This is a genomic window from Trichocoleus sp. Lan (genome assembly GCF_039961855.1).
GTDB lineage: Bacteria > Cyanobacteriota > Cyanobacteriia > Cyanobacteriales > FACHB-T130 > FACHB-T130.
This window is the reverse complement of sequence record NZ_JAMPKA010000019.1, coordinates 1-57,671: the sequence shown is the minus strand read 5'-3', so window position 1 is coordinate 57,671 and position 57,671 is coordinate 1. Positions and strand designations below refer to the sequence as shown.

General features: G+C 48.5%; 47 protein-coding genes, 1 tRNA gene and 4 pseudogenes (1 of these 52 running past the window's edge). 22 read left to right on the top strand and 30 right to left on the bottom strand.

What is annotated here, in order from left to right; all coding sequences use genetic code 11:
* Positions 1–713 carry the beginning of an ATP-binding protein gene (locus NDA03_RS17610; RefSeq protein WP_190412976.1) on the bottom strand. 892 nt of this gene lie to the left of the window's left edge, so 713 of the gene's 1,605 nt are visible here — the first part of the coding sequence; the start codon lies at positions 711–713; the stop codon falls past the left edge of the window.
* 207 nt (positions 714–920) lie between these two features.
* On the opposite strand from NDA03_RS17610, the gene cobO reads away from it, so the two are divergent.
* Positions 921–1,595 carry a cob(I)yrinic acid a,c-diamide adenosyltransferase gene (gene cobO, locus NDA03_RS17605; RefSeq protein ID WP_190412975.1) on the top strand — a complete coding sequence of 225 codons (675 nt, stop codon included), beginning with the start codon at positions 921–923 and terminating at the stop codon, positions 1,593–1,595.
* 143 nt (positions 1,596–1,738) lie between these two features.
* Here the strand turns inward: cobO and NDA03_RS17600 are convergent, their stop codons facing one another.
* The 5 genes from NDA03_RS17600 to NDA03_RS17580 all read right to left on the bottom strand — a co-directional run bounded on the left by NDA03_RS17600 (position 1,739) and on the right by NDA03_RS17580 (position 7,689).
* Entirely contained in the window at positions 1,739–2,209 is a 471-nt protein-coding gene (locus tag NDA03_RS17600) for a hypothetical protein (protein ID WP_190428678.1), read from the bottom strand.
* 617 nt (positions 2,210–2,826) lie between these two features.
* Positions 2,827–3,816 (bottom strand): RNA polymerase sigma factor, RpoD/SigA family, encoded by a 990-nt coding sequence (locus NDA03_RS17595; protein WP_190412973.1) that lies wholly within the window; start codon positions 3,814–3,816, stop codon positions 2,827–2,829.
* A 563-nt stretch (positions 3,817–4,379) separates the two neighbouring features.
* Entirely contained in the window at positions 4,380–6,119 is a 1,740-nt protein-coding gene (locus NDA03_RS17590; protein WP_190437538.1) for an ATP-binding protein, read from the bottom strand.
* A gap of 144 nt (positions 6,120–6,263) precedes the next feature.
* The gene (locus NDA03_RS17585; protein WP_348238725.1) at positions 6,264–7,064 is read right to left on the bottom strand and encodes a glutathione S-transferase family protein; all 801 of its coding nucleotides are present in this window, start codon (positions 7,062–7,064) and stop codon (positions 6,264–6,266) included.
* 355 nt (positions 7,065–7,419) lie between these two features.
* On the bottom strand, positions 7,420–7,689 hold the full coding sequence (locus NDA03_RS17580; RefSeq protein ID WP_190412970.1) for a GlsB/YeaQ/YmgE family stress response membrane protein: 270 nt from the start codon (positions 7,687–7,689) through the stop codon (positions 7,420–7,422).
* A gap of 699 nt (positions 7,690–8,388) precedes the next feature.
* On the opposite strand from NDA03_RS17580, the gene NDA03_RS17575 reads away from it, so the two are divergent.
* Together NDA03_RS17575 and NDA03_RS17570 are read left to right on the top strand one after the other, a co-directional pair.
* Positions 8,389–9,216, top strand: a complete 828-nt coding sequence (locus NDA03_RS17575) for a fasciclin domain-containing protein (RefSeq protein WP_348238724.1) — start codon at positions 8,389–8,391, stop codon at positions 9,214–9,216.
* Positions 9,217–9,405: 189 nt separating this feature from the next.
* The gene (locus tag NDA03_RS17570) at positions 9,406–10,008 is read left to right on the top strand and encodes a hypothetical protein (protein ID WP_242030332.1); all 603 of its coding nucleotides are present in this window, start codon (positions 9,406–9,408) and stop codon (positions 10,006–10,008) included.
* Positions 10,009–10,059: 51 nt separating this feature from the next.
* Here NDA03_RS17570 and NDA03_RS17565 read toward each other — a convergent pair whose 3' ends face one another.
* The 3 genes from NDA03_RS17565 to NDA03_RS17555 all read right to left on the bottom strand — a co-directional run bounded on the left by NDA03_RS17565 (position 10,060) and on the right by NDA03_RS17555 (position 13,105).
* Entirely contained in the window at positions 10,060–10,545 is a 486-nt protein-coding gene (locus tag NDA03_RS17565; RefSeq protein ID WP_348238723.1) for a gluconokinase, read from the bottom strand.
* Positions 10,546–10,591: 46 nt separating this feature from the next.
* Positions 10,592–12,187, bottom strand: coding sequence for an NAD(P)H-hydrate dehydratase (locus tag NDA03_RS17560; protein ID WP_348238722.1), 1,596 nt, complete (start codon positions 12,185–12,187; stop codon positions 10,592–10,594).
* A 96-nt stretch (positions 12,188–12,283) separates the two neighbouring features.
* Complete coding sequence (locus tag NDA03_RS17555) at positions 12,284–13,105, bottom strand: hypothetical protein (protein ID WP_348238721.1); 822 nt, start codon at positions 13,103–13,105, stop codon at positions 12,284–12,286.
* 232 nt (positions 13,106–13,337) lie between these two features.
* On the opposite strand from NDA03_RS17555, the gene mnmA reads away from it, so the two are divergent.
* The 6 genes and pseudogenes from mnmA (at position 13,338) to NDA03_RS17525 (ending at position 21,139) form a co-directional block, all read left to right on the top strand.
* A complete protein-coding gene (mnmA, locus tag NDA03_RS17550; RefSeq protein WP_190984748.1) occupies positions 13,338–14,393 on the top strand; it encodes a tRNA 2-thiouridine(34) synthase MnmA in 1,056 nt (351 codons plus the stop codon).
* 247 nt (positions 14,394–14,640) lie between these two features.
* A pseudogene (locus tag NDA03_RS17545) lies at positions 14,641–14,886 on the top strand (hypothetical protein); the annotation flags it as partial.
* A gap of 172 nt (positions 14,887–15,058) precedes the next feature.
* Positions 15,059–16,273, top strand: coding sequence for a sulfate adenylyltransferase (gene sat / locus NDA03_RS17540; protein ID WP_348238720.1), 1,215 nt, complete (start codon positions 15,059–15,061; stop codon positions 16,271–16,273).
* 102 nt (positions 16,274–16,375) lie between these two features.
* Positions 16,376–18,841: a caspase family protein gene (locus NDA03_RS17535; RefSeq protein ID WP_348238762.1), complete on the top strand. Its 2,466-nt coding sequence runs from the start codon at positions 16,376–16,378 to the stop codon at positions 18,839–18,841.
* A gap of 300 nt (positions 18,842–19,141) precedes the next feature.
* The gene (locus tag NDA03_RS17530) at positions 19,142–20,164 is read left to right on the top strand and encodes a hypothetical protein (protein WP_348238719.1); all 1,023 of its coding nucleotides are present in this window, start codon (positions 19,142–19,144) and stop codon (positions 20,162–20,164) included.
* A gap of 171 nt (positions 20,165–20,335) precedes the next feature.
* Positions 20,336–21,139 carry a phytanoyl-CoA dioxygenase family protein gene (locus NDA03_RS17525; RefSeq protein ID WP_348238718.1) on the top strand — a complete coding sequence of 268 codons (804 nt, stop codon included), beginning with the start codon at positions 20,336–20,338 and terminating at the stop codon, positions 21,137–21,139.
* Between the two features lie 201 nt (positions 21,140–21,340).
* Here the strand turns inward: NDA03_RS17525 and chlP are convergent, their stop codons facing one another.
* Entirely contained in the window at positions 21,341–22,561 is a 1,221-nt protein-coding gene (chlP, locus tag NDA03_RS17520; protein ID WP_190412958.1) for a geranylgeranyl reductase, read from the bottom strand.
* A 183-nt stretch (positions 22,562–22,744) separates the two neighbouring features.
* On the opposite strand from chlP, the gene yidD reads away from it, so the two are divergent.
* The 8 genes and pseudogenes from yidD (at position 22,745) to NDA03_RS17480 (ending at position 31,144) form a co-directional block, all read left to right on the top strand.
* Positions 22,745–23,221, top strand: a complete 477-nt coding sequence (gene yidD, locus NDA03_RS17515) for a membrane protein insertion efficiency factor YidD (RefSeq protein WP_348238717.1) — start codon at positions 22,745–22,747, stop codon at positions 23,219–23,221.
* A gap of 281 nt (positions 23,222–23,502) precedes the next feature.
* Positions 23,503–24,519 (top strand): TOBE-like domain-containing protein, encoded by a 1,017-nt coding sequence (locus NDA03_RS17510; protein WP_190429500.1) that lies wholly within the window; start codon positions 23,503–23,505, stop codon positions 24,517–24,519.
* Between the two features lie 101 nt (positions 24,520–24,620).
* Positions 24,621–26,270, top strand: a complete 1,650-nt coding sequence (locus NDA03_RS17505) for an ABC transporter substrate-binding protein (protein WP_348238716.1) — start codon at positions 24,621–24,623, stop codon at positions 26,268–26,270.
* A gap of 162 nt (positions 26,271–26,432) precedes the next feature.
* A complete protein-coding gene (locus NDA03_RS17500; RefSeq protein WP_348238715.1) occupies positions 26,433–27,458 on the top strand; it encodes an ABC transporter permease in 1,026 nt (341 codons plus the stop codon).
* Between the two features lie 23 nt (positions 27,459–27,481).
* Positions 27,482–27,636: pseudogene (locus NDA03_RS17495) on the top strand (DNA adenine methylase); the annotation flags it as partial.
* A gap of 76 nt (positions 27,637–27,712) precedes the next feature.
* The gene (locus tag NDA03_RS17490) at positions 27,713–27,856 is read left to right on the top strand and encodes a hypothetical protein (protein WP_348238714.1); all 144 of its coding nucleotides are present in this window, start codon (positions 27,713–27,715) and stop codon (positions 27,854–27,856) included.
* Between the two features lie 24 nt (positions 27,857–27,880).
* Positions 27,881–30,208 carry a hypothetical protein gene (locus NDA03_RS17485; RefSeq protein ID WP_348238713.1) on the top strand — a complete coding sequence of 776 codons (2,328 nt, stop codon included), beginning with the start codon at positions 27,881–27,883 and terminating at the stop codon, positions 30,206–30,208.
* A 207-nt stretch (positions 30,209–30,415) separates the two neighbouring features.
* Positions 30,416–31,144, top strand: coding sequence for a response regulator transcription factor (locus NDA03_RS17480; RefSeq protein ID WP_190411733.1), 729 nt, complete (start codon positions 30,416–30,418; stop codon positions 31,142–31,144).
* Between the two features lie 167 nt (positions 31,145–31,311).
* Here the strand turns inward: NDA03_RS17480 and NDA03_RS17475 are convergent, their stop codons facing one another.
* Complete coding sequence (locus tag NDA03_RS17475) at positions 31,312–33,783, bottom strand: PAS domain-containing protein (RefSeq protein ID WP_348238712.1); 2,472 nt, start codon at positions 33,781–33,783, stop codon at positions 31,312–31,314.
* Between the two features lie 230 nt (positions 33,784–34,013).
* A pseudogene (locus NDA03_RS17470) lies at positions 34,014–34,334 on the bottom strand (glycosyltransferase).
* 36 nt (positions 34,335–34,370) lie between these two features.
* Between NDA03_RS17470 and NDA03_RS17465 the strand changes: the two are divergent.
* On the top strand, positions 34,371–34,598 hold the full coding sequence (locus NDA03_RS17465) for a hypothetical protein (RefSeq protein WP_190429662.1): 228 nt from the start codon (positions 34,371–34,373) through the stop codon (positions 34,596–34,598).
* Positions 34,599–34,744: 146 nt separating this feature from the next.
* On the opposite strand, the gene lpxB is transcribed toward NDA03_RS17465, so the two are convergent.
* The 6 genes from lpxB to purC form a co-directional block, all read right to left on the bottom strand.
* Positions 34,745–35,899 carry a lipid-A-disaccharide synthase gene (lpxB, locus tag NDA03_RS17460; protein WP_190535670.1) on the bottom strand — a complete coding sequence of 385 codons (1,155 nt, stop codon included), beginning with the start codon at positions 35,897–35,899 and terminating at the stop codon, positions 34,745–34,747.
* Between the two features lie 116 nt (positions 35,900–36,015).
* Positions 36,016–36,822, bottom strand: a complete 807-nt coding sequence (gene lpxA, locus NDA03_RS17455; protein WP_348238711.1) for an acyl-ACP--UDP-N-acetylglucosamine O-acyltransferase — start codon at positions 36,820–36,822, stop codon at positions 36,016–36,018.
* Positions 36,823–37,074: 252 nt separating this feature from the next.
* Positions 37,075–37,611 carry a 3-hydroxyacyl-ACP dehydratase FabZ gene (fabZ, locus tag NDA03_RS17450; RefSeq protein WP_190411736.1) on the bottom strand — a complete coding sequence of 179 codons (537 nt, stop codon included), beginning with the start codon at positions 37,609–37,611 and terminating at the stop codon, positions 37,075–37,077.
* Between the two features lie 66 nt (positions 37,612–37,677).
* Entirely contained in the window at positions 37,678–38,523 is an 846-nt protein-coding gene (lpxC, locus tag NDA03_RS17445; protein ID WP_348238710.1) for a UDP-3-O-acyl-N-acetylglucosamine deacetylase, read from the bottom strand.
* 79 nt (positions 38,524–38,602) lie between these two features.
* Complete coding sequence (locus tag NDA03_RS17440; protein WP_348238709.1) at positions 38,603–41,098, bottom strand: BamA/TamA family outer membrane protein; 2,496 nt, start codon at positions 41,096–41,098, stop codon at positions 38,603–38,605.
* 89 nt (positions 41,099–41,187) lie between these two features.
* Positions 41,188–41,928, bottom strand: coding sequence for a phosphoribosylaminoimidazolesuccinocarboxamide synthase (gene purC, locus NDA03_RS17435; RefSeq protein ID WP_190666578.1), 741 nt, complete (start codon positions 41,926–41,928; stop codon positions 41,188–41,190).
* 401 nt (positions 41,929–42,329) lie between these two features.
* On the opposite strand from purC, the gene NDA03_RS17430 reads away from it, so the two are divergent.
* The gene (locus tag NDA03_RS17430) at positions 42,330–42,593 is read left to right on the top strand and encodes a hypothetical protein (protein WP_190411740.1); all 264 of its coding nucleotides are present in this window, start codon (positions 42,330–42,332) and stop codon (positions 42,591–42,593) included.
* Positions 42,594–42,649: 56 nt separating this feature from the next.
* Here the strand turns inward: NDA03_RS17430 and NDA03_RS17425 are convergent, their stop codons facing one another.
* The 5 genes from NDA03_RS17425 to NDA03_RS17405 all read right to left on the bottom strand — a co-directional run bounded on the left by NDA03_RS17425 (position 42,650) and on the right by NDA03_RS17405 (position 49,142).
* Positions 42,650–45,346, bottom strand: a complete 2,697-nt coding sequence (locus NDA03_RS17425; RefSeq protein ID WP_348238708.1) for a GAF domain-containing protein — start codon at positions 45,344–45,346, stop codon at positions 42,650–42,652.
* Positions 45,347–45,732: 386 nt separating this feature from the next.
* Positions 45,733–46,842 carry a glycosyltransferase gene (locus NDA03_RS17420; RefSeq protein ID WP_190427235.1) on the bottom strand — a complete coding sequence of 370 codons (1,110 nt, stop codon included), beginning with the start codon at positions 46,840–46,842 and terminating at the stop codon, positions 45,733–45,735.
* 241 nt (positions 46,843–47,083) lie between these two features.
* Entirely contained in the window at positions 47,084–48,238 is a 1,155-nt protein-coding gene (locus NDA03_RS17415) for an NAD-dependent epimerase/dehydratase family protein (protein ID WP_190683698.1), read from the bottom strand.
* Between the two features lie 39 nt (positions 48,239–48,277).
* Positions 48,278–48,463: a hypothetical protein gene (locus NDA03_RS17410; RefSeq protein WP_190411744.1), complete on the bottom strand. Its 186-nt coding sequence runs from the start codon at positions 48,461–48,463 to the stop codon at positions 48,278–48,280.
* Positions 48,464–48,551: 88 nt separating this feature from the next.
* Positions 48,552–49,142, bottom strand: a complete 591-nt coding sequence (locus NDA03_RS17405) for a chromophore lyase CpcT/CpeT (protein WP_190411745.1) — start codon at positions 49,140–49,142, stop codon at positions 48,552–48,554.
* 82 nt (positions 49,143–49,224) lie between these two features.
* Here NDA03_RS17405 and NDA03_RS17400 point away from each other — a divergent pair, with 82 nt between their 5' ends.
* A complete protein-coding gene (locus tag NDA03_RS17400) occupies positions 49,225–50,139 on the top strand; it encodes an ADP-ribosylglycohydrolase family protein (protein WP_348238707.1) in 915 nt (304 codons plus the stop codon).
* A gap of 172 nt (positions 50,140–50,311) precedes the next feature.
* Here the strand turns inward: NDA03_RS17400 and NDA03_RS17395 are convergent, their stop codons facing one another.
* Both NDA03_RS17395 and NDA03_RS17390 read right to left on the bottom strand, forming a co-directional pair.
* Complete coding sequence (locus NDA03_RS17395) at positions 50,312–50,692, bottom strand: surface-adhesin E family protein (RefSeq protein ID WP_190527540.1); 381 nt, start codon at positions 50,690–50,692, stop codon at positions 50,312–50,314.
* A gap of 119 nt (positions 50,693–50,811) precedes the next feature.
* Entirely contained in the window at positions 50,812–51,990 is a 1,179-nt protein-coding gene (locus NDA03_RS17390) for an esterase-like activity of phytase family protein (protein WP_348238706.1), read from the bottom strand.
* A 150-nt stretch (positions 51,991–52,140) separates the two neighbouring features.
* Between NDA03_RS17390 and NDA03_RS17385 the strand changes: the two genes are divergently transcribed.
* The gene (locus NDA03_RS17385) at positions 52,141–53,466 is read left to right on the top strand and encodes a hypothetical protein (protein ID WP_348238705.1); all 1,326 of its coding nucleotides are present in this window, start codon (positions 52,141–52,143) and stop codon (positions 53,464–53,466) included.
* 525 nt (positions 53,467–53,991) lie between these two features.
* Here the strand turns inward: NDA03_RS17385 and NDA03_RS17380 are convergent.
* From NDA03_RS17380 to NDA03_RS17360, 5 genes are all read right to left on the bottom strand, one after another.
* Entirely contained in the window at positions 53,992–55,239 is a 1,248-nt protein-coding gene (locus tag NDA03_RS17380; RefSeq protein WP_348238704.1) for an aminotransferase class V-fold PLP-dependent enzyme, read from the bottom strand.
* A gap of 29 nt (positions 55,240–55,268) precedes the next feature.
* A tRNA-Asn gene (locus tag NDA03_RS17375) sits at positions 55,269–55,340 on the bottom strand.
* 110 nt (positions 55,341–55,450) lie between these two features.
* Complete coding sequence (locus NDA03_RS17370) at positions 55,451–55,999, bottom strand: NYN domain-containing protein (protein ID WP_190411750.1); 549 nt, start codon at positions 55,997–55,999, stop codon at positions 55,451–55,453.
* 136 nt (positions 56,000–56,135) lie between these two features.
* A complete protein-coding gene (locus tag NDA03_RS17365) occupies positions 56,136–56,813 on the bottom strand; it encodes an ABC transporter ATP-binding protein (protein ID WP_190426205.1) in 678 nt (225 codons plus the stop codon).
* 23 nt (positions 56,814–56,836) lie between these two features.
* On the bottom strand, positions 56,837–57,103 hold the full coding sequence (locus NDA03_RS17360) for a hypothetical protein (protein ID WP_190411751.1): 267 nt from the start codon (positions 57,101–57,103) through the stop codon (positions 56,837–56,839).
* Between the two features lie 428 nt (positions 57,104–57,531).
* Between NDA03_RS17360 and NDA03_RS17355 the strand changes: the two are divergent.
* Positions 57,532–57,671, top strand: a pseudogene (locus NDA03_RS17355) (photosystem II D2 protein (photosystem q(a) protein)); the annotation flags it as partial.

Below are 57,671 nucleotides of genomic sequence, written 5' to 3'. Positions count from 1 at the left end.
GAAGCAAAGAATTGCTCCACAAATTCACTAAAGTTGGGGCTACTGTCAAAACAGCTAAGTTCCTGACCGACAAATTCCTCTGAAGACAAGTTAAAGGATGCAGCTAAATGCTGGTTGACGCCCAGGTATTGTAAATCCGAGCTAATCCAGGAGACAAATCCAGGCACGGCATCTAAGACGGCTAAAAGTTGGTTTTTTGCCTGTTGCAGCGCCAATCCCATTTGCTTATATGCTGCCATTGTAATTTCATGCACCTCTGACTGAGCCAGCAGAAGTTGATGCACGTCTAACAATTTATAAATTCCGGGTGCCGTTTGTACGATGATCGGTTCATAGATCAATTCAGGCGATCGCTTCAAAGACTCCCGCACCGCTGCGGTAATGGAAGTATAACTGGGAAAAACTAGAATTTCGGTATGGTTGAATTGATAGAGCGATCGCAAACTTCGTTTCGACAGTAACTCTAAGCTGTAACGACGGCTTAGATATTCAAAAAAACGCCGGCGACTGATCATCCCGACTAGTTGGTTTTTATCCATGAGGATTAAACCCGGTAGTAGCGGTTTTTCCTCGAAAAGCCTGAGAACCTCTGCGGCTGTGTGGTTGTATTCAATGCAAGCCTCATACAGGGTTAATCCCTGCAATGTAGACTCCAAATTCAGATTAAGTTGCTCTGCACCTTGTTCAGAAGAGATTGATAAGGTTAAAGACATAAATCTTAAAAGAAGGTAAGTAAATTTATACTGAAATCAGTGTTGCTGAATCTATAGGCAAAATGGAAGGGGGGTTATGCCCTCTGTCTTGAAGTGATGACTGGGAGCGATTCCCTGCAATTAGAAGGAATTGCCGATGGCTTATCCTGATGCATATCCCTTTGGGGCTATTTTAATAGGTGTGAAAGTTTTTTCTAGGCAGACTTGATGACAACTCCTACCCCGACTGATTTAAATAAAAATTTAGAATCTGCTGACTTACTGGAGACAGAAACATCATCACTAACTCCAGAACAATACCAGCGCAAGATGCAGCGGCGCAAGGAAGTTCAAGAGCAGCGGGTGGCAAAGGCATCTCAGGAGAAAGGCTTAATTATTGTTAATACAGGCAATGGCAAGGGAAAAACCACTGCTGCTTTGGGAATGGTAATGCGATCGCTTGGTCACGGCTATCGAGTCGGGATCGTACAATTCATTAAAGGAGCCTGGGAACCCGCTGAGAAAGCTGTCCTCGGTCGCTGGGAAGGTCAGCTAGAGTTCCACGCGATGGGAGAAGGCTTCACTTGGGAAACTCAAGACCAACAGCGAGATATCCAGAAAGCGCATCAGGCTTGGGAAACTGGACTCAGCTTTATCCGCAATCCTGAATTTAAGCTAGTGCTGTTGGATGAAATCAACGTAGCTTTAAAACTCGGCTATTTGAGCGTTGAGGAAGTGCTAGCTGGGTTGGAGGAAAAGCCTGCGGATTCTCATGTTATTCTCACCGGCAGAGGTGCCCCAGCCGCCCTGATTGAGCGAGCCGACTTAGTAACGGAAATGACCCTCGTTAAGCATCCGTTCCGGGAACAGGGCGTCAAAGCGCAGCCAGGAATCGAGTTTTGAAGTTCAAAAAATAAAGAAACCCGTTTTCTTCAAGAAAACGGGTTTTTGGAGGAGCTAATTGTTTTTCTGGTGATTAGTTATGGGTTAGTAGCAACAAACTACTGACAACTACCTTGATTTGCACCGCCAAAGCTTACTTCTAGTTAGAAGTTAACTTTACAAGCGTTCAAGATTTGCTGGTCGTTAGCGCTAATTTTGTTAATTGGGTGATAGCCCTGGAGCCGTAAACTATCTTCAATGGGCAACCGACTATCGGCAGAGGCGACTGGGGGGGCTTCGCTGAGGGCAATTGAGTGAGAATATGTTGTACTGTCGTAGGGATCTTGAACGGTTAGATTGATTTGCTGTGCCCCAACCTTGCCGGAAAAACAACTATATTCTGAGGAAGGCATATAAAACGCACCCCTTACCTTTCCCTGACGCGCCTCAAATACTATATATTCTTGACCAATCTCTTCTGTCTTTTGGGAGCTACCATACAAATAAATACCGTCAGCCACTGAAGTGTCTGATGCTGGCATTTGTGCAAGGGAAACGGAATTTGTGCCAACGATTCCCGTCTTACTGAAGGATGTTGGTGCTTGCAATGCAACTGTACTGGTTGCGAAGCTCATCGTTAGAAGTAATCCTAGGGCAGGTACTTCAAGCGGAAGCCGAGACATAAACTGCTGATAAAACTTGTTAAGCACCGTTTTTTCCCCCCTAGCAATTACGAGCAGACACCCTCAAGCATCTAATTAAAAAGTACCTAATTCCTTAGGTGTAAAGCTTCACCCATTTGAATGAACCGTAGGTCATCCGAAAGGAGTTTTTTTGTTAAGACAAGCAACGCATTCATCTTTGATTCCCGGTTATTAAATTGCCTCCTAAAATCAAAATGCGTATTTATACTCACTTTATTCACCCGTTTTATTAGCTTTCCCAAATCGGGTCAGTGTGGGCTTGTCTGTAGTACTTGTTCCTTAACTGTGGATGACTTCACTGGCACCCGTTCGAGTTCCCGAACTGCTTTACGAAACTTTACAAAAATATAAAAAAAGAGCAGTAACAGATTTTAGATGTCTACAAAAAACTTCAACAGGTAGACACATCTACTCGACAGGGGCTAAAAGCGGGGATTGAAATGACTGAAAAACCCGCCCTTACTTAGCTGTAAGGACGGGTTTTAGGAGTGATCGCTATAGGATGATGTGGGAGGCAGGAGCATAGCGGGTCGATCCCGCCTCTACAATTAACTAGCAGCGATATACTCGCGGACATTCGCCTGACGACGGCGCAGATGGGCGAGGGCTTGGTGTTCTAGCTGGCGTACCCGTTCGCGGCTGAGGCTTAGGCGTTCGCCGACTTTTGCTAGAGATAGCTCGTTACCATCTTCCAAGCCAAAGCGCAGAGTTAGCACTTCCCGCTGCTGTGGGGTTAGTTCTGCCAGAAGATCGTCCAGGTCTTGCCGCAGCGACTCCTGAGTCATATAATGGTCAGGGGTTGGCCCTTCGTCTTCCAGAAGGTCTTGCAGTTCGGTATCCTGGTTATCGCCAACGCGCACATCCAGAGAAATTGGTTGACGGGCGATATTCAAGTACTCGCGGATCAACGCGGGTTCTAAGTCTAGCGCCTTAGCGATTTCACCGGGGGTAGCACTGCGACCAAGCGTCTGAGCTAGTTCCCGTTGCACCCGCTTAATTTTATTAAGCTTTTCGGTGATGTGGATGGGCAAACGAATCGCACGGGCTTGTTGAGCGATCGCGCGAGTAATCGCTTGGCGAATCCACCAGTAGGCGTAGGTCGAAAACTTGTAACCGCGCATCGGGTCAAATTTCTCGACGCCGCGTTCCAAGCCGAGAGTACCTTCCTGAATCAAATCCAGGAATTCCATGTTACGCTTCTGGTACTTCTTCGCGATCGCGACCACTAGACGCAAGTTAGCTTCTATCATCTTGCGCTTTGCCCGCGTTCCCAGTTTAATTATCCGGTCGAGTTCGGGTTCACTCAAGCTAACATGGTCTGCCCACTCTTGATGAGTTGGTTCTCGCTGCAATGTCTCAGCCAAGGTCTCCTTCGCCTCCAGCAGCGCCATCATTTGCTGCACCTGCTTGCCGAAGACAATCTCTTGTTCGTGGGTCAGCAGGGGCACGCGCCCAATCTCATGCAGATAGGTGCGAACCATATCAGCCGTAAACGTGGGTTGTTTAGTCGTCTTTTTTAGGGTGTTGGCAGTGGGCATGAGTGAGTGGTGACTCCGTAAACAAGCAACAATTCTGTAGCAGGGGTTGACCTTAGCGGGAGATTGCCAGCTCTTACAATGAGAGTAGCTAGGTCAATTAGTGGAACACATCCTGCAAAAGTTGTAAAGATCGCCTACCCAATTGAATAGGCAAACATAACACACAAAAAGCTAATCGTCAAACCTTTCGGCTGGGGGATGCCTTAAAGAGCTGGTATCGACCCCCATTTAGCCACTCCTGATAGGTAATCAAGGCTAAAAAGTCAAAGTCGGTATGAGTTTGTTTTACATTTCTATCGTATCACTAATGATAGACGACGCTCCAGGTTGAAAGGTTCATCCGATTGGGTTAAACTTGCTGCTCTGGCAAATTCCTGTTAACCCTTGAGTACCACCCGGAAAATCATTAGCTAAAAGCGTCCTATCTGTGTCCTATATATATAATCATCCACGGAAAACCCTTCAACGGGTACTCTAGTCGTTGTGGGATAACCGAACTATTTTTGCCTAGAAGTCCGTAGTCAATAGTCCAATGACTATTGACTACGGATTAAAAACCACGATCAAAAACCAATATCAGCTTTAGCGGCTTCAGCCGCAGCGAACACTTCATCGTCTGGCATCTCTTCCCAGCAAGTATCGCCAATTTCTCTGTAGAACGTTTCATCGTAAGGGCGAGTCCTTACCACGACGGGCATCGGAACCGCGTGACCCAAAATTAAGGCTTGTTGCTTAGAATCCAGCTTTGCCAGAACGGAACGCAGACTCATGCCGCCAGAGACGCCAGTAAAAATGGCGTCGATGTCTTTGTCATCGTTTAGCAAAGCAGTGATGCGGGTGCCAATCTGGGACATCACCTCATTATCAATTCCAGAGGGACGCTGATCTACCACCAGAAGGGTGACAAAGTATTTTCGCATCTCGCGGGCAATCGTACCAAAAATGGTACTTTGCACGATGGCGGAGTCAAGGAAGCGGTGGGCTTCTTCTATCGTAATGACTAGCTGCTGAGGACGATCGATGGGGTTTTTGGTCTGCAAAAACAATTCAGACTTACTTACATAAGCTTTGTGAATGCGGCGGGTGATCATATTCGTCACCAGCATATAGGAGAGCATATCTGACTGAGAACCAAACTCAATTACCACGTGCTGACCTGCATCAAGGCATTGCAAAATTTGATTAACGTAGTTGTGGGGACAGGCAGTTCGCAGATATTTGAGATTTTCCAGGCGCATCAGCTTGCGCTGCAACGCCATAATTGAACCCTTATGACCCTTCTTCTCCTCGCAGAACAGCTGGATTTCCTCGTTGGTCATATTCAACAGTTGGACAATCCAGGAGTTGCCAAACTCGGCGTGCAGAATATTGGCATTGTCCAAAGCTGCTTCAGAAAGACCTAACTCATTCCGCACCAGCATGATGTCTTGGACTTCGATTTGGTCGTAGCTGAGGTACAGTTCCTGAGAGTCACGCACCCCCCGCCGCTTGGTAGATTGGGGGTCAAGGGTGTAAATTTGCACCTGTCCTGGGAATAGCTGCCGCAAGCCTTTGACAGTGCTGAAGTGTTTGCCTTCGCGGACGGCTTCCCAGCCATATTCCGAGTGCATATCAAAAATTAAATTGACCGCTGCTTGTCTGCGGATAATGCCAGACAAAAGTAGGCGGGTGAGAAAGGATTTGCCGGTGCCAGATTTCCCGAAAACGCCGTTGCTGCGTTCCACGAATCGGTGTAAATCCAGACATACGGGCACATCCATATCCAAAGGTTGACCGATGGCGAAGTTGCACCGAGTGGGGTCATCTTCCCAACCAAAGACGGCGCGGAAATCGCGTTCCGTCGCATCATAAACCTGGCTGAAGTGGCTGGGAATTGTCTTAACAGGCATCAACTCCATCTCAGTATCAGCGCTACTTTGCAGCTGAAAGGATGCGAGAGTTCCTCCGTTGGATTTGCCGTTGGAGTTAGGATTTTCGGCACCCACCACATAAGCGCCTACTGACTTTGTTGCTTCTCGTGTCAGCATTAACATCGGCGTCAGATTGATGGTGCCATAGGTGCCACTCCCTGCTAGAACCGCTTGCAAAAAAGTGTCCTCTGGACTGGGAGGGTTGGCAACAATTCGCTGACTGGAGGTGCCCAGCGAAACGTCTGTGAGCATACAGAAGAAGTCTGAACGGGCACCTTTGACTACCAGAAATTTGCCAACCCGCATATCCTCTACAGAAATATCGGGATGCAGTCTTACTTCTAGTCCCTGACTGAGGGAGCCTTGAATTACCGACCCTAATGGCATTTCCATAATCGCTTCTGGAGTCTTTTTAGTGTTGCTTCAGAACACTTAGGCATCCAAAGTTTACCCTAATTCTCGGAGCCTAACTATTCGCTCAATCTTAGATTTTGGATTTTTCAACCAATCCAAAATCTAAAATCTAAAATGGATTTCCTAATCTATCTCAATTGATGTTGGCGTTGAGCCTGTGGCTCCGGCGGTTGTGTTGGCACTTAGGGGTTTGCGATAATCGGCATAAAGGCGATCGCGCCAGTTGAAAAATGTCTCGTAAGCGCTACGGTCAGCCAAACCAGGGATTCCTTTGCCTCTAAGGGTTTCGGGAAGGTCAAGATAGGGGCCAGAGGGAAATTTAATCAGCATACTCAGCCCAGCGACGGCAAAATCTGCCAAGGTTGGATAGTCGCCGACTAAGTAAGGGCTTTCCAATAGTAGCAGGGATAGGCTCTCTAGGTCTTGCTGAAGATCCTCTGTCGCCGCTTGTACGGCATCGGGGCCGTATCCGACGCCAAGACCCAGGAGATTCAGCACTTCACCAGGCAGTGCCCCCACGAGAGTCTTGAGAGCATCTGGCGTGTTGCTCGGTAAAATCGAGGTGCGGAAGTTCTGATTTTGGCTGAGTGCCCCAAATAACACCTTACGACTTTTGAGACCGATAGATTCATCTGCCCAGGCTTCAATCAGTAAGCACAGTCCCTTTTGTTTCGGGTCAACGGGGATTAGGGGTCGGTCGGGATATTGCTTATCGAGGTACTTAGCGATCGCTGTCGAATCAGCAATTACTGTATTGCCATCCTTCAGGACAGGTACCTGTCGTTGACCAGACATGCGGAACAATTCTACCTGTCCCACTCCTGGCGTTACCTCAATTTTGCGGTAGGGCAGACCTTTATAATCCAGCAGCAGTCGCACTTTTTCGGAGTAGTGGGATAGCTCAAATTGGTACAACTCCAGCATTTTTTATCTCCTTCTATTTTTAAGTAACACTGTTAATCTAACGTTTTTAGCCTACTATTGTTATTATTTGCATCGCTGGAACTAAAAGCAAAAGTTATTGTTTTTGGGCAGTTACACTTATTGAATTACTTATTTTTACTGATAAAAAATCCAACTTGGAAAATTACAATTTTACCAAATTAAAAAATTAGTTCAAATGGCTTTATTTTTATTCTTAATGAAAAATGAGCAAATTGGCTCTATTAAATGCAGCCAAATAACGACGGCTGTAACACAAAATAGACCCAATAAAAATACCCCAGGCTAAGCTGGGGTGCTTTCTAAATGCTAAATGGTAATAAAAGGGAACCCTTAATTAAGCTCTCTGGCGAGTTAACAAGCCCCACAGGAATAGCAGAACCATTGCGCCTAGAACAGCAAAAGCAATACTCGGTACTGTCAACGCTCCGTAGGCTGCGCCTCCCGACGACCCCAGTAAAACTTGGCCTAAATAACCACCAACCAAGGCACCTAAAATACCTAATACCATTGTGGCGAGGATACCGCCGCCTTGATGACCGGGATAAATAGCTTTAGCAATCGCACCTGCAATCAGACCTAAAACAATCCAAGCAATAATTCCCATTTTTTTGCTCCGTTCTTATTAATGTTTTTTGTTGATGTTGTTATCTTTTTGTTGTTATTAGAATAACAAGCTGGCTTAATTGTCCACCTCTATCAGAGGGTATAATCAAAAGGCATAGATAATGAAGCTATTGCTTAAGTTTGTTTATATATAAAGAAGTAGTATTTCCAGTTAATTAACTCGATTGCAATAAATTTTGGCTGACTGAGGGCGGTTGAAGCCAGAAACGGCAATCATGACTCAACTCGCCCAGTGGAGAGGGCGGTGCTAGCCTCAGCAAAGCGGAGAACAAAGCTCTATTTAGTCAGACACGCGAACTTTTTACTCCCCCCAACAGAAAGTAGGCAGGAGGGAGAAAAGCCGGAATCGCTACGAAATAGAAATAGTTTCTGCCTAGATGAGCGTGGGTAAACGTAGGCGCGATCGCAACAAAATTCTCCTTTTAGTCTGAAGAGCATACCAGCCGCCTTGCAACCTCTAACTCTTAACAAGCCGCCACGAAGAAAGCTAACGCTGACATTCTTAATAAGAAATAAGTCGCGCCTTTTCGCCTATTTAGCTACTTAGATTGTTCAATCCCCCTGTGTTGTCCCGGTTTCCCCATCGGTTGGCAGAGGAACTCACACTTTAGGCAGAGGTAAACATATGTAACAAAATGTGAAGTTAACTAGGTCTAAGTTTTTAGGGAAACCCTTAGCAATGACCAATCAAAAACGCAACAGTTTGATTAAACAACTGGCTAGCCTGATGGGAGTTATCGGTGCTAGTACCCTTATGGGTCTGCCAGCTGGTGCCCAGGTGAATCCCAACCCTGAAATTCTTCAATCAGACGTTTTCAGCAAGCCGCCCTACAATCGCGATCGCAGCGCTCAGTCAACCCCAAGAACTGTACCATCCCCTACCGCTATCCCTAGCCAAGGCGCTCAGCCGAAGCCGTCTTCTACCGACCGGATGATACAATCCCCCAGCAACAGCACTCAGCCCCCTGCTACAGAAGGGATGATGCAATCCCCCAGCAACAGCACTCAGCCCCCTGCCACAGAAGGGATGATGCCAGCCCCCGGCGAAGGTCCTGACCCGGCTGCTACACAAGGGACGATGCCTTCAAGTAGCAATTTGGTTGCGCTTGCTGCCCAAAATGGTTCATTCAAAATTCTGACTGCTGCTTTGGAAGCCGCAGGTTTGACCGAAACCCTCGAACAACAAGGACCGTTCACGGTTTTTGCACCGACTGATGCAGCATTTGCAGCTTTACCCGAAGGCACTGTCGAAAAGTTACTGCAACCAGAAAATAAAGTGATGCTGGTTCAGATTTTGACCTACCACGTCATTCCCGGCAAAGTGAGTTCTTCCCAGTTGAAATCTGGAGAAGTGACGACAGTTGAAGGCAGCCCAGTCACCGTTAAGGTTGGAAACGATGGAGTAATGGTGGGCAACGCCAATGTCTCTCAGGCTAACATCGAAGCCACTAATGGCATCATTCATGCGATTGACAAGGTGATTATGCCACCGATGCCGACCAAGTAGATGTGAAACAGAGTCATCGTTTGTAACGCTAACGTTTCAAAAGAATAAACACCGTTCCGAAAAAGCTTGGGGCGGTGTTTTTTATCTCTGGCTATGAATAATTTGGTACTGAGGAAATTCAGGATAAATTAGAATACAATCGACACAAACATGGAGCATTTTGCTTCATGGGCGCTGAGGAGTGGGGAAATGGAGCGTTTCAAGGATTTATTTCTGCAAGAAGGAGTCGCCTTAGAAGGTGACAGGAAAAAGGTAAAAAAAAGCCTTTTTTACTTTTTATTTTTTGCGTTTTACTTTTTGCTTCCCGTAACCGATTCGACTTCCGGTAAGATAGGGTTTGCTTTTTGTCAGCCAGCATCGGCTCAAGCAGCATACGGCAGCTATGTGGGTGTTGGTGCTACGGTGGGGATTAATGATAATGATTTTGGAGAAGGTCGCCAAATCGGTGGGGTGGTTGCTGTACGCTACAAACTCCTGCAAGCTCCCCTTTCCTTAAGGGCACAAGCGCTAATTGGGGCGAGTCCCGCGGTTGTGCCAACGATTTCCTATGATATCCCCCTCAACTGGCAAACAGATGTCTATGTGGGTGCAGGCGTTGCTTTTGGCAGTGGGAATCGGACGCCTTCGCCGGTAGGGGATAAAACCAGTTTTGCGATCCAACCGGGGATTGATTACGTCGTTCCCAACAGCAATGCTGTTCTGTTTGGCAATGCGATTATTGCTTTTGATGCCTACCGCGATGGCGGCGGTACTGCTGTTTCAGTCCAGGGTGGTGTGGGTTTGAGATTTTAGGGAGTGCCTGTGACAAGACAGCGGAATTGGAATCATTTGCGATCGCTCGTTTTAGATTTCTAGATGGCTGCGAATCTGCTGCACGATTACATCTAGCGGCTCGGAAACGTCCACCCAAAGGGCATTCTGTGGTTCTTCAAGGGTATCAAACTGGCTTTGCAGGAGTGTTTTGCTCATAAAGTGGCTTTGACGCGCTTCCAACCGCTGCGCGATCGCCTCAAAACTCCCTTTGAGATAAACGAGGCGTATCTGTTGTGGATCTCGCCACAGCATCTGACGATAGGATTCTTTTAAGGCAGAACACGCTAGTACCCGATTCTTGCCTTCCTGTAGCCATTGGTCGATGGCGTGTTGCATTGCTTGCAGCCACGGCATTCGGTCGGCATCGGTCAGGGGAATGCCTCGGCTCATCTTTTCAATATTAGCGGTTGAGTGGAAGCAGTCGGCGTCGCTGAAGCCCCAGTTTAGTTCTTGTGCGAGTAGCTGGGCGACGGTAGATTTGCCGCTACCAGATACGCCCATGACGAGAATAATCATCTTTCCTCAATCAGCCGGATTCAGGGATTTTACAGTGCGATCGCGCTCAACGGGACGATCTACTATGCGATCGCACGACTGCCATCAAATACTGTGTCAAAGTATACGCATCAACTCCTAACTCAGTCCGCTCCTCGGCTGCCAAAATTCCGGCTTGAGCGTGCCACCAAGCCGCACTTTGCACCATCTCTGCGATGGGTAACTCTTGCTGAGATGCCGTTGCGACCAATCCACCCATTAGCCCCGTTAGCACATCTCCACTACCGCCACGGGCTAAAGCGGGAGTGCTTTCGGGAACAATCCATACTGAGCCACCAGGATGGCAGATCGCAGTCCTTGCCCCCTTCAGGAGTACCACTGCCCCACTTTGCTGGGCTGCTTCCCGAACTGCACTTACCCGATCTTTCGTGGTATCGGGTGCATCTGGAAACAAACGCTTAAACTCACCTGTATGAGGGGTGAGAACAGTAGGTGCTTGTCGTTTAGAGAGAGTCGGTATCGGGTTTAATTGGGCGAGGATATTCAAGCCATCAGCATCTAAAACAATCGGCAAATCGCTTTCTAATACTTTTTCGACGACTGACGTGGCATCTTTTGTCAAACCGGGACCACAAGCGATCGCATTATACGAACTCAAATCAATTTCTTCTGGCAAAGATGCGATCGCACCTGTCTCGGTTTCTGGACAACCGATAATCAGCGCTTCTGGCAACTGAGCCACCAACAAAAGTTTCAGCGATTCTGGCACCGCAATTGAGAGCATCCCAACACCACTTGCTCTCGCTCCCAAACCGGATAGAATCGCGCCTCCAGCATACTTGCGAGAACCGCAAATCAACAGCAGATGTCCTTGTTTATACTTGTGAGTAACTGCGGGGCGAGGAATCGGAAGATGCGCGATCGCAACTGCCGGTGTCACCCGCTGAATGTTGGGCGTCTCACCTAGTACCGCCGAGATATCCGCCACCGGGATACCAAAATCAATCAGTTCGGCTTTTCCAACAGATTCCAAGGCTCGATCTTGCAGAAATGCTAATTTCCACAAGCCCAAGCAAAACGTGTAAGTTGCACGAACCGCCGTTCCCAGAACTTCCCCAGTATCGGTGTGCAAACCGGAAGGCAAATCGATACTAATGACTGGCTTAGACCACTGATTAAGTTGATGAATCGCAGAAAATATCGGTTCTGCGATCGCTCTTTCCAACCCAAACCCAAACAAACCATCAATAATGAGATCGCATTCTTGTAGCGGCTCAATCTCCTCAACACAGGGAATGCCCAAACTCTCAGCATACTGGGCGTGTTGCGAAGTTAATTCTTTCAGCTTAGCAATCGGACAATAGATAACAACTTCATAACCCTGAAAATGCAACTCGCGGGCGACTACCAACCCATCGCCCCCATTATGACCCGGTCCCACCAAAACGCCTACACGCAGTCCATTTTTCCCTCCCCCCGTTGACGAGGGGAATAAGGGGGGCAAACAAGGATAAAGCGCTTGAACTCGACTAGCAATCAGACCCCCGACCTTTTCCATCAAAGCCGCCACTGGCATTCCAGCCGCAAAGATGCGCCCTTCAATCTCGCGCATCTGCTGGGCAGTCACCACCAGTTGCTGAATCTTTTCCTGCCTTTGTTGCATCTGTGCCAATTTCAGTGCTGATTTCTGTGAGTTCTAAGTTTTATCTTATTCAGCATAAGCACGGGCAAGGTCTTCCCGCCCCTACGCAGGGGCGCGCTATTGACCGAAATAAACAACCCGCGCATCCATACCATTAGACCGAAGAAAGCGACTCCAGCGTTCTGCTTGTGACTGATTCTCAAAAGGGCCGACTGCAACGTGGGGTCCGCGTGGTACCTCTCTTTGAAACACCGCATCTTCGGAGAACCCCAGCCGGATCATGTGGGCAGCAATGTCAGGTAAATACTCCTGACTCCCTGGAATCACAACGAAATAGGTAACTTCCTCCACTTCTTCCCTACGGGTGACTGGACGAGAATCGAAATTCTCTGCATCAGCATCGAAATTCTCCTCAGAATAACCACTGATTTTCGCCCGAATGCCCCATTCTTCCAGCTCCCGAACCCGCTGCTGGGCTTTAAATTCATCAGCAAATACTCCCGCTTGGATAACACCCCCGCCGTACCGCACAAAAGCTTCGGGTTCTATCCTTCGGACTTGCGCTAACAACAGCGGACTATCTCCATTAATAAAAACCCCGTAGAGACGAGAATCCCGACGCACCGGGCGAGGATTCTCATCGGTGCTTCTACTGGGTGTAATTGGCGGCGGTGCCTGAAATTCAATCTCACGCCTGTCCGAAGGATTCGGTGAAATCGAGGGCAAAGTATCTTGAGGAAACGCTGGCGGAGCATTTGGCGATGCAGGTACGCCAGGAACCACATCAGGCGGTGTAGGAAGCGGTCTGGCTGCTGCTGGAATCGCGTGTGGAATGAGCAAATATCCACCCCAGAAAAGGCACGAGGCAAGGGATAACAGCCAACAGGTTTTTCTTTTTCTGTTGCCATGAGTGAGTAAATGCTGCTGATTGCTCCTCATTTAAAATCAGCTCTCCTCGGCGATCTTCCAGGAATTGTGCAGACAAAATTTGTAGTCAATCTAGCATAATTAGTCATTAGTCCTTCATGATTAGTGATTGAAACGTTGGAATGTTGTCAGGTCAGAACGTTCTAACCTGATAATGCCTACAGGCAAAGGACTAATGACGATTATCAAAGTGTTAGTCTAGAAAAGAAAAAACTGATAATTCAGTCATTCGCTTTTTCGTTCTATGAATAAAGTCGTCGTCGGCCTCTCCGGTGGAGTTGATAGTTCCGTCGCAGCTGCCACCCTCCATCATCAAGGATATGAAGTTGTTGGTCTTACCCTGTGGCTAATGAAGGGTAAAGGTCAATGCTGTTCTGAGGGAATGGTCGATGCGGCTTCTCTTTGCGAACAGTTGAGCATTCCCCATCACATTGTTGATAGTCGGGATGTTTTTCAGGAAAATATTGTCGATTACCTGGTTGCCGGATACGAATCGGGGATTACTCCGTTGCCTTGTTCTCAGTGCAATAAGGCGGTGAAATTTGGCCCGATGCTGCGCTATGCCTCTGAAGAGTTGGGGATTGATAAAATTGCCACGGGTCATTATGCGCGGATCGGGTATGACGCAGAAACGGGACGTTATCAGCTGCGTCGGGCTGTAGATTTATCTAAGGATCAGTCGTACTTTTTGTACGATTTGAGCCAAGAAATGCTAGCGGGATCGATGTTTCCGTTGGGAGAACTACACAAGACAGAAACTCGGCGTATCGCCGCAGAATTCGGCTTAAAAACCGCTGATAAGCCAGAAAGTATGGATTTGTGTTTGGTTGAATCCCACGGTTCCATGCAAACGTTTCTAGACAAGTACATTTCTCAGCAAACGGGTGACATTGTTGACCAGTCCGGGAAGGTGTTGGGTCAGCATACGGGTATCCATCACTACACCATTGGACAGCGGAAGGGAATTGGGGTTGCGGCGGCGGAACCGCTGTATGTGGTGGCGTTGGATGCGGTACGGAATCGAGTGATTGTGGGCGATCGCGCTAGCACTCATAAGCCTGAATGCACCGCAGCGCGGTTAAACTGGGTTTCAATTCCCGAACCCACTAGTCCCATCCGCGCCGAAGTGCAAGTCCGCTATCGTTCAAAGGCAGTTCCAGTCAGCGTAATTCCCCTGGAAGATTCGCGCATCAAGCTTGTCTTCGATGAACCTCAGTTCGGGATTACCCCTGGACAAGCTGCGGTTTTGTACGATGGAGATATCGTACTCGGCGGTGGCATTATCGACAGGTTTGAGTAAACAGTAATAAGGTATAAGATAGAGGCGAAAGACTTAACTTTTGTCTCTTTTTTTATAACTATGGCTTATATAGCGTTTCTTACACGAGTGAGGTACGCAAAAATTCACTATTATCAAGCTTTTCAGCTTTGAAAATGTACTTCACATAACCCAGAACCGCTATAGTGATTTCAGCCTGAGCGAACTAAAAAAATATTTAGTTTAACGATTAACGAAACAGTAGATTTATTTGCGTCCCGTAGAGTAAGGAATTGGCTACGCACAAATTTGCCAAAATTTGTAAGCGACTAAATTAGAGTTTTTACTGGAATACACCTTATTAAAAATTGATAATGATGTGGATATTGAGCCAATTTATTTATTAAAAATGGCTTGTCGCAGCACCGAATTCATTCATGCCTTGCGAGTGCCGCCTGATGTTAATTCAGCGCGGGAAGCAATTAGATGGGTAAATTGGGGAGTCGATCCAGAGGAATTTAGCGTACAAACTTGAAGAACCTCTCCCTAACCCTCTCCTACAAGGAGAGGGAACCAGAAAAGTTGTAGCTGAAAGGCGCTCTGACTCCCTTTTCTCTGCTAAGGAAGCGGGCTGGGGGTTAGGTTTTTCACCGTCCGGTTCTATATATTGGTACGATGTTTTTTGCAGCTAAAATTAACAATTCGATATGAGTCAGCGTCCAGACGGCATAGCACCTCACGGCGGTCAGCTAATTAATCGCATCGCAACACCAGAACAAGGACAAGTATTTCTCGATAAAGCCGACTTTCTGCCCAGAGTGCAACTCGATGAACGAGCAACATCGGATTTAGAGTTGATTGCCATTGGTGGATTTAGTCCGCTGACTGGCTTTATGGAACAAGCAGACTACGATCGTGTAGTGACTGAAATGCGGCTTGCCAATGGGCTACCGTGGGCAATTCCCGTCACGCTTTCGGTGGATGAGTCGATTGCGGCGAATCTCAAAGAAGGCGGTTTGGTGCGTCTGGATGACCCGACTGGTAGATTTGTGGGTGTCATGGAACTCACACAAAAGTATCGCTACGACAAAACCCGCGAGGCGGTGAATGTTTATCGTACCCATGATGAAAAGCACCCAGGCGTTAAGGTTGTCTACAAGCAAGGGGAAATTAATCTCGCGGGTTCAGTTTGGCTGTTGCAACGCGACTCTCATCCTTTATTCCCTAATTACCAGATCGATCCCGCTCAATCTCGCGCCATGTTCAAAGAAAGGGGATGGAAAACGATTGTCGGCTTCCAGACTCGCAACCCCATCCACCGGGCGCATGAATATATCCAAAAGTGCGCTTTAGAAACCGTAGATGGCTTGTTCTTGCATCCCTTAGTGGGAGTCACCAAAGATGATGACATCTCGGCAGAGATTCGGATGCGCTGCTACGAGATTATGCTGGAACACTACTACCCCCAAGACCGGGTAATTTTGGCAATTAATCCCGCCGCGATGCGCTACGCTGGCCCTAGAGAGGCAATTTTCCATGCCCTGCTTCGCAAGAATTACGGCTGTACGCACTTCATCGTTGGACGCGACCATGCGGGTGTCGGCGATTATTATGGAACTTACGATGCTCAGCACATTTTTGATGAGTTTGAGCCGGGTGAATTGGGCATCACGCCGATGAAGTTTGAACACGCCTTCTACTGCACGCGCACGCAGACAATGGCGACGACAAAGACGAGTCCCAGCACTCCCGCTGAACGCATTCATCTATCGGGAACGAAGGTGCGAGAAATGCTACGTCGGGGTGAATTGCCACCACCAGAGTTTTCTCGCCCAGAAGTTGCGGCAGAATTGGCAAGGGCGATGCAGGTGCCAGAGGAAGCAAGCAAATTTAAGATTGCAAGTTTCAAATTTGAAATTTGAGAGGGGAGGCGACTTAAATTTGAAAACTTGCCATTCTTTCTATTCTCTAAAGCCTAGCCCCTGGTAGGCTGATCGAGTAATGGCTAATGGCTAATGGCTGATATGGGATTGAATCGGCGAAGTTTTCTGCAACGGGCGGGGTTGGCGCTAGCGGCGCTGGGCGTGAGCGAAACGGCCCTATCTCTACTGGGAGATCGAAGCTTTGCGGTGCCTCTGCTAGATCGCTATTATCAGGCGCTGGCACAACCGAGTGGGCGGAAGTTAGCGCTACTGGTAGGAATTAATCAGTATCCGCGTGGGACAGAGACGCGATCGCTTCCGTCTCTCCAAGGTTGTGTCACAGATGTAGAACTGCAACGGGAACTTTTGATTCATCGCTTTGGTTTCCACCCTAGCGATATTCTGATGCTGACAGATAGCCAAGCAACGCGGCAGAATATTGAAACTGCTTTTCTGGAGCATCTCACAGAGCAGGCGGCGGCGGGAGATGTTGTCTTGTTCCACTTCAGCGGCTGCGGTAGCCGCGTCAGAATCGGGGCTGAGGAGAATGGACTGAGGACTTTGGGTGCCGATAAATCTTCACTCAGTCCTGAGTCTACCCTTGGGGACGGGGAAAGGGTTGCGGCTGCACAGCTAACGCCTACAGTCTTCAACACTCAAAATAGTTTGGTGCCAGTAGATGGGGTGCTGCTGACGAAAGGGGCACCGGCGAATGATTTGTTGGAAGAGACTCTGCTGTTGCTGTTGCGATCGCTTCCCACAGACCAAGTCACAACGGTACTGGATACCAGCTACACTGACGCCGATACTCTCCTCCAAGGCAACTTGCGGATTCGTTCTGCCCGACAACCGCTAGCAGAGCAAGCGAGTGACGAGGAACTCGCTTTTCAGGAAAAACTCCTGCTGCGTCTCAAATCTTCGCGGGAACAGCTCAATAAGCAGTATAAGCCCGGTCAGATGCCTGGAATCGTGCTGGCAGCAGCTGGCCCCAGTCAACTGGCGGCAGAGGCTCCTTGGGGCGGTTTCAGCGCTGGATTGTTCACCTATGCCCTGACGCAACATCTCTGGCAGGCGACTCCTCCCACTACGGTTCAAGTCAGTTTCAGTCGAGCGGCTGGGATCGTCGAGCAGCTGGCGGGGAAAGAGCAACAACCCCAGTTGAGCGGTCAAAAAAGTAACCAGCCTTCCTTGTTACCCTATCAGCCGGAAATTAGTATCGGTGCGGATGGCGTCGTTACAGCGGTGGAAGAGGGCGGTAAAACGGTACATCTGTGGCTAGCAGGATTACCTGCACCCGTTTTGGAATACTACGGAGTGAATTCTCAGCTGAGTGCTTCCCTACCCATCTCGGAAGCTCAGACTCCAGACAGCAACGTGACAGGTGAAGTTTCATCAGTTCCGACCCAACTGCAACTACACATTCGTTCCAAGGAGGGTCTCACCGCCAAGGCGCGAGTTATCGGCAGCACAGACACTTCTAGCCTCTCTAGCCTCCAAGTGGGGCAACTGGTTCACGAATCCGTCCGGGTGTTGCCCAAAAATATTGGTTTGACAATTGCCTTAGATGCCGGACTGGAGCGAATTGAACGGGTGGATGCTACCAGTGCTTTTGCCAGCGTTCGCTCTGTATCATCCGTGGTAACGGCAGGAGAGCAACCCGCCGATTATTTGTTTGGCAAGGCGCAGACACCCGATTATCAGGGGGGATATGGGTTATTTTCTCTCGGTCGGGATTTGATTCCCAATACCGTTGGGGAATCGGGTGAGGCGGTGAAGGCGGCTGTGAATCGGTTAGTGCCCAAACTGAAAACGTTGCTGACAGCGAAATTATTGCGTCTGACGGTCAATGAAGGGTCTTCCCGCTTGGGAGTGGGAGCAACGTTGGAGATGATTTATCCCAATCAAAAGGTGCTGCTAAAACGAGAAACGCTGCGGATGACAGGGGACGCCATTGTGGATTCTAATTCTAGAAGCGAGTCATCGCGTCTTGACGACTCAAAAATTCCTTCCGATGCAGGCATCCCCACCATCCCCATCGGTAGCCGCATCCAGTACCGAGTCCAAAATTATAGCGATCGCCCGATCTATTTGATGCTTATCGGCGTTGATAGCGGCGGCGCTGGTGTTGCTCTCTATCCGCTGCAATTTCCCCAAATCGGGGACAGTCCGGATGCGAAACCGACGATCAAAGAGCTGGTTGTCGAGGCGGGTGCTACCCTGATCGTGCCACAACCTGCTGGCTCTTTTGAATTGACGATTCGCGGTCCTAGTGGGTTAGAAGAAACTCTTCTAATTTGCTCCTCGGCACCCTTTACCCAGACGATGGCGGCTGTAGCATCAATTCGCGGGTCGAAGGGAGAGGGAGTGGGCGAGTTGTTTAAGCCGCTGAATGTGGCGCAGGCGGTGCTGCAAGACTTGCATCAGGCGAGTGTGTTAGGGAAGCGGCATCAAGGCGAGGCGGAAGCGATCGCTTCAGTCCCTGCCGAAACGATTGCTATCTCTTCTGACTCCTACGCCCTAGATGTGCACAGCTGGGCAACACTCAGCTTTATTTATCAGGTGGTTTAAAAGCGATCGCCCTAGCTTTACATTTTAGACGTGCCGATGGGTTGGGACTAGGAAGGGGAAATTAGCGTTTTTAGTTTTAGAGACGCGATTTATCGCGTCTGAGTTTTGAGTGATAAGAGCATTCTTTAATTCAAAATTCAAACCCCTGGCCTTGAGCGAAGCCAAGGGTTATAACTCAAAAAGTCTTTACCCATTCCCCATTTCCAACCCTCTGCAACTAATCTGCAAATTAAATGCACATCGGCTGATAGTTTTGGCTCGGATTGGGAATACTAAGACTGAAAGCTAACAGGATGAAAAATGAAAATTCCCCATCTGATTGCGATCGCAAAGCTTGCGCTTCCTGCACTGGCGCTTTCTTCCCTGCTAGTATCTGCCGTTGCTACCACTGCCCAACCCCAGCCTAATTCATCTCCAACCCTGTCGAATCAAGAACGAGAGGAACTAGAACGACTGCGGCAAGAGAAAGAAATACGCGATCGCGTCCAAGCTGAAGTTGACCGCGCCTTTAGCCGCATCACTACGCTGCTCAATACTTTGGTACTTGTTCTGACGCTGTTTCCGATTGCGATCGCTGTTAGTGTGGTTCTGCTTCGTCGCAGTATGACAAATCAAATAATTTCAGATGCTCAAAAGGAATTCACGCAGCTACAAGAACAACTTATTAGGCAAATAGAAGAGACCGCTAAGGCTAATTTAAAATTAGAACAATCTGCTTTACCGCAAGAAGCTAATTTTTTGGAAACGGATACTTTAAGTCAATTAAATACAATTTTAACCCAAGCTCAGATTATATTAGAAGACTTAAAAGAACAGAAAGAAAGTGTACAACAAGAAATTGCAAAATTTAGGTACGCACAAGCTGTTAAAATTCCGACCGTTATAGATAGAGAAATTGAAACCTCTAACTTTGAGCATTCTTATCACAATCATGAACTGCTTTCCGATACCCTATCGGAGCCTGTAGCCCAAACAAACGATGCAGTGTCTGAGCAAAGAGTGACAGAAACAGAATCTGTCAATCAAAATCTTGATTTAAATGCCAATGATTACTTGATTTTAGGCAACTCTTGCTTTTCTGAAGGTCGATATTTAGAGGCAAATCAATCTTACAACTTAGCGGTTAAGATTGAACCAAACTTTTCGGAAGCTCGATATAACAATGCTCGCTGCTATGCAATGCAATACCGCCTCAATCTAGCAGTCGGAAACTTACAATGGGCAATTGATATTGAGCCTATGTATAAAGAGATTGCTAAAACCGATGAAGCTTTTAGCGCAATTCGAGGAGAAGAGATGTTTAGAAAAATAGTAGATGAGTAGATTTTTCTAATTTCTATTGATAGGTTTATTCATAAAAAACTTAATTTTATAAAAAGATACGCTGCACCTCCATGTGCAAGGTTTTAAAGCGCCTAATTATTGATTATTAATTATCATAAATAAAACTTTAAACTACAGCCATTCGCTATACTCAATCGCTAAAATCAAAAGATGATGACAAAGCGCTATAACCACCAACAAATCGAATCGTTCGCCCAAGCGGTTCTGAACGATGGCTATTGTGTGTTGCCCAATCACTTTTCTCCGGTAACACTTAATTCTTGGCGTGAAGCTTTCACGCCTTTGCTAGAAGATCATATTGTCCGCGAAGGCAAGCTTCGCAATCGCGGTTCAGCCCGCTATTATGTAACCCTTCCTTTCACGGCTCCTTTTGCCGATCCTAGTATTTACGAAGATGACGATATTCTGGCACTTGTAGAGTTATTAGTAGGCAAAGATGCAGTGATGTGCCAACTAGCAACTGACACACCTTTGCTGGGGTCTGAATATCAAGACGTGCATCGAGATGCGCCGCCACTTTTCCCCGAAATGGGTACAGAAACGCCGCCATTCCAGTTAGCTGTCAACTTTCCACTCGTAGATATCACTCTGGAAAACGGGCCAATGGAGATTACGCGCAGTACGCACATGATTTCTAAAGAGGAAGGACTGCGCCGCATGGAGTCTGGAGAAGCCAAGTTAGAACCTGTCACAATGCAACTAGGTGATGTAATGATCCGGGATGTGCGGGGTCTGCACAGGGGCACTCCTAACTACACGGAAATACCGCGTCCGATGGTTGTAATTGGCTATAGTCGCCGCTGGATGTTTCGTCCTGAGGTGTCGATTAATATTCCGCGTGCAACCCTAGATACACTCTCCGAACGCGCCCGTCACTTATTGCGTTTTAATCCGATTGTGGAATCCGTAAACGATAAATCCGAGGTTGAGGTTTATCAATCGTTCGCTTACTAAGTTTAGTTGTGACTGTTCTAAGTTCAAGTAGCGGTCGGTCTTCTTCTGTCGTCAATCAAAACTCTCAGAGGAGCGCTATCTGAATATTACGAGGATAAAAAAACCAGCGTTGGATTCTTAAGCTCCAACGCTGGGTGAAAAACCATTTGTTAATGTTCTAGGTTTTTTTGCTTTTCAAATTCTGCTTACCGATAGAAACCACTAAGGAGCTAGCGCGTTACCCCGTAACAAGCTACCAATCGTTTTGGCAGTAATTTTCATCTGAATCAAGGGATTTGCCGGAACGACTGTTTTGTACAGGTAGCTATCGAAGGTAAGCTTCTGCACGTCTTTGTCGGCGCACATTTCCACAAAGGCTTCGCGAGTGGCATCAGAGCGATAGAAGACGGTTTGCAGAATGTCTAGCACCTTGTAGGTGATGCCGTATTTCTTATCCCAACGCTTCAGGTACAGCTTCAGGTCGGCTTCTGTGGGGATGCGAGTGCCACCGTTGGAGGTTTCGACAATGGTTTCTGCACACATCCGCGCCGACTTGGCAGCAAAGTAAATTCCCTCACCAGAAGACTTTGTAACCGTTCCGGCGGCGTCTCCCACTAGAGCAACGCGACCGACAACGCGGCGGGGTCTGGGATGCTCTGGAATTGGGTGAGCTTCTACTTTGATGATTTCGCCGCCTGCAAGTTTTCTAGCGGCACGCTTGCGGATGCCTGCTTGCAGATTTTTGATGTCGGCTTTGTTCACCTTCATGGTGCCGGTGCCGACGGCGACGTGGTCGTATTTGGGGAATACCCAGGCGTAGAAATCGGTGGAAACATCGTTCCCGACGTACATTTCTGCCAGGTCGTTGTAATAAGCCATTTTGTCTTCTGGCAGGCGAATGCGCTCTTGGAAGGCGATCGCATAATTGTAATCCCCGGCGTCAATTGCCTTCGCAACGCGGGAATTCGCCCCATCTGCCCCAATCACCAGATCGACTTTCAGGGTTTTCATCTCCCCTTCAGCGCTACCGTTCGAGTGATCGGCGTAGTGCAAGGTGTAAGGGTCAGTATTGCCCGTGGGAATATCGAGTTTATAAACAGTGCCGTTAATTAAATTTGCACCCAATTTAGCTGCGCGATCGCGTAGGTATCCATCCAATACCTCGCGGCGACACATACCGATATATTCATGTTCTTTTTCAATGTTGATATCTACCTCAATGTTGGAAGGTGAGATCATCTTCATTTTTCTGACCCGCCGATCAATAATCTCAGGCGGTAGGTCAAACTCGCTCACCATGCATAGCGGAATTGCCCCGCCACAAGGCTTTGCGTTGTCTAGCTTGCGCTCAAACAGGTAAGTCTCAATTCCAGCTTTTGCTAGCGTTTCGGCAGCAGAGGAACCCGCCGGACCCGATCCCACAACAGCAACCCGTAGTACCAAAGCTATTCTCCCGATTCTCTTACGGCTACAAGGTGAGATGGTATCACGGACTTTTCGGTTGTCCCAGCAGGATCGTGCAGGTTGTGACTGAATTGCAACAGAGCTTAACACATTGAAAACTAAATCGCGGTTCCTGGGGTTGTAGCTACTCCCAATCACTCCAGAGATTTTTGCTCCAACTCTATGAATGCTCCTTCCCTCGATTCTGCAATTCGGCAAATCGCGATCGCTTCTATCGGCGGCTATCAGAGGCACATTTCACCCCGCAAAGGGTTTTCTTGCGCTCATCGATTGCTTTACAAGGGGGAATCTTGCTCTCAGTACGCCAAGCGCATGATTGCACAACAGGGTTTGGTGGGGGCGATCGCCACGGTGCGCCAACGATTCCGAGCTTGTAAAATCGCAAACCAAATTTTGCAAGCCAGGTATAGCAGTCAAGCTGATAGCGATCGCTCCAAGCGCGAGCGCAGGAATAGAAACTGGGGTAACAACTGTAATGATTATGGTGCTGTAGATTGTGTTACAGGTGTCTCAGAGCTGAGCTGTGAAGCGCTAGATTGTTTCTCGGAAATGGATTTTGCTTCCTTAGATTGTGGAGTCGCAGATTGTGGCTCTGGGATAGATTGTGGAGTCGCAGATTGCGGGAGTTGCGGAGGATAAAACATTCATCCTTCTTTTTGTTACCCCCCGACTTCAACTTAATTTAAGAATGCTGTGGGGGAGAGCAGGCAAAATCTAACTGTTCTCATTTTGCCTGCGAGTTTTGTTGACCCCCAGGTTTCTGGCAAATGTCAATTAATGCAAATAGATTTTAGGTATGGTATATATGTACGTTAATCTCATCGATAAACCGGAGATTTGTCTATCCTGAACTTTGATGGGTCAATGAAAACCCAGATTAGGATAGCTAAAAAAATATTCTTGTCTAGGGGTCGAAAGTAGTGGGCATTGTTGTTGAAAACGTCTCTAAAGAGTTCGGCAGTTTTAAAGCCGTTGACGAAGTCAACTTAGAAATTCAATCAGGCTCCTTGGTCGCGCTTTTAGGACCTTCGGGTTCTGGTAAATCTACACTGCTGCGACTGATCGCCGGTCTAGAAATGCCAGATAGCGGGAAAATCTGGTTGACTGGTCAAGATGCCACTCATCAGAGCGTTCAAGACCGCAACATCGGGTTTGTATTCCAACACTATGCTCTATTTAAACACCTCACCGTCCGCAAAAATATTGCCTTTGGCTTAGAGATTCAAAAAACTCCCAAAGGCAAAGTAAAGGCGCGGGTAGAAGAATTGCTGGAGTTAGTGCAACTAAGCGGACTAGGCGATCGCTACCCTTCCCAACTCTCCGGCGGTCAGCGACAACGAGTTGCCTTAGCCAGAGCGCTAGCAGTTCAACCCCAAGTATTGCTGCTAGATGAACCCTTTGGAGCCTTAGACGCCAAAGTGCGTAAGGATTTGCGGGCTTGGTTGCGACGCCTGCACGATGAAGTCCACGTCACCACCGTGTTCGTCACCCACGACCAAGAAGAAGCGATGGAAGTTTCCGATGAAATTGTGGTGATGAACAAAGGCAGAGTCGAACAAATCGGCACACCCGCTCAGATTTACGATCACCCAACGACGCCGTTTGTCATGAGTTTCATCGGCCCGGTGAATGTGTTGCCCAGCACTTCCCGCATTTTCGAGGCAAACGGGTTTGATTCGACCCAAGCAGAAATTTTCCTGCGTCCCCATGATGTAGTCGTAGACACGAACCCCAACGGCAGCTCCGTACCGGCACGAGTAAACCGCTTGATTCATCTCGGCTGGGAAATTCAGGCAGAATTAATCCTAGACGATGGTCAGGTCGTCACGGCTCATATCACGCGAGAGCGGTTCGACCAGTTAGATTTGGAGCCGCAACAGCGAGTATTCGTCAAACCAAAGGATGCGAAATCTTTCCCGCTGTATTTTTCGATCTAGCACTTTTTCGATCTAGCACTTCCGGCGTCAACACTCAGCTTTCAGCTTAATCGGCTTTAATGAGATATCTAAGTCGATTTGAAAGAGCGCATAGTTAATTTATGAAGTGGGGACGCCTGTCTATTCATCGGTGGCGGTTCATCGGACAATTCTTTTGTCTGTTTTGTCTTTGTTGTTTTCTCGCGATCAGCTGTGGGAAGCGACCGGCGTCTGATTCAGCGACTTCTCCCAGTCCTGGTGGTGCCAATTCGGGTCGGATTACCATCGGTACCACCCAGAAGCCACGGACGATGGACCCGGCAGATAATTACGAGCTAGCAGCCGTCTACTTGCTCTATAACCTGAGCGATCGCCTGTATACCTACGAATTGGGAAGCACCCAACTCAAGCCGCAACTGGCGACGGCAATGCCGAAAGTGAGTCCAGACGGGTTAACTTACACCATTCCTGTGCGTCAGGGCGTCGTCTTCCACGATGGCACTCCTTTTAACGCCAAAGCGATGGAATTTTCCCTGCAACGCTTTATCGAAAATAAAGGAAAGCCGTCATTTCTTCTCGGCGATGCGGTGGACTCAGTGAAGGCAACTGGCGACTATGAGTTAACGATTAAGCTGAAAAAGCCGTTTGCTGCTTTTCCCGCCCTGCTGGCATTTTCCGGTGCCGCTGCGGTTTCACCGAAAGCTTATGAAATTGGCGCTGGAAAGTTCAAGCCAAACACATTTGTGGGTACTGGCCCTTACAAGTTGGCTCAGTTTAGCAGTGAGTCGCAGCGATTGGATGTTTTTGACCAATACTGGGGCGAGAAACCAGTAAATAAAGGAATTGACGTGCAAGTGCTGAGTAATTCAGCCAACTTGTTTAACGCATTTCGCACGGGAGGCGTGGATGTCGCCTACCTATCCCTCGATCCCGACCAGATTGCCAGCTTGAAAGATGGGGCGACCAAAGGGAGCTGGCAAGCGATCGAGTCTCAGGGGAGTGCTGCTAGCTTTCTGGTGCTAAACACCAAGAGTAAGCCGCTAGATAACCCAGTCGTGCGCGGTGCGATCGCATCCATCGTCAACCGACCTTTGGTGAATGAGCGATCGCTCAAAAATCAAGCTGAACCTCTCTACAGCATGGTGCCCACTACCTTTGATGTCTACAAGCCAGTATTTAAAGACCAATACGGGGACGGCAATACCGAAAAAGCAAAACAACTGTTGCAGCAAGCGGGATACTCTCCTACCAATCCCTTGAAGCTGCAAATTTGGTATCCTTCTAGTTCACCGACTCGCCGACTCGCTGCCAGTACCCTCAAAGCAGTGGCAGATCAACAACTGGGAGGAACGCTGCAATTTGAAGTCAACACCGTAGACTCTGCTACCTTCTTTAAAAGCGTCTCCCAAGGTCTTTATCAGACCGTCTTACTGGATTGGTATCCAGACTTTCTCGACCCTGACAACTACGTTCAGCCATTTCTGGAGTGTCCGAAAGGATCGGTGGCAAACGGCTGTGAAGACGGCGCAAGCCAGAATCAGGGTTCCTTTTATTACAGCGATCGCATGAACCAGCTGATTGCCCAAGAACGAAAAGAGCAAAACCCCGAAGCCCGCAAGAAGATTTTTGCGGATATTCAAGACCTACTGGCGAAAGACGTACCTTACGTTCCACTCTGGCAAAGTAAAGACTTCGCCTTTACCCAAAAAGGCGTCAGCGGTCTCCGCATCAACCCCACCCAGGATTTCGCCTTCTGGACAATTAGCAAATAGTCTTGAGTTTTGAATTAAAAGTCAAGAATACTTTTGAGTTTCCGGTGTCGAGTTTTGAGCTAAAACATTTTAGAAATCGAAAATCAAACGACGATTCCTCAAAAAAACTCAAAACCTTGAACTTTAATTCAAAACTCAAAACTCAAAACTCAAAACTCTTTTATGTCACGCTCCAAAGCCCTACAGTCTTACATCTTCGTCCGCCTTCTCCTAGCACCCTTGATGCTATGGATCATCATCACCCTAGTGTTTTTGCTCCTCCGTGCTACCCCAGGCGACCCGGTGGATGCGGTTTTAGGCGGTCGCGCCCCAGAAAGCGTCAAAGAGCAATATCGTCAACAGTTGGGGCTATCAGATCCCTTACCGTTGCAATATATTCGCTATTTGGGTTCCCTACTTAGCTTGAACTTGGGGACTTCGCTGACCAGTCAGGGTCAAGATGTTTGGGGTGAGATTCAGAAATACTTTCCCGCGACAGTAGAATTAGCAGTATTTAGTATGGCGATTGCTTTCCTAGTCGGCGTCGGCGTTGGCATCCTTTCCGCCACCCGCCCTGGCACGGCTTTAGACGCGAGCGGTCGTTTGTTTGGCATCATCACCTACTCGCTCCCGATATTCTGGGTAGGGATGATTCTACAGTTGATTTTCTCCGTTCAGCTAGGCTGGTTTCCCTTAGGATCGCGCTTTCCCCTAACTACAGCACCACCACCGATCATCACGGGTCTTTATACGATTGATAGTCTCCTGAGCGGTAACTTTGAGCATTTTTTCACCGCACTGCATTATCTCGCCCTCCCCAGCTTGACCCTCGGAATCCTCCTCAGCGGGATTTTCGAGCGGATTGTCCGGGTGAACTTGAAGCAAACCCTTAAGGCGGATTATGTAGAAGCTGCTAGAGCCAGAGGCATTCCAGAATCGCGGATTCTCTTTGCCCACGCCCTGAAAAATGCCATGATTCCAGTCATTACCGTCCTGGGGCTGACTTTAGCCGCATTGCTTGGCGGCGCAGTTTTAACAGAAGTTACCTTCTCTTGGCCTGGTTTAGGAAATCGACTTTATGAAGCAATTTCTTTACGAGATTACCCTACCGTGCAGGGAATCATGGTATTTTTTGCGTCGATTGTTGTAGTTGCTAGCATTTTGATTGATATTATCAATGCTTACATCGACCCTCGAATTCGGTACTAAAACTGGCAACTCAGACAAAAAGAATGGCTAAATTAATCGCTTTGGGTTGATAAGGGGAAATTAATTCAGCCATCTTGATTGGCTGCTGCCCTTGTTGCCAAAAACTCAGCACTATTAGGAACTTTATGGTGCTTCGGCTGCGGTATTGAGCGAGCGACAACCTTCACCTGTTGCAACGATTAGGTGAAGTATGGTGACGCAGAAGTGATGGAAGTGGTTGAAAACCCGGTTCTTTAAGAAACCGGGTTTCTGATATGCAGCCTAATTTTAGGTTGATTAACGGACAGGAACAGTGTTTGAGAAGGTGGGAACTACGCGATCGCACTGAGAGCCAAATGCCAGTTAATGAGATATCCAGCAAATTTCCCGATGAAGTAGGGAAAGGAAGCAGCCAATAATCTATTTAGATTTCCGGCTGCATAATGCGTAGAATTCGGCTGCTTGCTTTAGCTACCATCAGCTTTGTTGCGACTCTAGTAGGCTCCTTGTTTGACCCGGTAACATTCCTGCACCGCCTTCTCGCAATAGCGCTCAGCACTGTTTTTACCCTGAATATAGGTATTAGCAGTACCCATACCGATACCTCCTCTGTTGCCGTTGCTGCTCATCCGCCCGCCATTCAATCTGCATTCAACAAGAAGCTGAATCAATTTGCTTCTGAGTCGCAACAACCGCAAATCCTAGCAAGCCAACCCAGCCCTTTTGAGAGGACCGCCCCGACAAATTACTGTGGTTCTGGCACCATCACCAAACCTACCAGGGGAATCGATACAGACACGAGAGTGTATTCCGTTTTCTATGACTTCAGCCGAGGTCAAGAGTCAGTGAATTCTGCCGCTTGTGGTCGGGAATATTGGATTCCAGCCGAGCAAAGCAATCCTTATTACGGACTTGTATTTGTTTATTGGGTGGATGGATACAAAAATCGTGTTTCTTCTACTCGTTATGTGGAAACTAACAACGGGAAACTTATCGTTTGGGATGGTAATCCAGTCAATCCTCTACTGAGAAGAATTCTGACGCGGCAAGATGGAAACCAAGCCCTTTCTCATGCGATCGCGCGGATTCTGAATTGGAGGCAGCTAAGGCGCATTCAGACTGCCTCTATCCCCCAAACCCTTATAAATAACCAGCTCCAACCTTCTACAGCAGCCCAGACTGCTTCTACTCCTGCCTCCCAAAACCCTCAAACCAGCAAGGCAGCAGCTCAAAATTACTGCGGCTCTGGGATGCTAACGCAACCTGGCAAAGGAGTTGATTGGGATGGTAGCCTTTACTACGTTTTCCATCACTTTAATCGACGAGAACAAGTGAATCCTGCCGCCTGTGGTCGGGAGTATTGGATTCCAGTCAAACGCAGCAATCCTAACTACGGGCTTGTATTCGTTTACTTGGTGGATGGACAAAAAAATCGTGTTTCTTCAATCCGTTATGTGGAAACTCGCAAACGGCAGCTAATCGTTTGGAATGAGAATGCAGCAAACTCTCAACTCCGGAGAACCACGAGGCAGCGAAACGGAACCCAAGTGATTTTTCAAAACTGGTTCCGGATGGTTCTGAATCAGAAAAAGCTGATGGGTCAAGGTCAGACCATCTATACTCCTCCCACAACTCCTCCCCCAACACCTGCCACTCCTCCCCCAACACCCGCAACTCCTCAACCCATACCCAGCACTCCCCAAACCAGTAATCCATTGCTCATTGGTTTTGGTGGCGACACGAGCAACGTGGAAGGGATTTGGATGCACAGCCTTGACGTGGCGAAAGAAGTCGGTTTACCCAAGCCTAAAGCAGCATCGCTGGGGGTGGAGGTGGGATGGCAACCCATCTGGTTTGGTTGTGTCGCTGGTCAGAAAACTTGCGCGACGACAGACCGAATGTTTAAAGAAGGGGTTGCCCCCGTGTTTATTGTTAACTTGATTACCCACGATGTCCAAAGTAAAAAAACCTGGGCTGAAATTGAAGCTAGAAAGAGTTGGTACTTCTCGGAGTTAGATGGCCTCGCTAAAGATGTACTATCTAAAACCCAAGGGACTGTTTATGTATCGCTGGAACCGGAGCATAATCTGGTAGGAACGCTCCGCGATCCCGTGAATGCAAATTATGGGTGGGATGCCAGTATTCCTCAGAAATTCGGGCAGTTAATGGCTGAAGCTGCCCAAAGATTACGTACCTCAGCGAGTTCGGTTCCGGGACTGAATTTGAAAGTGGGTTTGGCTTTCGGTGACTTCAATGCCTCCCCCACGGGTCTGCAAAACTATTTACCCGCTTTAAAAGCGGCTGCACCGGGAGTCGATTTCTTTGGGTTTCAAGTAACCCAAGGCCCCTGGCGGAGTGAGGGGAACGGATGCAAACGCTTAACCCCCGATCAAGCGAAGCTTTATGATATGCCCGATCGAGCGATCGCGATCGCCCAATTCATCCAAACACAACTGCAAAAACCGTCTCTGATCGATTACTTTTTCCTGATGGCTGATGCTGGCACCGATTGGGACGAGGGAGGCGCGAAAGTTTACCAGGAATTACAACAGCGCTCCTTAGAACTGCAAAACGCTGGATTGATTGGCTTGTTGCACTTTACCCTCATTGATACGCCACAATCTGCTCCAAACTCGTACTGGTGTGACGGTGAGAAAAATCGGGGTATTATCAAGCCCGCAGCCCAACTTTCTAATTTCAGTTACAAGCGTCCCCTTCAGCTGAAAAAGATGGGCAAGGCACTGGGAGATTGGATTAGCGCTCAAAGCTAAACGAGCACATTTCACCCAGTCACGATCCTTTCTGGTGGGGCAGATAGAATGCTCTGCATGTTTGTGCGATCGCCAACTCTCTTGATAATCCAAGGTTTTCTTTAGAAAGAATTTAGAATCCTTGCGTATAATCTGTACAGGAATCTTTGGATTCCGATAAAGGTTCTTATAGAAACTTTAAAATACTGTAGCAATAATTTAGTAGTGATGCCCCGGATACTCGTCATCGACGACGACGCTGCGATCGCAGAATTAGTTACCATCAATCTGGAAATGGCTGGATACGATGTCAGCCAAGCACCAGATGGCATTAAAGGTCAGGCACTGGCTTTGCAACTGCAACCAGACCTCATTATGCTTGACCTAATGCTGCCCAATGTGGACGGTTTCACCGTCTGCCAGCGGTTGCGGCGGGATGAACGCACTGCCGATATTCCGGTGTTAATGTTGACAGCACTGGGTCAGACTCAAGATAAGGTAGAAGGCTTTAATGCCGGAGCCGATGATTACCTGACCAAGCCGTTTGAACTCGAAGAAATGCTGGCACGGGTCAGAGCCTTGCTGCGACGAACAGACCGTATTCCCCAAGCCGCCAAACACTCGGAAATCTTGCACTATGGCTCTTTAACCTTAGTCCCAGAACGCTTTGAGGCTATTTGGTTCAATCAGACAGTGAAGTTAACGCATCTGGAGTTTGAATTACTGCACTGCTTACTCCAGCGTCATGGTCAAACCGTTTCTCCTAGTGAAATCCTGCGGGAAGTTTGGGGCTACGATCCCGACGATGACATTGAAACGATTCGGGTGCATATTCGGCACTTGAGAACGAAGCTAGAACCCGATCCCCGCCACCCGCGCTATATTAAGACCGTCTATGGTGCGGGCTACTGTCTGGAGTTGCCGACTGAAGAGCAAGTTAGCACAGACGCAAGCTGATTGATTGTTGATTTGCCTGTGTTGTGTTCATCAAGATGTGTTTATCGACAGCCCTTTCTTCCTAGGTGGGGAAGGTCTGCTTGAAGAAAATGGAACGGTTCTAAGCTTCCCGGAGAAAGCAAAAAAACCGACCTTGGCAAGCAGGGAGTGCCAAGCATAAGGGAGTGTTAAGCCACCCGATGGGGCTGTATAGATAGAGGAATTGGGCAATGCGCCCCTAAAAGAGATTCCTCTTCTACCTTCTGGATCGGAATTTCGATAATAAACTCTGTTCCCTTTCCCGGTGTTGACACGCACTCGAGTTGACCCCCGTGACGTTCAACCACAACTTGGTAGCTAATGGACAAGCCCAAGCCAGTCCCTTTTCCCACGGCTTTCGTCGTAAAGAAGGGGTCAAAAATTTGTTTCTGAATTGCTTCGGGAATGCCAGGGCCATTATCCGCAATCCTGATGACAACAGAGGCAGGATTGGGACTTAGGGATGTAGGGCTTTGCCCTTCTCGAAGGGTGGGATGAGGATTGGCATCGAATTCATCCTTTATCCTGATTCCTTCATCCTTCAAAGAGGTGCGAATGGTAATCTGGCTGGGGTTGGCTTTGAGATCCTCCGGCGTCAGCGATGCTCCTCCTGCGGAGACTTGCTGGGCATTGTATTCTTCTAAAGCATCAATTGCATTACTGAGGAGATTCATAAACACTTGGTTGAGTTGCCCAGCGTAACAATCTACTTTGGGCAAATCGCCGTATTCTTTAATAATCTGAATTTTGGGATGGGAGCTGTCTTCTTTCAACCGATGCTGCAAAATCAACAGCGTGTTATCTATGCCCTCATGAATATCAACCGCCTTCTTCTGGGATTCATCCAGGCGGGAGAAATTCCGCAGCGACAAGACCAAATCGCGGATGCGGTCGGCTCCCATTTTCATGGAAGTCAGTAGTTTGGGAAAATCTTCCACCAAGAAATCTAAATCGATATCCTGATTTGCAACTTGAATCTCGGTAGGGGGTTTGGGAAAGTGCTTTTGATAGAGATTTAACAGGTTCAGCAGGTCATGAGCATACTGATTCGCATGGTCGAGATTGCCGTAGATGAAGGAGACTGGATTATTAATTTCATGGGCAACCCCTGCAACCAACTGCCCTAAACTGGACATCTTTTCGCTCTGAATTAGCTGAGATTGGGTTTGTCCCAATTCTCCCAAGGTTCGTTTTAGTTGGGTTGTTTGTTCTTTTAGCTGCGCTTCTGATTTCAGCCAAGCGATTTCTGCCTGTTTGCGTTCGACCAGTTCGGCGTTTAGCTGTTGGAAGAGAACGGATTGCTTAATTGCGATCGCTAGCTGCACGCTCAGCTGTTTGAGCAATTCTACTTCTGATTCTTGCCATTTTCGGGGTTCTCGACAGTGATGGGCAATCAGCAACCCCCATAAATTTTCCCCTTGCAGAATCGGAACTACCAAGTTAGCTCTCACCTGAAACTGGGCAAGTAAATCAATATGGCATTGTTGGATACCAGCAGTATAGATATTGTCAATCGCTCGAACCCGACCTTGCTGGTATGGCGAGACGTAGCTTTTCCCAAAGCAAGGATCTTGGATGCTGGTTCCTAAAATAGGCGTCCAATCCTCACCGACCGACTCTACAACCACAACTCCGTTCCGATCTGGATCGAAGCGGTAAATGAGTACCCGATCAGTAGAGAGAAAATGGCGCACTTCTGCCACAGTTGTATTGAGAACTTCTTCTAAATCTAGAGACTGACGGATGCGCTTAGCGATCGCTCCGACCAGCCGTTCTCTCAAAAATTGCTGTCGCGACGCTTCCTCTGCTTGCTTGCGTTCGGTAATATCCATCACCGTTCCCATCATCCGCACGCACTTCCCCGTATTGTCGCGCACAACGGCACCCCGTGACGCCACCCAGCCAATTCCATCAGGACGAATGACGCGATACTCCATCTTTAAGTCTTTCCCGACTTCTACGATGCTCGCAATCTCAAGTCCCACGCGGTAGCAATCTTCAGGATGAATGCATTGGAGATAAGCCTCGTAGGTGCCAGTAAAGGAACCAGGAGCCAGACCAAAAATCCCTTCCACCTCTTCAGACCAAGTCACCCGATTGGTTCCCAGATCCCAGTCCCAAACCCCCATACTTGCCGCACCCAGAGCCAGCCGCAGCCGCGTTTCCCCTTCGCACTGCGCCTCTTGGGCGGCTTTACGCTCGGTAATATCCGTCTGGACGCCGATAAATTGCGTCACCCGACCCTCTTCGTCATATACCGGCGAAATACTCAGGTCATTCCAGAAAGGTGTTCCATCCTTGCGATAGTTTTTGAGAACCACCTGGCATTCTTTCCCTGTTTGCAAGGCTTGACGAATTTGCTCAATTGCGGCTGGATCGGTATCATTTCCTTGCAAAAATCGGCAGTTTCGTCCCAAGACTTCGGCAGTCGAATACCCGGTTATTTTTTCAAAGGCGGGATTGCAATAGATAATTGGATTATTTGGTAGACTGGCGTCGCTAATGACGATGCCACAGCTGGTTGCTGCCATCGCTCGGTCATACAGCCTTAATGTCCCCTTGTCCCCTTGGTGCCCCGTGAGGTCTTGGAACTCCCCACATCTAGCTTGCTGGCTTGCCATCAGAATTTAAGAACCGAACGTTAACAGCCTTTCTTCAAGATAAATCAATATTAAAAATAACTTAAATATTCCCGAAGATAGATCCCCCGCTTTTCTATCATAAATAAAGCTTTTTTGCCAAGATAATATCTAAAATTAAGCCTCATCAAAACAAAGCAAAATCGGGAATTTCCCAGAATCGAGAAATTGCCACAAAAGCCTAGCAGTCGGTAAAAAATTTACAGCCAGTATTAATTTTTAAAGGAAGAATACAAAGTGATTCGCTCCAAGACGTAGCCTTCCAATTTAGAGGCTCGATGGGCTGCCGTATGTTGTGCCAAAGCGCGAGTCCAAGCGTGCTCGCCGATTGCAATTCTCTCAGCTTCCGGAGTTTCTTGAAGATCCTGTAAAGTATCGGCAGGCGACTCGGCAATCAGAATTTCTTTACCCATTTCAAAAATTGTTTCCAACCCCTACCAATAATCACTAATCATTGGAGTTCCACACGCAGATGCTTCAAATAAACGCCTGATGGGAGAATAATCTGCTTCAACCATATTAGTCCGTCTAATATTAAGAGTGAACAGTTGGAAAGGGTAAAACTAGCGGTGTCGAGCAGGTGGCAAATGCTCGATTTGCTCAACATTTTTGGGCAAGTTAATATTATTCGGATACTGTGGCCCTGCCACCACAAAGCGACCTTCTTGCTACTGATGAGCTGGAAGCAACAGATTGTCCAGGCTAGGCTGTCAGTCGCCCCGTGTAAGTTTCCCTATCGTCAAGATGCCAAAATTGAGGAAACTGTTCCTGATATCGCAATCCTAAATGATTTGTGAAGGCGAGTTCCCCGACTTCTTACGGAAGTCGGGAGCTGAACCGCTGGAATCTCACAAGGATTGCTATAGAACCTTACAAATTGATGAAACTCGGGTTTTAGGAAGGAATAATGTCAGTAGTTAAAGGAAGTTTTAATTAAAAATTTTCAAAGCATTTGAAGGATTTCTTTGGCAGCGCGATCGCAAACTCCCACTTCTCCCAATGAGGAGCGCATTTCTTGATAATCTGCAACAGTTTGCTGGCGACGTTCGGGATTGAGTAAGAGTTCTAAAGCTTCTTGGACAATGTTTTCTGGCGTAGCTTGATCTTGCAGCAATTCGGGCACAATCGACCGCATCATTACCAAGTTGGCTGGCGACATGAAGGGAATCGAGAATTTTAGAATATTACGGGCAATCCAATAGGTAAAGCGACTAACGCGGTAGAGAACCACCTGCGGCACATTTAAAAGGGCAAGTTCCAGATTTACAGTCCCCGACTTAGCGATCGCTAAATCAGCCGCCGCCAGAACTTCCTGACTTTTACCAGCAACCAGAGTTGCATTTAAACCATAACGTCCAATCGCCGCTTCAATTTGGAGCCGATAAGCTTCCAGAGACAAAGGAATCCAGAAATGAACTTGAGGCAGTTTGTTTTGGATCGCTTTCGCCGCCTCAAACATCACCGGCATCAGATACTTGAGTTCTTGAGGACGGGAGGCAGGAAGAAGCGCGATCGCAATTTGTTCTGACTCTATCTCTAAGATTCTTCGCGCCGCTTCTCGGCTGGGAGCCTTTTGCATCCGATCCACCAAGGGATGCCCCACCCAAGCAGCCGATGCCCCCCGTTTTTGGAAATATTGCGCTTCCTCTGGGAAAATTGCCAACACTTGGTCGCTAATCTCGATGATTCGAGTCGTGTCGCGCTTGAAGGGCGACCAAACCCATACCTGCGGCGTGATGTAGTACGCGACTGGCACCTGCGGCATCTGTTGCTGGATATAGGTGCCCACGCCAATATTTGGCCCCAAGTAATCAATTAGCACCACCAGATCGGGCGGGTTCTCTCGGAGGTACTGTTTAGCTCGACGCTGGACTTGTAAGGTCGGTAACACATAAGGGAGAGATTCAAAAAGCCCCACCGAACCAATCCCGCTGGTATTGCTCAAGAGAGTCGCACCCGCTGCCGCCATGCGATCGCCCCCCAAGGCAACAATTTCTAATTCCAAGCCAGTTGCCTGTGCTTGTCGATAAAGTGCCTCAATCAGTAGCGCCCCTTGCAGATCCCCTGAAACTTCGCCAGTGCTGATAAATATACGCATTAATTTGGTAATGGGTAATGGGTAATCGAGTTTTGAGTTGAGTTTTGAATGAAACAAATTACTTTGAACTCAAAACTCAGACGCGGTTTAGGGCGTCTCTACAACTTTTTTCCCAATTACTCTGCATCCTTGTGGTTCGTTCTTTTCCCTGGAATCGGACCGCGTCGCCCTGACGCTTGAGAAAGTTGCAGGAACCGGCGCAGGTGTTGCAAGTATTCGTTATCTGGGAGCAGATCCAGTTGTTCTAGGGATTGATTCAGGGGTAATCCAGAACGATAGAGAATCCGAAAAGCTTTTTTGAGAATTCCCAACTCAGCGGCAGATAAACCAGCGCGTTTGAGTCCCACCAAGTTGAGACTGCGTACCCGCGATGGATTTCCCTCGACAAGCAGATAAGGAGGCACATCGCGGTCAATACGACTCATCCCGCCCACCATCGCGCCTCGCCCGATGTGGACAAATTGATGAATCCCTAGGACGCCACCAATCACCGCCCGCGAATCAATCTGGACGTGCCCAGCGAGCGACACCGCATTGGAAATAATCACTTTATCTGCGATCGCGCAATTATGAGCAACGTGGACATAAGCCATCAACAAGTTGCCATTGCCAATTACCGTCGCTTCACCCTCGCCAGTTGCCCGGTTAATTGTGACATACTCTCGAATTCGATTGCCATCACCAATTTTTACCCAGGTTTTAGCCCCGTCATACTTGAGGTCTTGGGGTTCTAAGCCAATTGCTGCCCCCGGAAAAATGTGATTTTGGGTGCCAATTTCCGTTGGTCCCTCGATTACAACATGAGCGCCAATCGTGGTTTCAGCACCAATTTTTACTTGTTCTCCAATCACCGCATAAGGCCCAACTTGCACGCTGGGGTGTAGTTGAGCGTCAGGGTGAATTATCGCGGTGGGATGAATCATATACAGGACTGTTAGCGCTCTTCGGCGCGATCGCGCGGACTGTTAGCGAAGCACGGACTGAGTAAACAAAAGTGACAAGTCACAAATCAAAACTGAGGAATGAGGAATAAAGTTAGCGTTAGGAGTTATGAGTCAGAATTTAACCATCAGCTTCTTCAACTAATGTGCCATCAAACTTCTTTTCTCAAACCTGTTTTTTAGCCTGCGAATAGAGTAGCGCTAAGCAAACACTCCTCAGTCCTCATGACTGTTTTAGTCAACGATGGAAAACATCAGTTCGCCTTCTGTAGCCAATTGACCATCGACTTCGGCACGGGCGTGCATCTTTCCAAAACGACGCCGTTTGACACACAGCAGTTCCACGGTCATGACTAGCTGATCTCCCGGCACTACGGGGCGACGGAAGCGGACTTTATCAATGCCAGCAAACATAAATAAGCCGCTTTCAATATCTGGGAGTTGGGTCAATACGATCCCGCCCACTTGAGCCATTGCTTCCACAATTAATACCCCAGGCATAATCGGACGACCGGGGAAATGCCCTTGAAAATGGGGTTCGTTAAAGGTGACATTTTTGATGCCCACAGCCCTTTCTCCGGGCACGTACTCGATAATCCGATCCACCAATGCAAAAGGATACCGATGGGGCAGCAATTTTTGAATGTCTTCGATCGTCAGGATGGTTTTGGCAGCAGACTGGCTGTTTTGTGCTGTTTCTTCCCCGACATTCTTGGCTTGGGGCGTCGCAGTCTCAGCATCGGGTGTATTGACTTCAATCAGTGTGGACATGGGCTGTATGACAGGGATTAGAGGCTAGGGGCTAGAGTTGCGATCGCGCAGCCACTTTACACAGGCTCACACAGTGCCACTCACAAAAGGGAGTAACTGCTGAGTGAGTTGGATATGCAGGTGATGGCTGGCTTTGTAGGCGAGGATATGAGCTTGCGGGAAATATCCCAGTAAACTTAAATCTCCTACTAAATCTAAAAGTTTATGACGCACTGGCTCATTTGAAAATCTTAAGGGAGGATTAAGCCATTCTTGTGAATCGCAAACCAGGGCATTTTCTAAACTTCCGCCTTTGATTAAACCTGCGGCTTGTAACTGCTCAATTTGGTGCGCTAGACCAAACGTGCGGGCGGGTGCGATCGCGTCTGCAAATTTTTCTTGCCTCGGCGTCCAGCTGTGCCACTGATTGCCAATTGCTGCTGAGTCGAAGTCAATTCCGTAGGAAAAGCGCAACTCCGGTGCGGGTAGGGCGGCGACAAAGGCATCGCCTTGATAGACCCATACGGGCTTTTCTAGCTTAAAAGTGGAATCGGGAATTCCTTCATCGTTATCGACCACGCCCGCTTGCGCGATCGCTTCCGCCCAAATCAGCGCTGAGCCATCCAGCAGGGGCACTTCCGGACCATCAATCTCAATTCGAGCGTTATCGACACCGCTGCCTGCTAAAGCGGCTAGCAGGTGTTCCACAGTCCGAACCCGCGCCTCTCCACTGCTAGCAAGTTCGGTGGAGAGGGTTGTCTGACTGACTGCTTCCACCCGCGCTGGAATCACGGGTGCCCCAGCCAGGTCAACTCTGACAAAGTAACGTCCCTCTCCAGCCGCCGCTGGTAGCACTCGGACATGGGTAGGGACGCCGCTATGTAGACCGACGCCAGATTGTTCAAAAGAGCCTTTTAGCGTGTGTTGTTTCATAATTAAAAATTAAAAATTAAAAACTAAAAATTGAAGAAATTCTCCTAATTTTTAATTTTTAATTTTACATTTTTAATTTTTAGAATCTCTCCCCAATTCCAAAGTGGAGGCGGCTGTCCCCTTCGTTATTAAAACCATAGTCGATGCGAATCGGGCCGAGGGGAGATTGCACGCGGACGCCAAGACCATAACCAAAGCCGCTTCCGGGCTTACCCCGCACCCCAGCCGGATCTCCGGGTACGGTGCTACCAGTCCCGAAATCGGTTGCGGCATCGACAAACAAAGCACCGCCCACAATCGAGAAAATAGGGAAGCGATACTCTGCGGTCGCTTGGATAAAGCTGCGACCGCTGCCGACATCTCCTTCCTCAAAACCCCGCACCGAGTTACTACCGCCTAGAGAGAAAGCTTCATAGGGAGGTAAATCGCCGAGGACGGTTCCGGCTTGAACGTTGAAAGCGAGCGCTTGTGGACCTGGGGAGAAGTTCGTATATCTGACAGGAAGATAGTAGCTATAGCTACCGCGCAGACGGTTAAACAGAATCCCTCCCACACCTACGGGGAGAGACTGTTCAACGCCTAGGCGCAGTAGAGATCCAGAGGTCGGAATTACGGCGCTGTTACGGCGATCGCGCACAACCCCAAATTGCAGGGTCAACAAGTCGTCTTTCCCTTCCCCACTAAAGCTCAGGTCGTTGCCTAGCTCATCCTTCGGACTAATGTCGCCGTCGGAATTTCGGATCGAAACCCGTTGATACTGCAAGCCCAGACTCGCTCTCCATTCCGGATCTTCAAAAACATCTCGGGAAAGCGGACGGGTGAAGGTGACGCCACCCCCCAATCGCAGGACGCGGGGTCTGTCTCCATCGGGCAATTCCACCTCTGTGTCACCGCCATCAAAAATCAACGAAATGGATCGGCGTCTGAACCCATTGACGGTGTAGGAAGTCCGGTAAGGATCGCCAGCAATCCAGGGATCTGTGAAGTTGACATCAAATAGCAGTTCTCGCTGACCGACCTGCAACTCTGCCCCCAGCTTCTGGTTATTGCCCCCCAGATTTTGCTCTTGATAGCTAATGGTGCCGAATAATCCACTGGCGGAACTAATCCCTGCACCCGCCGCCACTGAGCCGGTGTTCTTCTCAATCACGTCCACGACCACCACCACTTTGCGCGGATCTTGCCCCGGTCTGAATGAGAGTCGCACATCTTCAAAGATGCCTAAGCGAAAGACTCGGCGCAGATCCCTTTCCGCTTTCGTCCGGTTAAAGACTTCTCCAGAATTCAGTTCAATTTCTCGCGTGATGATGAAATCGCGGGTGCGACCCCGGATGGGTTGACCTTCATCATTTGCGGGTTGTCCGTCTTTGTCGAGAAAGCGGACTTCGATATCCTCAATCAGTCCTTCTGCTACCTCTAGACGTACCGTGCCATCCTCAGCAATCTGGGGTGCGGCAACTACTTGTGCCAAGTCATAGCCGTTTTCTTTGTACCACTGGTTTATTTTTTTAATGCCTTCTTGCAGTTCGCGGATGTTGAGGGTGCGACCATACTGAGACGCGAAGGCGTCGTCGATTACCTTTTGGGGGAGTGCCCGCTGATTTTGGTCGGCAGGGACGGGGACAACCACTACCTGACGCAAAACTGGGTTAGGTTCTACTACAAAGACGACACGGACGCCCAGCGGGGTATCCTGTGGCTCTACTCTGGCGTTGCTGAAAAAACCTGTGGCGTAGATGGCATTCACATCTTCCTGTAACTGGCTCCGGGTCGCCGTTTGTCCGGGTCGGGTGCGAATTGCCTCATAAACTTCGTTTTCGAGCTCCCCTTCTACGCCAGTAACAACGACTTCACCCACTAGCACTCTGGCTTCTGGCTGGTCGGTAGGCGCAGGTTGTACCGTTTCAGGCGTTGTTGCAGGTTGTCCACCTTCAGGGGTTGGTACAGGTTGTTCCCGTGGCTCTGGCAACTCAAGATTCGGCTCACCAGTCGTCCCTGGCGTGAGATCGAATTCAATGGTATCCGGCGTTTCTTGTTGCGGTGTTGATTCTTCGCCGGTGCGGGGAACCACTGGCTCTGTTTCCGGCGTGGGAGAGGATGGAGATTGGGTTGTGGGAGTTTGGCTGAGTACGGATGAGGGGGATTTTGCCCCTACAGGCTCTTTTGTTGTTGGAACGCTCATGGTGTTAACCACCACGTTATTGGCGGGTGGCGGTTCCCGGCGACTGCTACTGGCGACCTCTACGCGCTCCGGTTTAACTGGGACGTTAACTGGGGCGGGTGCGGTGGTGGAGCGTGTAACAATCTCAGTGAGGCTGGGCGACGGTCTAAGCGCTCTCCCAGGCGGTGTCGTCTCTGGGGCACTCACAGCATTGACGACTACGTTATTGGTTGGTTGAGATTCTGGGCCATCGCGTCCTGCGTCAGCCTGGGTCTGCTCAATATAATCGCCATACCAAGCTGTTCTCTCTGAGGTATCCGACGAAGAATTTGTCGTTTGCCCTCTGGCAGGAAATGCTACACAGCAGGCAGATGAGGCAGCCAAAATCGTCAATAAAAAGGGAGATAAGCGCATTCTTTTACTCGTTTTCGACACTTCCACACACATTGAAAATAGAGACAAAAGTAAAAAAGCAAAAAGCCAAAGAAAGAATTTTTTTGCTTTTACTTTTTACGATTTACTTGTTCAAGAACTCTTTTTAGCACTTGCTGGTAGGCATCTTCCACCTGCCCCAAATCCCGACGGAACCGATCTTTATCTAGCACTCGCCGGTCGGGATCGTCTTCAGACTCATCCCAAAGACGGCAGGTATCGGGGCTGATTTCGTCTCCCAGTCGTATCTCGCTATGCCGGTCAACGCCAAACTCCAACTTGAAATCCACTAGGGTAATCCGGCATTGGTGAAAAAAGTCTCTGAGGATTTCGTTAATCCGCAAGGCGCTACTTTGTAATTGGTCAAGCTGTTCTGGTGTCGCTAATTTCAATAACATCAAGCGATCGCGTGTTAACAAAGGATCTCCGAGATCGTCATTTTTAAAATAAAATTCCACCAGCGGATCGGGCAGGACGGTACCTACGGGCAACCCTGTTTGTTGACACAGACTTCCCGCAGCAATGTTCCTGACCACCACTTCTAGGGGCAGAATCTTTAACGCTTGGACGCGCATTTGGTTGGGTGCCGGACAGTCAATGAAGTGGGTCGGGATGCCCGATGCTTCCAAAACCTGGAACAAATAAGCGGCAATGGTGCAGTTAATTTCACCTTTGCCGATAATCTGACCGCGCTTTTTGGCATTAAAGGCGGTAGCGTCGTCTTTGAAGTGAGCCAGCAGAATGTCCGGATCGTCCGTGGTATAGAGAATCTTGGCTTTGCCTTCGTAAAGGTTGGTTGATTGGGCGGACATGGAGAGTCGTTATTTGTATTAATGGATCGTCGGCAGCAGCACAGAAGATTTTAATGCCTTAGGAGCCGAATGGCGTCAACATCTGGGCATCTGCGAGTAACTGGCATAATCTTTGATTAAGATAAGGTTAAATTTTGATTAATTTGTAATTAAAATAAGCGCAGCCCTTTGTGCAAAGATCACAATAGTGGTCAAGACTCGAACAAAACACCCGGTAAATCCTGATTCCAACAGCGGGCGATCGCAAGAAAGTTCTACCGACTCCAAGGTGGATCGGGCAACGGTCGGAATACCTCCCTGTTTCTGTTGCTAGCTTTTCCAGCTTGGGCAAAAAACAGGATTAACGATTGGTTCGTTTCTCACGCCAGTAGGTTGAGTAGTTTATCCCAAGGAGGTAATCTATGGCAGACCGCTCTGATTTTCTGTATCCTCGTAGTCGTTACTACGGTCAAGTCAAGCCAGAAAACCTGGTTTTTAACGCAAATTTGCAGGAATTTGCTCAACGGGTGAATTTCATCTGCAACCTGGAAACTGGGGGGAAAATTTCATCCTCCGAAGCCTACGAACAAATTAAGAGTCTCTGGAAGCAGTTGAAAAAAACCAAAAAGCAACTCGCCATCGGTGAGAACCCTTTCCAGAGTGGAGAGGATAATCCGGAAAGGTGAGGTGCAAAAGGGCAGCGTCTAGAGAATTTACACCAATTCGCGAATAGCGATTAACCTCATTTGCTGGTCATCGTGTGGACTCCGTCCCAGGCATCTGAAGGCGGTTGCCGAAGGTAGTTCTTACACCGTTCCAAGTGGACGGTGACTGCCTGATCCGTGGGTCGTAGGCTGTAGGCGTCCTCAAAGTAGGCGATCGCTTTCTGGAAGCTTCTTCCCGTGTAGGCTGTACGCCCCAGATGATAGAGATCGAGAAACTTCTTCGTGGAGTCGTCGAGATGCTGTCGATGGTCGCCGATCAACTCGTAAATACTAACGGCGGTATTTTTGCCCTTGACGCGGATTTTGTCTAACTCTCGCACCAAGATGCGATCGCGGCACAAGTTGTAGGTAAACTCGCTCAAGATAATATCGCAGCCGTACTCCTTGGTGACGCTTTCCAGGCGAGAACTCAAGTTCACCCCATCCCCAATCACCGTGTAGTCCATCCGTTTGTGGGAACCAATGTTGCCGGAAACGACTTCTCCAGAACTTAGTCCAATGCCAATATGAATTTGCGGCTGGTTTCCAAATAAACGGCGACGGTTAAACTCTGCCAACCGGCGGCGCATATCCAACGCCGACTGAACCGCCATCCAAGCATGATTTTCTGCCAAAGGCAGGGGCGCACCAAACACCGCCATCAAGGCATCGCCAATGAATTTATCTAAGGTGCCTTCGTGGTTAAAGACTGCCTCTACCATCGTTTCAAAATACTGATTCAGCAGCGAAACCACTTCCGAAGCCCCTAAATTTTCCGTCAGAGTGGTGTAGCCCCGGATGTCAGAAAATAAAATTGTCACCTCCTTACGTTCGCTCATCATCAGCGCTTTATCGCCCAGTGCCATGACTTGCTCTGCCACTCTAGGCGTCATGTAGCGATACAAGGTAGATTTCATCCGTTTTTCGTGGCTGATGTCTTCCAAGACCACCAAGCCTCCTCTGACGCCTCCTTCCGGGTTGGTAAGGGGATTAACGGTGAGATTCATACTCCGTTCAATTTCCTGGACTTGATCGGCACTCAAAATCTGATGACAACTGTGAGTGGCGACAGTGCCAGGACTGCATGATTCATTCCAGGGAATGAAGATATTTGGATTGATGCGATCGCGAATTGCCAGAATATGGACTCCAGTGGGTTCTCCCTCCGAGTGAGTCGCTTCCGAATTGAGAACTTCTGCTACCTGCTGACACTGGGCGCATTGTGCCTGCACGGACAATTCTGGCATTGCTCCTACGGCTGCTACTGATGGCTGGTGGCTCTTCTCTACATACAATCCCACTGTCAGGGTTTGCTCCGGCACATATTGCTTGGCACCCGTCTTCAGACTATCCTGGAGGCGAAACTGGAGATGTTCGATGGGCACCACATCCCAAACGAAACGACCGATTAGTTTCTGCTCCCACAGATGCTTGTTGTTTTTACCCGTGGTTTCCCGAATTGGGCACCCCAGCAACTCCAGTGCAGCTTCGTTAATCGTGACAATCCGTCCCTGCATATCTGTAGAGATGACTGCATCTGAGAGACTTTGCAGGATATCTTTTTGATACTGCTTTTCCAACAACACATTCTCGAAGAGCTTGGCATTTTCCAGCGCAATTCCCGCCTGGATATTAAATGCCTGCATAAACTCTTCATCTGAACTCGTGAAGCTGCCGGGTTGCTTGTTAATTAACTGCGTAACGCCGATTAATTCCATTGATGAATTAAATACCGGCATACACAGGATATTGCGTGTCAAATAACCCGTCCGTTGGTCGGCGCTGGGATCGAAACGCGGATCTTTATAAGCATCCGGGATATTTAGCGGCTGACGAGTAGAGGCAACATAACCGGCAATTCCTTTGTTAGAAGGAATGCGAATCGGGATGATCTCCGTGCCATCTTTGTTGGCAACTTTCGTCCAGAGTTCTCCCGTTTCTTTGCTCAGCATAAATAGGGTGCTGCGATCCGCCTGCATCAGATCCCGCGCTTGCTCCATCACAAAGCGCAGAGTTGCTTCCAAGTCAAGACTTTGACCGAGATAGGTGGTTGCCCGCAACAGTGCCTCTGCCCCCCGCTGCTTGCGTGCCGCCATATAAAACGATTGGCAGCTTTCTAGGATAATGCCGATAGAGGCAGCAAAGTCGCGGAATCCCTGCTCATCCTCCTCGGTAAACGGCCCATCCCCAGCTTTATTTAATAGCTGAACGACCGCAACAATCTGGTTTTTGCTGCTATAAATCGGCATACAAAGCAGACTGCGGGTTCGGTAGCCCGGTCGCTCGTCAACTTCTTTGTTAAAGAGTGGGTGAGAGTAGGGGTCTGGAAGATTCAAAGATTCGCCGGTGCTGGCGACGTGACCGGCAACGCCAATATTAATGGGAATCCGGATTTGTTTGGTGGCTCTCCCAGTCTCCGTATCGGGAATTTTTGACCAAAGTTGATTTTTTTCTTCGTCTACTAAAAAAATAGTGGTGAGGTCTGCTTGCAGAATCTGACCCATTTTGAGGGTAAAGGCGTCCATGACCTGCTCCAGCATGGTTTCCAGCGCTTCGTTGTTGATCATGTCGATCGCCCGCAGAAACTGCTGGAACTCAGCGGTAATAAAGTCGAGTAAGCAGATAAATTCGCCGAATGACAGGTCTTTGACGCGCGAGGTCAGGGCGCTAGTACGATTGAGTTGCGTAAGCTGAGTTAACGTAGCCAGAACGCTGCCGGTATTAGAGAGTGTCATGGGGAGAAGCATTTGCAAGCTGTGGTTTTAGCTGTTAGCTGTTATTAGTATGCGATTCACACTTTTTTTTAGATTCAATTTAGTCAAAATACCCGTAAAAGCCTAAAATCGCGATTAATTCTGTAAAAAATAGCCGACAAACGCAAATTTTCGCATCTTTACGGGGAAAAGCGTTGTTCAATCTGGGTTTGTTTGGTCTCCACCTACTGAGCTAATCGTTAACGCTTAAAAAATAAGCACCCACTAACTTAATTTAACCTCGGAGACCTGAAATCCTCATCCGTAGTGTTTAGGAATATGTATTAAATAGGAGCATTTCAGGGTTCAGTTATCAGTTGTTTTTCGGAAACCCTGACTGCTAAACCCTGACTGTTGATGATTGATTGTTAACGAATCGCTGATTCGTAGTAATTTTGCAACTGGCGGGTGGCGGCAGCCCAACCCCAGCGTTCGGCTTCGAGGCGGGCATTTTGCCGTAGGGTTTCCCGTTCTTCTTGATGGGCCAAAAGGCGCTTGGTAGCAGCGATCGCTCCCTCTTCATCTTTTGGGTCAAATAAGTAACCGTTAACGCCATCGGTAACGATATCGGGAATCCCTCCGGAACGAGCGGCGACAACGGGACATCCGGCTGCCATCGCCTCCAACAGCACTAATCCTAAAGTTTCTGTGCGCGAGGGAAAAATAAAGGCGTCTGCTGAGGCAAAGGCTGAGGCGAGTTCAACGCCGGTCAGATAGCCGACGAAATGGGTGGGTGTCCCGGCAAAGTGTTGTTGCAAGGCTTGTCGATGGGGGCCATCTCCCACTAAGGCGAGACGCGCGTTGGGAATGGCTGCTAGGACGGGCTTAATGCGGTCAATTTCCTTTTCTGCGCCCAGACGCCCTACGTAGAGTAATAAGGGGCTTTCCGGGTGTCCTTGGCTAAGACGCGATCGCATTTCTCGGCTTGACAAGTGGGGCTGGAATAATTCTGTATCTACCCCTCGCTGCCACAAATCCACTCGCTGGATGCCATGACTGGTAAGTTCCTGCACCATCGCCGTAGAAGTACAGAGATTCAGCCGCGCTTGGTTATGGGCTGATTTGAGCAATTCCCACAGCACACCTTCTAACATTCCCAAGCCGTAATGCTGGAGATACTGGGGTAAATGGGTATGATAAGACGCCAGCAAGGGAATCTGCATCGCTTTGGCATAATACAGACCCGCTAGTCCCAAAATAGCTGGGTTGACAACATGAATGATATCCGGTTGAAACTTCTCTAGTTGATAACCAATGGAGGGGCGGGGAAAAGCCATTTTCAACTCTGGATACCAAGGCAACGGGAAGCCAGAGACTCCGTAGATCCTGGCTCCTTTATATTCGGTTAACCCCCCATCTGGGGAAAAAATCAGCACTTCGTTGCCGCTGCGCTGTAAATGTTCAACGGTGTGGCGCAGGCGCGTCACAATGCCGTCAACCTTGGGCAAAAAGGTTTCGGTAAAAAGAGCAATTCGCATAATTCAGTGCTGAGGGATGAGGACTGAGGGCTGAGTGATAGATTTAAGAGCGATCGCGACTGAGGGCTAAGGACTCAATGAACGGTCAAGTCTGAGGAGTTATTAAAGTTTATCTGTCTTTTCAATGCAACAATTCAACCCAACAAATTGCTTGCCAGTTGCCACTCTCTCGTCTATTTTTCTTTTCACTCAGTCCGTGCTTCGCACCGCTTCGCTAACAGTCCTCAGTCCTCAATCCTGATTACTGACGGTGCCAAGAAACTTTGGGCATGATCTGATTTTTATCGACGCGGTGCTGGTACTTGACGGCAAAGTTGAGCAACGAGTCGAGTAGGGCGTCGGATAGATAGTGAGGTTGTAAGCCGAGATCGAGCAAATTGGTGTTTTTGGCGTTGAAGTAGTGTTCTTCTTTCTCGACTCTGGGATTGTCGAGGTTGTGGATATCAACATTCAGTCCCAAGGAATTCCCGGCTTTTTTCACCATTGCGGCTAAGTCACCGATGCTAAATAGTTCGGTGAATTGGTTGAAGACGCGGAATTCGCCGGGTTGGGCGGGGTTAGCGATCGCGAGTTCCATACATCGCACTGTATCCCGAATATCCAAAAAGGCTCTCGTCTGACCGCCTTTTCCATACACGGTCAGGGGATGCCCAATTGCTGCTTGGATACAGAAGCGGTTGAGTGCCGTCCCAAAGACTCCATCGTAGTCCAGACGGTTAATTAACAGCTCATCCATGCCCGTCTCTTCTGTCAAGACGCCGTACACGACGCCCTGATTCAAGTCGGTGGCGCGTAGTCCCCAAACCCGGCAAGCAAAGTGGATATTGTGGCTATCATGAACTTTGCTGAGGTGATACATCGATCCGGGCTGCTTCGGATACGGCAGAGTATCCTTACGCCCGTTGTGTTCGATAGTAATGTAACCTTCTTCAATATCAATGTTGGGCGTCCCATACTCGCCCATCGTTCCTAATTTGACGAGGTGACAGTCGGGGAAATCTTCTTTGATCGCATACAGCAGATTCAGCGTCCCCACCACGTTGTTCACTTGGGTGACGACAGCGTGTTCTCGGTCAATCATCGAGAAGGGTGCCGAACGCTGTTCTCCAAAGTGAACGATTGTCTGTGGTTCAAACTTGTGCAGCGCTGACTGGAGGAACTCGTAGTTAGTGATATCCCCAATAAATAGGTCTATGGATTTGCCGGTGAGGTCCTTCCAACGCTGAAGGCGTTGTTGAATGGGTGCAATAGGGGTTAGGGTATCTGCGCCTAGTTGCATATCCCAGTGACGCCGCACCAGGCTGTCTAGAATGCCGACTTCGTATCCTCGACTGGAAAGATAAAGCGCGGTTGCCCAACCGCAGTAGCCATCACCGCCAATAACCAAGACTTTCATACGGGTTCAATTAATCTTGCTTGCCAACACTCGGTAAATTTACCAGGTAATGGTACCTTCTAGACCATCGAAGTGAATTCCTTCTGAGCGATCGCCGGTACACCCCATCGAGCTTGTAGTCGTTTGCTTCTTTCTCGTATTTCTTCCCTCCTTCGTCATCAATCTTTGGGAGGAAAGCGTTGTTGTCCCAGTGGCGGCGACCCAGCAATCAGGGCGACCTAGCAATCAGATGTGAAAGTGTCTCCAAGACCTCCAGATTGAAAGTTGAAGGTTCCTAGCGACAAGGAACCTTCAACCTTTAGCTTTGAACCCTTTACACCTTCACTTCCTCGGCAAAACTTCCCCAACGGACGAACTCGAAAGGACCCCCGACCGATCCCCAAATATGCTCATCGGTTTCGGGATCGCGTCCCCGATCGAGACTGATAAACCTGTTTTCGTCAATCTCAAAGGTGCTGTCGAGATAGGTGTTTTGACCTTTGCGAACCACCATACAACCTTTACCGGGTTCGACGTAACCTTTGAAGCTGTGACCTGTCCATTCGACGATCATGTTACAGCCTGGTAATTTTTCCAGTTGGTCTGCTTTGAGGTTGTGCAGGCGCTTGGGGTCGCGGGAGGCACCATAAAATTGTTCTTCATTCTTAACTGTGTAGTTTTCAATTTCGATGCGATCGCCATTCGTAATTAACTTTAAAACCCGCAGCCGATATGGGTCATTAATCATATAGTCATACGCTTGTTCCACCAGGAAACTCACGCCAGACAACAGTTCTAGCGGTAGGGGACGCATACAGACGCGGATATGGGCAAAGATGGGAGGATTTTCAAATGCTTGTGCCTGGTTGCTGAAATCTGCTGCCATCCAGCGAGCTAAGGTAGCAATATCAGTAGAATGCGTCATTGTTTATTAAAATGCCGTTGTTGAGAAATGATCCCCCTTATTTTAAGATGCGCGATCGCTCCTCCTAAAGTTTCTTGAAACGATGAAGCCACTAGAACGAATGCAGTTGTCTTTGACGGGGCTTTCCGTTGGAGATGCCTTGGGTGAAAGGTTTTTTGGGTTGGCAGAGGAACTTAACGAAAGAATCCAACAGCGTCAAGTTCCTCCCAGACGCTGGTGCTACAGTGACGATACCGAGATGGCATTGTCTATCGTAGAGACACTGTGGCGTTATGGAAGGATAGATTCCGATGCTCTTGCCGCAGCATTTTCCGAACGCTTTAACCCTTCTCGCGGCTACGGTGCAGGGGCGCAGCAGCTGTTAACAAGGCTGCAATGGGGCGCAGACTGGCGCACAGAAGCTTCAGAGATGTTCGGGGGTACTGGTTCTTATGGCAATGGTGCGGCGATGCGGGTGGCACCATTAGGCGCTTATTTTGCTCACGATCTAGACGCAGTGAGAGAAAACGCGATACTCTCAGCGCAACCAACACACGCTCATCCAGAGGGAATTGCTGGAGCGATCGCTGTTGCAGTTGCGGCTGCGATCGCTTACAGGGTGGGTGAAGGTGAATTTATGTCTGGAGAGCAATTTCTCCAACAGGTTGCTCTGAATGTCCCGGAAAGCGAGATTCAGAGCAGCATTCGGCAAGCGATAGATATTCCGAGCGATCGCTCTCCACCTGTGGTAGCGCAACAACTGGGTTCCGGCTACAAAATTTCAGCTCAAGATACGGTGCCTTTTGCCCTGTGGTGTGCTGCCCATCATTTGGAAGACTACCAGGAAGCTTTCTGGGCGACAATTAGCGGTTTAGGCGACATGGACACAAACTGCGCCATTGTAGGCGGGATTGTTGCCCTTTCCGCACGCCAAAAAGGAGTCCCTACCCCGTGGATTCAGGCGAGGGAACCGTTGCCAGATAATTTTTCAAGCATTTTTGCTGGCGAAAGTTATTAAAAATGCAAAATCAAGTTAAAAAACTGAACGCGCTACCCGTTTTAGGTAGATGCACAGGAGATACACACAAGCTTTTCTTGCTCCCCTCTCCGTGAAGGTCGAGTGGCTAAGTGTGAAGTTTTTCTTATCGCATTCAAAGTAGGTTTAAGCTGAAGAAAAAATCCCCTTTTTGTTATTTTTTTTTAGGTTCCTCTATCTGGGCTGGGCACACTGCTTGATAAAAATCCCCGATGATACTTCCCGATTGAATTTTTGCTTCTAGCAGCTTGTCGTTTTTACCTACATCGATATCCCCGACAATCCGACCGCTTTGGTCAAAACGAATAGACCGACGCCATCGGAATAAGCCTTTTTTACACTCTATTGCATGATAATTGTCCACCCCAATCGCACCATCTGCTTCCGGAGCTTGAAACAGATTCCGTCGCCAGAATTCTACAAGATTTCCCTGACGCACAATCCGCGCATCGTCGATATAGATAGGGGTGTTGTCGAGGGTTTTGCTTACGGGTACCCAAGCCGCGATCGCTCTTGACGTAGCAATCATTGTCATCAAGCTGATCCCGGATACTATAGCGAGACGCGAATGTTTGAAGGTAAGCAACTTAGTCATGGGATTGCAAAGATTATCGAGATGAATTGAAGGGTGAGAAATGCGAGGGTTAACTGTTTTTAACGCTTACTTTTGAGTCGGAACAATAGGAACTGAGTCGTCTGTTTATCTTGGAAATTATCGTCACTGACTAGAAGTAAACTTTGGCTACCATCCGGCAAGCGTGGACCAAAAGTCATGCCTTCCAAATTGCCCAACGGAATGCCTATTTCATCCAAGTCCAACAGCAACTTTTTCTTCACTGGCTCAATCCCAGTAAGCTCACCTTTAAGGCTGGGAATGCTAGAAATATCCGTTGCCCCGCCCATTGCTGCCTGATAAATCCTCACCCTGTAACCTAACAGGCTCAAAGAACGTTCCAAGGTGAGGAAGTGCCCCCCTGCATCTAAAGATAAAAATTCCGGCAAGCCATCTTTGAGTGCCCCACTTGGAGGCGGTTCCATTTCGTATAAATGTTCGGCAATCAGCAGCGGCGGGCCATCGCTGAGTAAATAGTGCAAGATGCGGCATTTTGCTCCCTGCTTTGAACTAATTGCTTCGCTATCCTGCATCAATGATGACTCAGTGGCAGTAAATAGACGAAATGGTTCCCCAGCTGCTGGGAGAGTACCGACGGGATTGAGCGTCAGGGCTTCAAACCCCAGGTTATTCTGGATGCCTCGAGTCTGGGTTGTATTGCCACTGACATCGGGAAGATAGCGTTCCGGGATGGGTAAGTTCTGCCGCAGACGTCCAGTTTTTAAGTCAAACTCCCCGATAAAGGGGGGAATGCCATCGCGGGCGACACCTTCGCTAGAGATAAATACTGATTGTTGAGGAGACAGAGCAATCCCTTCCGTATCCACCGTACTCTTGGGATAGGCGTTGCCATCTTCCTTGGTTAGAAAAGTAACGTCCTCAACTTCTACTTTCTGGATGCCAATTTTGCCATCGCTGGCGTCATCGATAACCATGTTGAGAGTGTAGAACCGGGCTGGGGCAAACTTACTGCGGTCATCTGAAATTGCGTAAAAACGGTTCTGCTTCCGGTCGTAGGTCAGCCCCGATAAGCCAGAAACAGGTGTATCCTTAAATTTCGTCTTGGGTAGCTGGTATTCCCCCAAAAAGTCGAGGGATAGATCCAGAAAAACTCGATCTTGTGTCATTCCTGGCTGGACTCCGCAGGAAGTGACAAAAGTCAATAAGGCGATCGCTATCCCCAGCACCCAAGATCGTGGTCTAAATTGCCCACCGTTCACCAGCTTTCTCCTAAACTTCACAACAAGCGCGGAAACTATCGCTTTACTGTAGCAGTCAGTTGGGTGAGAAACGCTACAACTTCTGATATTAACCAGGTCTGCTTGTATAGTTTGTTATTAACAATTTAAACTGCTCGCGCTAAAAATATTATGCAGAATTTGCTTGCTCGTCTGTGGTTGCAGCAACGTCGCTCAAGCGCTTTAGGACTGGGAATTGCTGCCGTTTTGTTCCTACTGTGTTCCGGTTCTGCCGGATGGGCAGCAACTGCGGCGGATAATAAACCCAAACCCAACCCCTTAGAGATAACGACACCCGATCCGCTGCTGCCGCAGCCGCAGGTAGATCGTCCCCTGACTCTTCAAGAAATCAGCCAACTCAGGCAGGCTCTGGATGAATTAAATGCCCAGGCAGCTGCTCAGCTTAAAGCCGGTAATGCACCGGCAGCGTTTGAAATTTGGTATCGGGAATTGCGATTGCGGCGATCGCTAGGGACGGTGGAAGAGGTAGAAGCGCTAGGACGAGTTGGAGCGATCGCTTGGGAAAATAATCAAAAACTTGATTTGCAAATCATCACCAAGCGTCTGCAAGCAATTCAGGATCGGGCTTTTGGCAGGACACCAGAGCCGAAAGGCAAGCCCCGCCAGCAAACAAACCAAAATGGAGGCAAAACTGAAGAAATTGTTTTGTCTTCCCCTGTCTCGGCAGTGGACATAAAGCTGTTGCAAGCTTTGGGTCAAGCTTACCAGCAGATACGACTGCCAGCCCCCGCGCTGGAGGATTATCAGCTGTTGCTGGCTGATGCACGGCAGCGCCAGGATAAAGCCACAGAAGAGGCAATGCTGAAAATCATTGCCCAATTGCACCTGAACTGGTTTGATTATCCTAAGGCAGCGGCAACTTATGAGGAATTGCTGAGTTTTGCCACTCAACAGGGCGATACGGTCAACCAAGTGGTTTATCTGCAACAGCTGACTTACATTTACGACAAGGCGAAGCAACCGGAAAATTCTCTCAAAGTGAAGCAACGGCTGACAGAAAGTTACCTTGCCATTAATGATCTAACTCAGATACCAGCGTTGAAGATAGCGATCGCTACCGATTACGAAGCTCTCAAAGAACCAGACGAAGCGAGTAAAAACTACCAAGAAGCCTATAATATAGCGTGGTCTTTACAGCAGTTTGCTTCTGCCAGCGAAGCTTTGAAAAAACTAGGAGATCTCTACCGAACTTATAAACAACCTGAATATGCTTTGCAGGTTTATCAAACTCTTTTGCACGTAGAGCGGCAGTCCTACGATTACTATAACTTGATGAAAACCTACGACCAAATCGGTCAGATTTATCTAGAACGCGGGGACTTAGCGCCAGCAAAAGCAGCGTTTGAACAAGGGTTGGAATTGGCAAGGTCGTTAAAGTATCAGGAAACTTACTTTGCCAATCAGCTAGCGCGAGTGACTCAGCAAGGTTCGCAGTAGATATCGGTTCCGAGAAAAGCGATCTCTTGTTATCTATAAGCCGCAAGCATTTCCAATCTCCAATCAAAAATGGTCTAACTGGGCATTCTGCCCTTACAGGCGTTTGTCCCAGCAAAACAGAAAGCTTTATATTCCTTCAGAGAGAGTTAAGACCTCAGAAAGTTTCCCACCGAAGATTGATTCTGTTTGTTTTGGCAATTGATAACTTTATAAGTATAAAGACAGCGCGGTTCTGAGCCTAAGTATTAAATATTAGAACTGCTATCAAAATTATCTCCCTTCCTGAGATAGTCTTTCTCCCTTGGTTATAGACTTCTGTGATTTGGTGTTTGCTCTTAGAGCCAAGTAGAAATGCTTGGTTCGTTTTTTTATCACAAAAAGAGTACATCTTACTTTTGTAAAAATGCAAGCGTGAGTTAAGTCACGGTTATAGAAATCAAGAAAAAAACTGTAAAGGTAAGGTTAATTTCTATCTTCCAGGAAGGTTTTCTGGATGTTTTAGTGGCTTACATCAGTTGTCTTTCGTCAGCTAGACAGTAATTCCACAAGCGTTTTACCTAGATATTCATACTGCGCCGGAGTGTTGTAAAGTTGAGCTGAAATCCGAATCAGCTGTTTAGGAGGTGCAGGCCAATAAATCACCGGTACCTGAATCCCAAAGCGATCGCATAACGCATCTTGTAGTGGCGGCGTTATTTGCATTTCTCCTGGGCTGTCCGGTATTTCATCCGGCAATGGCACGGTTGCCATCGAACCAATCATCTCATCGGGACACGGTGGCGACACCTGTAGCGTTTCGCAAAGTAGTTGTCGTGCTGTCAAAGCCATTGCTCGGTTACGCGCCATCAATTCGCGCCATCCCCCCGGCAACAGCGAACCCAAAAACCGAATTGCCTCTGCGACACACAGATAAGCGCTGGGATCGTCGGTGCCCATCCAGTCGAATTCTAGATGAAAGCGCGATCGCTCTTTTCGGGGCGAGTTGGCACCATGACTAATCGTTAGCGGACGAATTGCCGATTGCTTGTCGCGCCGCACATATAAAAATGCGGCTCCTTTGGGGGAACACAACCACTTATGACAGTTACCAGTGTAATAAGTCGCTCCAAGTTCCCGCAGATTCAGCGGCAGCATCCCCGGCGCATGGGCACCGTCTATCAGGGTATCGACGCCGCGCTCTGCCAGTTGGTGAGCAAGCTGTTGGATGGGAAAAATTAGCCCTGTCTGGCTGGTTACATGATCTAGCAGCGCTAACTTTGTTCTAGGTGAAACCCGCTCCATCACAGCTTCGATGACTTGTTCTGGGGATGTGATGGGGAAAGGCACGGTTGCCACGACTATCCGCGCCCCAGTCCGACTGGCAATGAAATTGAGCGCATTGCGGCAGGCATTATATTCCTGATCTGTTGTCAGTAATTCGTCGTCTGGGGAGAAAGCAAGCGATGCATTGCTCGGATCGGCTAAGCCAAGCGATCGCAATATCGCATTCACTCCAGTTGTCGCATTCGGGACAAATACCAACTCTTCTGGATCGGCACCTACGAACTGAGCTAACTCATCCCGTGCAGCATCCAGCAGCGGTTCAAACTCGCGCACAAAAAATCGCAAAGGTTCCCTTTCCAGTTGCGCCCGGTAGCGTTGTTGGGCTTCCAGAACTGGTAGCGGGCAAGCACCAAACGAACCATGATTCAGGAACGTTACGGCTGGGTCAAGCGACCATAACTTCTGAAATTCTGAATGGCGAAGGATGAAGTCTGAAATTTTCTCTTTCATGCTTCATCCTTACAATTAAATTAATTAAACTCCCCAGGCAAGATTCGAACTTGCGACCAATCGATTAACAGTCGATCGCTCTACCACTGAGCTACTGAGGATCGTTCACTCAATCTTTTCAACAGTTACTAATATTAGCGAGTGCCAATATAACTTGTCAAGCCCTTTTATAGTTTTCTGAGAAATTTTTTTGAGCCGAATGAATGTTCAGTTATTTCTGGTTCAAACGCCACTCAGCCAGACGCTCGCGAGCTTTAGCATCCAGGGAATTCGCTAAAAAACGCCCCGACGAATGTTTCTTGGGTCTATTTTTGCGTATAACCGCACGAGCGGTTAATTCTACGTCGTAACCCAGCTGTTGCGCTGACATCCATTCTGCGCCATACCCCACTACTGTTAATTGCTGCGCCCGATCTGATGTAGCGACAATCAAGCGCCGTGCCGATCTGTAGGGATTGTAACGAAAGGAGGCACAGGTTTTTTCGATGTAAGTATCTGCTGTCTGTCCAAAATCCGTGTAATAGACTGATAGCTCGTGGGTGATAGATTCACAATTACTGCGCGTGTCTTGATACTGGGCATCAAATACAACTTGAGTTTCAAAGCCCTTAAAAGCGCTGTAATTGACCAAAGCCTCAATTAATTCAAGACGAGCGGCTTCTAGCCCATTGCGATCGCGGGTTCTTTGCAGGTAAGACCATAGTCCAATGACGTTGTAGCCGTCAACGAGCAAAACAGCCTGCGGGGATGGGCGTTGCATTGTTTTAAGCCAAGATTTTTTTAGGTGAAAATAACTATTTCATCATCTTAACTTCATCATCTTAACAATATAGTCAAGTCAGTTCTGTCGTCCTTTTTGCAGAACTAGCCAAAGCTTGCCTAAAAATAGTCTTTGTTTACAAAGGGGAATCTTGGGTTTGTAGGAGGCGTTGTCTTAAGCGTTTTGGCTCTCCTCGATCCACAACGCAGCCCTGCTCCAGCAAGAATGCACCGTCGGCATAATTTAACTCATCTAATCGATGCGTGACCCAAAGGGCAGTCAGACCCCGGCTTTTCACCAAGCTTTGCACTTGCGCGACTAAATCCAACTGAGAATCCGGATCGAGCAGGGCGGTGGGTTCATCTAATAGTAAGACTTCCGATCGGCGGGCGATCGCACCGGCAATGGCAATTCGCTGTTTCTGACCCCCACTCAGAGCATAGATGGGGCGTCGTTCCAGCGCGAGTAAATTAACCGCTGCCAGTGCTTGCTCTACCCGCCCGCGTATCTCAGCGGGCGAGAGATTTTCCTCCACCAGCCCAAAGGCAACATCAGCCCCGACTGTTGGCATCACCAACTGATGATCGGGATTCTGGAAGACAAAGCCAATTGGGTTTAATATCTGAATTTCTCCTGCTTGGGGACGCAACAGCCCAGCCAGTAATCTCAACAATGTTGATTTTCCACTGCCGTTGGTGCCCAAAAGCATCCAGAATTCACCCTTGGGCACCTCCAGAGAACAGGAATCTAAGACTTTCTCCCCTTTAGGCCAGTTGAAGCAAAGGTCTTTGACTTGAATGGCAGGCTTGACCATTTCGACACCAGCAGGAAACGTGTTCATTCAGCGAGGGCGAAGAAGCCGGGAGGTCTTCCAGCCGATGCTGTGCTGGATTTCTGAGATATCTGAACGGCAACAATCTCGCTACTGAGAATGCCGATTTTTTTCTCCGGCTGGCGTTCGCAAGTGAGTTCTAACAGTTGCGCGTTGCCAGAGCGGATTGCATTCAGAATTTCTTGGTAAACGCTTTGGGCATCTTCGTCTGACTTCCGTTGCACCGACAACGACATCGGCGTATTTTTCAAAATTAGGTCGATTGTAAACATGAGTTAAGCAATTGCAATTAAATATCGGCTCCACATCCCTAGTATCTCAGACGCGAGCCAGTTGCTGCCCGATGGGAAAATTCGTTGAGCAGGGGAGAAAGGATTTCATCTTCGCCTCTATCTTGGCGTTGGTAAGTTTCGCTAATCCTTTACTAGCCTGGACTTTAAGCGCACTCACCCCCTGAACTGTCGCGAGTGATGAACATCTGCGATCGCATCTGTCGCCCCTACCGCTAAATATTAAAATGAGTTAAATAAATTTACCCAAAACTGTGCAAGTTGGACATAATAAGATTAAACTCAGTAAAGAATCGTAAACTAGATTGACATCCTAGTTTGTTTTCTGCGTAGCCCATCTAGTGACAGATGGAGCCAGCAGAAACCGCGATGACTGTACTTATAACTAACCTGTTTGGAGATTTGCTGTCATGACTATCGCAGTCGGACGCGCGCCGAGTTCAAGAGGGTGGTTTGACGCCATTGACGACTGGCTCAAGCGCGATCGCTTCGTATTTGTCGGCTGGTCCGGCCTACTGCTATTCCCCTGCGCGTATCTGGCGCTAGGCGG

Bases quoted from the DNA above. Each gene is read 5' to 3' on its own strand.
- cobO (WP_190412975.1), top strand. From the start codon at position 921: ATGACAACTCCTACCCCGACTGATTTAAATAAAAATTTAGAATCTGCT.
- lpxC (WP_348238710.1), bottom strand. From the start codon at position 38,523: ATGAAACAACACACGCTAAAAGGCTCTTTTGAACAATCTGGCGTCGGT.
- NDA03_RS17370 (WP_190411750.1), bottom strand. From the start codon at position 55,999: ATGCAACGCCCATCCCCGCAGGCTGTTTTGCTCGTTGACGGCTACAAC.
- NDA03_RS17485 (WP_348238713.1), top strand. From the start codon at position 27,881: ATGCGTAGAATTCGGCTGCTTGCTTTAGCTACCATCAGCTTTGTTGCG.
- NDA03_RS17480 (WP_190411733.1), top strand. From the start codon at position 30,416: ATGCCCCGGATACTCGTCATCGACGACGACGCTGCGATCGCAGAATTA.
- NDA03_RS17420 (WP_190427235.1), bottom strand. From the start codon at position 46,842: ATGCGAATTGCTCTTTTTACCGAAACCTTTTTGCCCAAGGTTGACGGC.
- NDA03_RS17400 (WP_348238707.1), top strand. From the start codon at position 49,225: ATGAAGCCACTAGAACGAATGCAGTTGTCTTTGACGGGGCTTTCCGTT.
- NDA03_RS17595 (WP_190412973.1), bottom strand. From the start codon at position 3,816: ATGCCCACTGCCAACACCCTAAAAAAGACGACTAAACAACCCACGTTT.
- lpxA (WP_348238711.1), bottom strand. From the start codon at position 36,822: ATGATTCATCCCACCGCGATAATTCACCCTGACGCTCAACTACACCCC.
- NDA03_RS17570 (WP_242030332.1), top strand. From the start codon at position 9,406: ATGGAGCGTTTCAAGGATTTATTTCTGCAAGAAGGAGTCGCCTTAGAA.
- NDA03_RS17500 (WP_348238715.1), top strand. From the start codon at position 26,433: ATGTCACGCTCCAAAGCCCTACAGTCTTACATCTTCGTCCGCCTTCTC.
- NDA03_RS17555 (WP_348238721.1), bottom strand. From the start codon at position 13,105: ATGAGGAGCAATCAGCAGCATTTACTCACTCATGGCAACAGAAAAAGA.
- yidD (WP_348238717.1), top strand. From the start codon at position 22,745: ATGAATGCTCCTTCCCTCGATTCTGCAATTCGGCAAATCGCGATCGCT.
- mnmA (WP_190984748.1), top strand. From the start codon at position 13,338: ATGAATAAAGTCGTCGTCGGCCTCTCCGGTGGAGTTGATAGTTCCGTC.
- NDA03_RS17530 (WP_348238719.1), top strand. From the start codon at position 19,142: ATGAAAATTCCCCATCTGATTGCGATCGCAAAGCTTGCGCTTCCTGCA.
- NDA03_RS17600 (WP_190428678.1), bottom strand. From the start codon at position 2,209: ATGAGCTTCGCAACCAGTACAGTTGCATTGCAAGCACCAACATCCTTC.
- NDA03_RS17440 (WP_348238709.1), bottom strand. From the start codon at position 41,098: ATGCGCTTATCTCCCTTTTTATTGACGATTTTGGCTGCCTCATCTGCC.
- NDA03_RS17505 (WP_348238716.1), top strand. From the start codon at position 24,621: ATGAAGTGGGGACGCCTGTCTATTCATCGGTGGCGGTTCATCGGACAA.
- NDA03_RS17405 (WP_190411745.1), bottom strand. From the start codon at position 49,142: ATGACGCATTCTACTGATATTGCTACCTTAGCTCGCTGGATGGCAGCA.
- NDA03_RS17360 (WP_190411751.1), bottom strand. From the start codon at position 57,103: ATGTTTACAATCGACCTAATTTTGAAAAATACGCCGATGTCGTTGTCG.
- NDA03_RS17395 (WP_190527540.1), bottom strand. From the start codon at position 50,692: ATGACAATGATTGCTACGTCAAGAGCGATCGCGGCTTGGGTACCCGTA.
- sat (WP_348238720.1), top strand. From the start codon at position 15,059: ATGAGTCAGCGTCCAGACGGCATAGCACCTCACGGCGGTCAGCTAATT.
- NDA03_RS17475 (WP_348238712.1), bottom strand. From the start codon at position 33,783: ATGGCAAGCCAGCAAGCTAGATGTGGGGAGTTCCAAGACCTCACGGGG.
- NDA03_RS17565 (WP_348238723.1), bottom strand. From the start codon at position 10,545: ATGATTATTCTCGTCATGGGCGTATCTGGTAGCGGCAAATCTACCGTC.
- NDA03_RS17430 (WP_190411740.1), top strand. From the start codon at position 42,330: ATGGCAGACCGCTCTGATTTTCTGTATCCTCGTAGTCGTTACTACGGT.
- NDA03_RS17385 (WP_348238705.1), top strand. From the start codon at position 52,141: ATGCAGAATTTGCTTGCTCGTCTGTGGTTGCAGCAACGTCGCTCAAGC.
- NDA03_RS17525 (WP_348238718.1), top strand. From the start codon at position 20,336: ATGATGACAAAGCGCTATAACCACCAACAAATCGAATCGTTCGCCCAA.
- NDA03_RS17415 (WP_190683698.1), bottom strand. From the start codon at position 48,238: ATGAAAGTCTTGGTTATTGGCGGTGATGGCTACTGCGGTTGGGCAACC.
- NDA03_RS17590 (WP_190437538.1), bottom strand. From the start codon at position 6,119: ATGGAAATGCCATTAGGGTCGGTAATTCAAGGCTCCCTCAGTCAGGGA.
- purC (WP_190666578.1), bottom strand. From the start codon at position 41,928: ATGTCCGCCCAATCAACCAACCTTTACGAAGGCAAAGCCAAGATTCTC.
- lpxB (WP_190535670.1), bottom strand. From the start codon at position 35,899: ATGCGTATATTTATCAGCACTGGCGAAGTTTCAGGGGATCTGCAAGGG.
- NDA03_RS17380 (WP_348238704.1), bottom strand. From the start codon at position 55,239: ATGAAAGAGAAAATTTCAGACTTCATCCTTCGCCATTCAGAATTTCAG.
- NDA03_RS17365 (WP_190426205.1), bottom strand. From the start codon at position 56,813: ATGGTCAAGCCTGCCATTCAAGTCAAAGACCTTTGCTTCAACTGGCCT.
- NDA03_RS17535 (WP_348238762.1), top strand. From the start codon at position 16,376: ATGGGATTGAATCGGCGAAGTTTTCTGCAACGGGCGGGGTTGGCGCTA.
- NDA03_RS17580 (WP_190412970.1), bottom strand. From the start codon at position 7,689: ATGGGAATTATTGCTTGGATTGTTTTAGGTCTGATTGCAGGTGCGATT.
- fabZ (WP_190411736.1), bottom strand. From the start codon at position 37,611: ATGTCCACACTGATTGAAGTCAATACACCCGATGCTGAGACTGCGACG.
- NDA03_RS17490 (WP_348238714.1), top strand. From the start codon at position 27,713: ATGCAGCCTAATTTTAGGTTGATTAACGGACAGGAACAGTGTTTGAGA.
- NDA03_RS17560 (WP_348238722.1), bottom strand. From the start codon at position 12,187: ATGCAACAAAGGCAGGAAAAGATTCAGCAACTGGTGGTGACTGCCCAG.
- NDA03_RS17575 (WP_348238724.1), top strand. From the start codon at position 8,389: ATGACCAATCAAAAACGCAACAGTTTGATTAAACAACTGGCTAGCCTG.
- NDA03_RS17425 (WP_348238708.1), bottom strand. From the start codon at position 45,346: ATGACACTCTCTAATACCGGCAGCGTTCTGGCTACGTTAACTCAGCTT.
- NDA03_RS17585 (WP_348238725.1), bottom strand. From the start codon at position 7,064: ATGCTGGAGTTGTACCAATTTGAGCTATCCCACTACTCCGAAAAAGTG.